Origin of the sequence: Polynucleobacter sp. HIN6, assembly GCF_030297575.1 — a bacterium.
In the GTDB taxonomy this organism is placed as follows: Bacteria; Pseudomonadota; Gammaproteobacteria; order Burkholderiales; family Burkholderiaceae; genus Polynucleobacter.
This window is the reverse complement of record NZ_AP028137.1, coordinates 1,441,355-1,498,540: the sequence shown is the minus strand read 5'-3', so window position 1 is coordinate 1,498,540 and position 57,186 is coordinate 1,441,355. Positions and strand designations below refer to the sequence as shown.

Annotated in this window: 53 protein-coding genes, 1 tRNA gene, 1 other RNA gene, 2 pseudogenes and 1 riboswitch (2 of these 58 only partly in view); of the genes and pseudogenes, 28 read left to right on the top strand and 29 right to left on the bottom strand. The window is 48.2% G+C overall.

The window, feature by feature from the left end; genetic code table 11:
• The 7 genes in view from QUE66_RS07430 to QUE66_RS07400 are tightly spaced (at most 48 nt apart) and all read left to right on the top strand, a layout consistent with a single transcriptional unit that may run on beyond the window.
• A protein-coding gene (locus QUE66_RS07430; RefSeq protein WP_353506763.1) for an FKBP-type peptidyl-prolyl cis-trans isomerase crosses the window boundary here: on the top strand, positions 1–284 show its 3' portion. It extends 130 nt beyond the left edge of the window; 284 of the gene's 414 nt are visible here — the last part of the coding sequence; the start codon falls outside the window, past its left edge; its stop codon occupies positions 282–284.
• Between the two features lie 9 nt (positions 285–293).
• The gene (gene ispH, locus QUE66_RS07425; protein ID WP_286223416.1) at positions 294–1,253 is read left to right on the top strand and encodes a 4-hydroxy-3-methylbut-2-enyl diphosphate reductase; all 960 of its coding nucleotides are present in this window, start codon (positions 294–296) and stop codon (positions 1,251–1,253) included.
• A gap of 33 nt (positions 1,254–1,286) precedes the next feature.
• Positions 1,287–2,441: a branched-chain amino acid ABC transporter substrate-binding protein gene (locus QUE66_RS07420; protein ID WP_286223415.1), complete on the top strand. Its 1,155-nt coding sequence runs from the start codon at positions 1,287–1,289 to the stop codon at positions 2,439–2,441.
• A gap of 48 nt (positions 2,442–2,489) precedes the next feature.
• Positions 2,490–3,425, top strand: a complete 936-nt coding sequence (locus QUE66_RS07415) for a branched-chain amino acid ABC transporter permease (RefSeq protein WP_286223414.1) — start codon at positions 2,490–2,492, stop codon at positions 3,423–3,425.
• Entirely contained in the window at positions 3,418–4,527 is a 1,110-nt protein-coding gene (locus tag QUE66_RS07410; protein ID WP_458574872.1) for an ABC transporter permease subunit, read from the top strand. Before QUE66_RS07415 ends, QUE66_RS07410 begins: the two co-directional genes overlap by 8 nt.
• Positions 4,524–5,291, top strand: coding sequence for an ABC transporter ATP-binding protein (locus QUE66_RS07405; RefSeq protein ID WP_286223413.1), 768 nt, complete (start codon positions 4,524–4,526; stop codon positions 5,289–5,291). Before QUE66_RS07410 ends, QUE66_RS07405 begins: the two co-directional genes overlap by 4 nt.
• Positions 5,288–6,046 (top strand): ABC transporter ATP-binding protein, encoded by a 759-nt coding sequence (locus tag QUE66_RS07400; protein ID WP_286223412.1) that lies wholly within the window; start codon positions 5,288–5,290, stop codon positions 6,044–6,046. Before QUE66_RS07405 ends, QUE66_RS07400 begins: the two co-directional genes overlap by 4 nt.
• Here the strand turns inward: QUE66_RS07400 and QUE66_RS07395 are convergent.
• The gene (locus QUE66_RS07395; RefSeq protein WP_286223411.1) at positions 6,043–7,242 is read right to left on the bottom strand and encodes an acetylornithine transaminase; all 1,200 of its coding nucleotides are present in this window, start codon (positions 7,240–7,242) and stop codon (positions 6,043–6,045) included. The two genes, QUE66_RS07400 and QUE66_RS07395, sit on opposite strands and share 4 nt — an antisense overlap.
• Positions 7,243–7,299: 57 nt before the next feature.
• Entirely contained in the window at positions 7,300–8,346 is a 1,047-nt protein-coding gene (locus QUE66_RS07390; RefSeq protein ID WP_286224756.1) for a CDP-6-deoxy-delta-3,4-glucoseen reductase, read from the bottom strand.
• A gap of 38 nt (positions 8,347–8,384) precedes the next feature.
• On the opposite strand from QUE66_RS07390, the gene QUE66_RS07385 reads away from it, so the two are divergent.
• Complete coding sequence (locus tag QUE66_RS07385; protein WP_286223410.1) at positions 8,385–9,296, top strand: SDR family oxidoreductase; 912 nt, start codon at positions 8,385–8,387, stop codon at positions 9,294–9,296.
• Here QUE66_RS07385 and QUE66_RS07380 read toward each other — a convergent pair whose 3' ends face one another.
• The 3 genes from QUE66_RS07380 to QUE66_RS07370 form a co-directional block, all read right to left on the bottom strand.
• Positions 9,297–11,060 (bottom strand): glutamine--tRNA ligase/YqeY domain fusion protein, encoded by a 1,764-nt coding sequence (locus QUE66_RS07380; protein WP_286223409.1) that lies wholly within the window; start codon positions 11,058–11,060, stop codon positions 9,297–9,299.
• Positions 11,061–11,150: 90 nt separating this feature from the next.
• A complete protein-coding gene (locus tag QUE66_RS07375) occupies positions 11,151–12,656 on the bottom strand; it encodes a tripartite tricarboxylate transporter permease (RefSeq protein ID WP_286223408.1) in 1,506 nt (501 codons plus the stop codon).
• A gap of 18 nt (positions 12,657–12,674) precedes the next feature.
• A complete protein-coding gene (locus tag QUE66_RS07370; protein ID WP_286223407.1) occupies positions 12,675–13,133 on the bottom strand; it encodes a tripartite tricarboxylate transporter TctB family protein in 459 nt (152 codons plus the stop codon).
• A gap of 133 nt (positions 13,134–13,266) precedes the next feature.
• Here QUE66_RS07370 and alaS point away from each other — a divergent pair, with 133 nt between their 5' ends.
• On the top strand, positions 13,267–15,894 hold the full coding sequence (alaS, locus tag QUE66_RS07365; RefSeq protein WP_286223406.1) for an alanine--tRNA ligase: 2,628 nt from the start codon (positions 13,267–13,269) through the stop codon (positions 15,892–15,894).
• Between the two features lie 56 nt (positions 15,895–15,950).
• Entirely contained in the window at positions 15,951–16,178 is a 228-nt protein-coding gene (locus tag QUE66_RS07360; protein WP_108509395.1) for a sulfurtransferase TusA family protein, read from the top strand.
• Here QUE66_RS07360 and QUE66_RS07355 read toward each other — a convergent pair.
• The 3 genes from QUE66_RS07355 to QUE66_RS07345 are packed head-to-tail and all read right to left on the bottom strand — an operon-like array spanning position 16,175 to position 18,875.
• Positions 16,175–17,302, bottom strand: a complete 1,128-nt coding sequence (locus QUE66_RS07355; RefSeq protein ID WP_286223405.1) for a glycosyltransferase family 9 protein — start codon at positions 17,300–17,302, stop codon at positions 16,175–16,177. The two genes, QUE66_RS07360 and QUE66_RS07355, sit on opposite strands and share 4 nt — an antisense overlap.
• Positions 17,299–18,093, bottom strand: a complete 795-nt coding sequence (locus QUE66_RS07350) for a glycosyltransferase family 2 protein (protein ID WP_286223404.1) — start codon at positions 18,091–18,093, stop codon at positions 17,299–17,301. The genes QUE66_RS07355 and QUE66_RS07350 overlap by 4 nt, the downstream gene beginning before the upstream one ends.
• 8 nt (positions 18,094–18,101) lie before the next feature.
• Complete coding sequence (locus QUE66_RS07345; protein ID WP_286223403.1) at positions 18,102–18,875, bottom strand: glycosyltransferase family 2 protein; 774 nt, start codon at positions 18,873–18,875, stop codon at positions 18,102–18,104.
• A 10-nt stretch (positions 18,876–18,885) separates the two neighbouring features.
• Here QUE66_RS07345 and msbA point away from each other — a divergent pair, with 10 nt between their 5' ends.
• Complete coding sequence (gene msbA, locus QUE66_RS07340; RefSeq protein WP_286223402.1) at positions 18,886–20,652, top strand: lipid A export permease/ATP-binding protein MsbA; 1,767 nt, start codon at positions 18,886–18,888, stop codon at positions 20,650–20,652.
• 9 nt (positions 20,653–20,661) lie between these two features.
• On the opposite strand, the gene rng is transcribed toward msbA, so the two are convergent.
• The 8 genes and pseudogenes from rng to QUE66_RS07300 all read right to left on the bottom strand — a co-directional run bounded on the left by rng (position 20,662) and on the right by QUE66_RS07300 (position 27,317).
• A complete protein-coding gene (gene rng, locus QUE66_RS07335) occupies positions 20,662–22,125 on the bottom strand; it encodes a ribonuclease G (protein ID WP_286223401.1) in 1,464 nt (487 codons plus the stop codon).
• Positions 22,122–22,775, bottom strand: coding sequence for a Maf family protein (locus QUE66_RS07330; protein WP_286223400.1), 654 nt, complete (start codon positions 22,773–22,775; stop codon positions 22,122–22,124). The genes rng and QUE66_RS07330 overlap by 4 nt, the downstream gene beginning before the upstream one ends.
• Before the next feature lie 17 nt (positions 22,776–22,792).
• Positions 22,793–23,236 carry a 23S rRNA (pseudouridine(1915)-N(3))-methyltransferase RlmH gene (rlmH, locus tag QUE66_RS07325; RefSeq protein WP_286223399.1) on the bottom strand — a complete coding sequence of 148 codons (444 nt, stop codon included), beginning with the start codon at positions 23,234–23,236 and terminating at the stop codon, positions 22,793–22,795.
• 6 nt (positions 23,237–23,242) lie between these two features.
• Positions 23,243–23,629 (bottom strand): annotated as a pseudogene (gene rsfS / locus QUE66_RS07320) (ribosome silencing factor); the annotation flags it as partial.
• 12 nt (positions 23,630–23,641) lie between these two features.
• A complete protein-coding gene (locus tag QUE66_RS07315; protein ID WP_286223398.1) occupies positions 23,642–24,343 on the bottom strand; it encodes a nicotinate-nucleotide adenylyltransferase in 702 nt (233 codons plus the stop codon).
• A 12-nt stretch (positions 24,344–24,355) separates the two neighbouring features.
• A complete protein-coding gene (gene hemF, locus QUE66_RS07310) occupies positions 24,356–25,285 on the bottom strand; it encodes an oxygen-dependent coproporphyrinogen oxidase (RefSeq protein ID WP_286223397.1) in 930 nt (309 codons plus the stop codon).
• 19 nt (positions 25,286–25,304) lie between these two features.
• Positions 25,305–26,576: a phosphoribosylamine--glycine ligase gene (gene purD / locus QUE66_RS07305; RefSeq protein ID WP_286223396.1), complete on the bottom strand. Its 1,272-nt coding sequence runs from the start codon at positions 26,574–26,576 to the stop codon at positions 25,305–25,307.
• A 21-nt stretch (positions 26,577–26,597) separates the two neighbouring features.
• Positions 26,598–27,317 carry a YebC/PmpR family DNA-binding transcriptional regulator gene (locus tag QUE66_RS07300; RefSeq protein WP_286223395.1) on the bottom strand — a complete coding sequence of 240 codons (720 nt, stop codon included), beginning with the start codon at positions 27,315–27,317 and terminating at the stop codon, positions 26,598–26,600.
• Between the two features lie 150 nt (positions 27,318–27,467).
• On the opposite strand from QUE66_RS07300, the gene QUE66_RS07295 reads away from it, so the two are divergent.
• Both QUE66_RS07295 and QUE66_RS07290 read left to right on the top strand, forming a co-directional pair.
• Positions 27,468–28,445 (top strand): quinone oxidoreductase family protein, encoded by a 978-nt coding sequence (locus QUE66_RS07295; RefSeq protein ID WP_458574891.1) that lies wholly within the window; start codon positions 27,468–27,470, stop codon positions 28,443–28,445.
• Positions 28,446–28,538: 93 nt separating this feature from the next.
• A tRNA-Leu gene (locus QUE66_RS07290) sits at positions 28,539–28,623 on the top strand.
• On the opposite strand, the gene QUE66_RS07285 is transcribed toward QUE66_RS07290, so the two are convergent.
• The 3 genes from QUE66_RS07285 to lptF are packed head-to-tail and all read right to left on the bottom strand — an operon-like array spanning position 28,624 to position 31,844.
• Positions 28,624–29,565 (bottom strand): CysB family HTH-type transcriptional regulator, encoded by a 942-nt coding sequence (locus tag QUE66_RS07285; protein WP_286223393.1) that lies wholly within the window; start codon positions 29,563–29,565, stop codon positions 28,624–28,626.
• Between the two features lie 12 nt (positions 29,566–29,577).
• Positions 29,578–30,732: an LPS export ABC transporter permease LptG gene (lptG, locus tag QUE66_RS07280; RefSeq protein ID WP_286223392.1), complete on the bottom strand. Its 1,155-nt coding sequence runs from the start codon at positions 30,730–30,732 to the stop codon at positions 29,578–29,580.
• Entirely contained in the window at positions 30,729–31,844 is a 1,116-nt protein-coding gene (gene lptF / locus QUE66_RS07275; RefSeq protein WP_286223391.1) for an LPS export ABC transporter permease LptF, read from the bottom strand. The genes lptG and lptF overlap by 4 nt, the downstream gene beginning before the upstream one ends.
• Positions 31,845–31,924: 80 nt before the next feature.
• Here lptF and QUE66_RS07270 point away from each other — a divergent pair, with 80 nt between their 5' ends.
• The 6 genes from QUE66_RS07270 to QUE66_RS07245 all read left to right on the top strand — a co-directional run bounded on the left by QUE66_RS07270 (position 31,925) and on the right by QUE66_RS07245 (position 38,757).
• Positions 31,925–33,472, top strand: a complete 1,548-nt coding sequence (locus tag QUE66_RS07270; protein WP_458574890.1) for a leucyl aminopeptidase — start codon at positions 31,925–31,927, stop codon at positions 33,470–33,472.
• 19 nt (positions 33,473–33,491) lie between these two features.
• Positions 33,492–33,962, top strand: a complete 471-nt coding sequence (locus tag QUE66_RS07265; RefSeq protein ID WP_286223390.1) for a DNA polymerase III subunit chi — start codon at positions 33,492–33,494, stop codon at positions 33,960–33,962.
• Complete coding sequence (lgt, locus tag QUE66_RS07260; RefSeq protein ID WP_286223389.1) at positions 33,962–34,744, top strand: prolipoprotein diacylglyceryl transferase; 783 nt, start codon at positions 33,962–33,964, stop codon at positions 34,742–34,744. The genes QUE66_RS07265 and lgt overlap by 1 nt, the downstream gene beginning before the upstream one ends.
• Before the next feature lie 56 nt (positions 34,745–34,800).
• Positions 34,801–36,105, top strand: a complete 1,305-nt coding sequence (locus QUE66_RS07255; RefSeq protein WP_286223388.1) for a malonyl-CoA decarboxylase — start codon at positions 34,801–34,803, stop codon at positions 36,103–36,105.
• A 114-nt stretch (positions 36,106–36,219) separates the two neighbouring features.
• Positions 36,220–37,206, top strand: a complete 987-nt coding sequence (locus QUE66_RS07250; RefSeq protein WP_286223387.1) for a Bug family tripartite tricarboxylate transporter substrate binding protein — start codon at positions 36,220–36,222, stop codon at positions 37,204–37,206.
• A 27-nt stretch (positions 37,207–37,233) separates the two neighbouring features.
• Positions 37,234–38,757, top strand: coding sequence for a malonate--CoA ligase (locus QUE66_RS07245; RefSeq protein ID WP_286223386.1), 1,524 nt, complete (start codon positions 37,234–37,236; stop codon positions 38,755–38,757).
• Here QUE66_RS07245 and QUE66_RS07240 read toward each other — a convergent pair.
• The 6 genes and pseudogenes from QUE66_RS07240 to QUE66_RS07220 all read right to left on the bottom strand — a co-directional run bounded on the left by QUE66_RS07240 (position 38,754) and on the right by QUE66_RS07220 (position 42,887).
• Positions 38,754–39,572 (bottom strand): sulfite exporter TauE/SafE family protein, encoded by an 819-nt coding sequence (locus QUE66_RS07240; protein WP_286223385.1) that lies wholly within the window; start codon positions 39,570–39,572, stop codon positions 38,754–38,756. The two genes, QUE66_RS07245 and QUE66_RS07240, sit on opposite strands and share 4 nt — an antisense overlap.
• 3 nt (positions 39,573–39,575) lie before the next feature.
• A non-coding RNA gene (gene ssrS, locus QUE66_RS07235) (6S RNA) lies at positions 39,576–39,791 on the bottom strand.
• Positions 39,792–39,875: 84 nt separating this feature from the next.
• Positions 39,876–40,106, bottom strand: a pseudogene (locus QUE66_RS09285) (cell division protein ZapA); the annotation flags it as partial.
• Positions 40,087–40,326, bottom strand: coding sequence for a hypothetical protein (locus tag QUE66_RS07230; RefSeq protein WP_108508911.1), 240 nt, complete (start codon positions 40,324–40,326; stop codon positions 40,087–40,089). The gene QUE66_RS07230 and the pseudogene QUE66_RS09285, both read right to left, overlap by 20 nt.
• Before the next feature lie 19 nt (positions 40,327–40,345).
• Entirely contained in the window at positions 40,346–40,882 is a 537-nt protein-coding gene (locus tag QUE66_RS07225; RefSeq protein WP_286223384.1) for a hypothetical protein, read from the bottom strand.
• Positions 40,883–40,934: 52 nt separating this feature from the next.
• On the bottom strand, positions 40,935–42,887 hold the full coding sequence (locus tag QUE66_RS07220; protein WP_286223383.1) for a TonB-dependent receptor domain-containing protein: 1,953 nt from the start codon (positions 42,885–42,887) through the stop codon (positions 40,935–40,937).
• A gap of 126 nt (positions 42,888–43,013) precedes the next feature.
• Positions 43,014–43,217, bottom strand: a riboswitch (cobalamin riboswitch).
• Positions 43,218–43,292: 75 nt separating this feature from the next.
• On the opposite strand from QUE66_RS07220, the gene QUE66_RS07215 reads away from it, so the two are divergent.
• The 6 genes from QUE66_RS07215 to QUE66_RS07190 all read left to right on the top strand — a co-directional run bounded on the left by QUE66_RS07215 (position 43,293) and on the right by QUE66_RS07190 (position 49,899).
• The gene (locus QUE66_RS07215; protein ID WP_108508908.1) at positions 43,293–43,910 is read left to right on the top strand and encodes a Crp/Fnr family transcriptional regulator; all 618 of its coding nucleotides are present in this window, start codon (positions 43,293–43,295) and stop codon (positions 43,908–43,910) included.
• Positions 43,911–44,094: 184 nt separating this feature from the next.
• Complete coding sequence (oxc, locus tag QUE66_RS07210; protein WP_286223382.1) at positions 44,095–45,831, top strand: oxalyl-CoA decarboxylase; 1,737 nt, start codon at positions 44,095–44,097, stop codon at positions 45,829–45,831.
• 37 nt (positions 45,832–45,868) lie between these two features.
• A complete protein-coding gene (frc, locus tag QUE66_RS07205) occupies positions 45,869–47,119 on the top strand; it encodes a formyl-CoA transferase (RefSeq protein WP_286223381.1) in 1,251 nt (416 codons plus the stop codon).
• A gap of 64 nt (positions 47,120–47,183) precedes the next feature.
• Complete coding sequence (locus QUE66_RS07200) at positions 47,184–47,615, top strand: PAS domain-containing protein (protein ID WP_286223380.1); 432 nt, start codon at positions 47,184–47,186, stop codon at positions 47,613–47,615.
• A 101-nt stretch (positions 47,616–47,716) separates the two neighbouring features.
• A complete protein-coding gene (gene frc, locus QUE66_RS07195) occupies positions 47,717–48,964 on the top strand; it encodes a formyl-CoA transferase (RefSeq protein ID WP_286223379.1) in 1,248 nt (415 codons plus the stop codon).
• Positions 48,964–49,899: a methionyl-tRNA formyltransferase gene (locus QUE66_RS07190; protein WP_286223378.1), complete on the top strand. Its 936-nt coding sequence runs from the start codon at positions 48,964–48,966 to the stop codon at positions 49,897–49,899. Before frc (QUE66_RS07195) ends, QUE66_RS07190 begins: the two co-directional genes overlap by 1 nt.
• A gap of 3 nt (positions 49,900–49,902) precedes the next feature.
• Here QUE66_RS07190 and panC read toward each other — a convergent pair whose 3' ends face one another.
• From panC to metG, 4 genes are all read right to left on the bottom strand, one after another.
• Positions 49,903–50,772 carry a pantoate--beta-alanine ligase gene (gene panC, locus QUE66_RS07185; protein WP_286223377.1) on the bottom strand — a complete coding sequence of 290 codons (870 nt, stop codon included), beginning with the start codon at positions 50,770–50,772 and terminating at the stop codon, positions 49,903–49,905.
• Positions 50,769–51,623 carry a segregation and condensation protein A gene (locus QUE66_RS07180; protein ID WP_458574702.1) on the bottom strand — a complete coding sequence of 285 codons (855 nt, stop codon included), beginning with the start codon at positions 51,621–51,623 and terminating at the stop codon, positions 50,769–50,771. Before QUE66_RS07180 ends, panC begins: the two co-directional genes overlap by 4 nt.
• A complete protein-coding gene (locus QUE66_RS07175) occupies positions 51,616–51,804 on the bottom strand; it encodes a DUF3460 family protein (RefSeq protein WP_108508900.1) in 189 nt (62 codons plus the stop codon). Before QUE66_RS07175 ends, QUE66_RS07180 begins: the two co-directional genes overlap by 8 nt.
• Positions 51,805–51,871: 67 nt before the next feature.
• Positions 51,872–53,530 (bottom strand): methionine--tRNA ligase, encoded by a 1,659-nt coding sequence (gene metG, locus QUE66_RS07170; protein ID WP_458574871.1) that lies wholly within the window; start codon positions 53,528–53,530, stop codon positions 51,872–51,874.
• A gap of 126 nt (positions 53,531–53,656) precedes the next feature.
• Here metG and QUE66_RS07165 point away from each other — a divergent pair, with 126 nt between their 5' ends.
• The 3 genes in view from QUE66_RS07165 to QUE66_RS07155 are tightly spaced (at most 48 nt apart) and all read left to right on the top strand, a layout consistent with a single transcriptional unit that may run on beyond the window.
• Complete coding sequence (locus QUE66_RS07165) at positions 53,657–54,475, top strand: formate dehydrogenase accessory sulfurtransferase FdhD (protein ID WP_286223374.1); 819 nt, start codon at positions 53,657–53,659, stop codon at positions 54,473–54,475.
• Positions 54,476–54,523: 48 nt separating this feature from the next.
• Positions 54,524–55,090, top strand: a complete 567-nt coding sequence (gene dcd, locus QUE66_RS07160; protein WP_286223373.1) for a dCTP deaminase — start codon at positions 54,524–54,526, stop codon at positions 55,088–55,090.
• A 6-nt stretch (positions 55,091–55,096) separates the two neighbouring features.
• Positions 55,097–57,186: the 5' portion of an arginine/lysine/ornithine decarboxylase gene (locus QUE66_RS07155; protein ID WP_286223372.1), read on the top strand. It continues 163 nt past the right edge of the window; the window shows 2,090 of its 2,253 coding nt (coding positions 1–2,090); its start codon is at positions 55,097–55,099; its stop codon lies off the right edge, out of view.

Here is a 57,186-nt window from a genome sequence, read left to right as displayed (position 1 = left end):
CAAAAGTGGGTGAAAAGCGCTCAGCTGTTCTAAGCCCACAGGACGCGTTTGGGGAGCACAAGCCAGAGCTCATCCAGTGGGTGGGTATGGATGTATTGTTAGCCAATACCGATGAAGTTCCGGAATTTGCCCCGGGCGATATGATTGAATTTAATGCGCCTAGCGGTGCACAATATGCAGGCGTATTGCAATCCATTAATGAAGAGGGTGCGTGGTTTGATTTCAACCATCCCTTAGCAGGTAAGCAGTTAAGTTTTGAAGCAGAAATTATTGCCATTTTGTAATCAAGATCCATGCAAAGCAATCCATTACCGTCTGAAAGTGATGAAATACTCTTGGCGCAGCCCAGGGGGTTTTGTGCGGGCGTCGATCGAGCGATCAATATCGTGAATGAGGCGCTTAGTCGCTTTGGCGCACCGATTTATGTGCGTCATGAAATCGTGCACAACAAATACGTGGTTGATGAGTTGCGCGCGAAAGGTGCGATTTTTGTGGACGGGATTGATGAAATTCCACGTGGAGCGATTGTGATCTACAGTGCTCATGGGGTTTCTCAGCAGGTTCGTCAAGACGCCGCCGAGCGCGGCTTGCAAGTCTATGACGCAACCTGCCCTTTGGTTACCAAAGTGCACGTTGAAGTGGTGAAGTTGTGCAAAGATGGGTTTACGGTATTCATGATTGGTCATGCTGGCCACCCAGAGGTTGAGGGAACCATGGGGCAGGTCGAGAGCGGCATCTTCCTGATTGAGAATTTGGAGGATGTGGAGAAACTCAATTTTTCAGCTGACGAGCGTTTGGCATTTGTAACCCAAACGACCCTATCGGTTGATGAGACCAAAGAAATTGTGAATGCGCTCACCAAAAAATTCCCTAAAATTATTCAACCGAAGAAGCAGGACATTTGTTACGCCACTCAAAATCGACAAGATGCAGTGAAATTTATGGCGCCCCAAGTTCAATTGGTGATTGTCGTGGGAAGTCAGGCGAGCTCGAACTCTAATCGTCTGCGCGAATTAGCTGAAAAATTAGGCGTACCGGCCTACATGGTCGATGCTCCCGATCAACTTCGCCCCGAATGGTTTGAGGGCAAGAAGCGAGTTGGTTTAACCGCAGGCGCATCAGCGCCAGAGAGTCTTGCGCAAGCAATCGTGGCTCGGATTCAAGAGTTTGGCCCACGTCAAATTCGATCTTTAGATGGGGTTGTGGAGGATGTCACTTTCTCCTTACCAAAAAATCTGACGCATCCCGTTTAATTCTGATGACTGTTTAACTTGGAGGATTTGCTCATGAAACCATATCAAAAGGTGTTTTCATATAGCGTGCTTTCGCTTACGACGGTGGGCTTGTTAGTTGCCTGCGGCGGTAAGGCAAATGATGGTGAGGTGAAGATCGGTCATGTGGCTCCACTGACTGGATCGATTGCTCATATGGGTAAGCAAAATGAAAACGGTGCTGTTCTGGCAGTTGAGGAGCTCAATAAAGCTGGACTGATGATCAATGGTAAGAAGGTGGTGCTGAAGTTAGTGCCAGAAGATGATGCAGCAGACCCTAAAACAGCCACCCAAGTTGCTCAAAAATTAGTTGATGCAAAAGTTGTCGCAGTCGTAGGACACTTAAATTCGGGGACTACGATCCCAGCTTCGAAGATTTACCATGATGCTGGTATCACTCAAATTTCTCCATCGGCAACCAACCCTGAATACACCAAGCAGGGCTTTAAAACCGCTTTTCGTTTAGTGGCGACCGATGCACAACAGGGCCCAGCTCTAGCTGATTATGTGGCCAAGAATTTAAAAGCAAAAGTGGTGGCAATCATTGATGACTCGACCCAATATGGCAAGGGTCTCGCAGATGAGTTTGAGAAAACAGTGAAAGCTGCTGGTATCAAGGTATTGCCACGTGAGGCAACCAATGACAAGGCAACTGACTTTAAGGCCATTCTCACCAAGGTGAAGGGGGGTAAGCCCGATGTCATCATGTATGGCGGAATGGATGCCACGGGCGGCCCTTTAGCCAAGCAAGCTAAGGAATTGGGAATCAAAGCGAAGATCGTTGGCGGCGATGGAATTTGTACTGATAAATTGGCTGAGTTAGCTGGCGATGCAATCAATAATGTGGTTTGTTCAGAAGCTGCGATGACCCTCTCAAAAATGGAAGCGGGCCCCGAGTTCCAGAAAAAATACAAAGAGCGCTTCAATATTGATGTCGATATCTATGCTCCATTTTCCTATGATGCGGTTTATGTGATTGTCGATGCGATGAAGCGTGCTAACTCAGTTGAGCCAGCCAAGATCTTAGCCGCGATGCCTCAAACACAGATGAAGGGTTTGATTGGCAATATTGCATTTAATAATCAGGGTGATCTCAAGGAAAGCGTGATCACCTTATACGATTACAAGGATAAGAAGAAGTCAGTCCTCGAAATTATTAAGATTCAGTAATTTGATAAGCACCCAGCGCGGTGCTTATTTTTTATAGACTGATTGTCGATGGATATTCTGCTACAGCAGATTTTGAATGGCCTAGTGCTGGGTAGTATCTATGCCTTGATTGCATTGGGCTACACCATGGTCTATGGGATCTTAGGAATCATTAACTTTGCTCATGGCGAGGTTTTGATGATTGGCGCATTGGTATCCCTCACCCTCATCACATTCATTACGCAATTACCGCTGGGTTTACCACCATGGGTATTACTAGTTTTAGTTTTATTGATGACCATGGCAGTATGCGCGTTGGTTAGCTATTTGATTGAGCGTTTTGCTTATCGGCCTTTGCGTCAAGCACCACGTTTGGCACCATTGATTTCTGCGATTGGCGTCTCGGTCTTATTGCAAACCTTGGCCATGATCATCTGGTCTCGTAATCCCATGACCTATCCTCAGTTACTACCATCGACACCCATCGAGATCTTGGGTTCAGGAGCAACCATTACGGGTAAAGAAATTGTGATTATTGTCACGTCTTTTTTAGTTATGGCTTTATTGCTTCTGATTGTGCAAAAGACCAAGCTCGGACGGGCGATGCGCGCAACGGCTGAGCAGCCGAACGTGGCTGCGTTGATGGGCGTTAATCCCAATCGGGTCATTTCGATCACGTTTATGTTGGGAGGCGCACTGGCAGCCCTTGCCGGGATCATGATGGCCACCAACTACGGTAATGTGCATTTCTCAATGGGATTTATTCCTGGATTAAAAGCTTTTACTGCTGCAGTACTGGGCGGTATCGGCAATATTCAGGGGGCGATGTTAGGTGGACTGTTGCTTGGTCTGATTGAGGCGATTGGGGCTGGTTACATCAGTGATTGGACTGGTGGTCTCTTAGGATCCAACTATCAAGATATCTTTGCCTTCATGGTCTTGATCTTAGTATTGGTATTTAGGCCTCGCGGCTTGCTGGGTGAGCGAGTATCGGATCGTGCTTAAACCATTTTTTCATCGCACGTCTCGTCGTGATCAACAACGATTTTGGATCGCGAGTACGATCGCATTACTAGCTCTACCTTGGATCATGGGCTCGGTTGGCGGTAACTACTGGGTTCGGGTATTGGATTTTGCCTTGCTATACGTTGTTCTCGCATTGGGCCTCAATGTGGTGATTGGTTTTGCGGGTTTACTCGATTTGGGCTATATCGCTTTTTATGCAGTGGGCGCCTATAGTTATGCTTTACTAGCTTCGCCCCATCTCACTACGCAATTTCCTGCCATTGCCGCTGTTTTTCCAACCGGAATTCATTTTCCATTGTGGGGTGCACTCATCCTCTCTTTTGGATTGGCCGCGATCTTTGGGGTGCTTCTTGGATTTCCAACCCTAAAGTTACGCGGCGATTATTTGGCGATTGTGACCTTGGGCTTTGGGGAAATTATTCGGATCTTCTTAAATAACCTTGATCGCCCCCTCAATCTAACAAATGGGCCTAAAGGGATTGGCAATATTCAGCCAATCGAGCTCTTTGGCATCAATCTCTCAAAGCCAATGAATATCTGGGGTCTAGAGATTCCATCACTATATTTACTCTTCTATTTTTTCTTAATCCTTGCCGTTCTAGTTGCCATTGTCTGCTCGCGTTTAGAGCATTCTAGAATCGGTCGTGCCTGGGTGGCGATTCGGGAGGATGAGATCGCCGCGGAGGCGATGGGGATTGACACTCGTAATATGAAGTTATTGGCGTTTGCGATTGGCGCAAGTTTTGCAGGTGCCGCAGGTGTATTATTTGCCGCCTTTCAAGGCTTTGTATCACCCGAGTCCTTTACTTTATGGGAGTCGATTGTGGTTTTAGCCATGGTGGTAATGGGTGGGATGGGGCACATTCCAGGGGTGATTCTTGGGGCAATCTTGCTCGCTGTTTTTCCTGAGCTGTTACGAAGCATTGCAGCCCCGATTCAGCAATTTGTCTTTGGGTCGGTTCTTGTTGATACCGAAATTATTCGTCAGTTACTGTATGGCTTGGCGCTGATCCTCATCATGCTCTATCGACCTAATGGAATTTGGCAAAAACCCGATACTTTGAAAGCCTCAAACGGATGAGTGATCTCTTAACAATTTCTGGAGTATCGAAGCGCTTTGGAGGCATTCAGGCGCTTGATGATGTGGGTATTCGTGTACGGGAGGGCACAATCGCTGGGCTTATTGGGCCTAATGGCGCCGGCAAGACCACTTTCTTTAATGTCATCACTGGCTTATATCCAGCTGATCAGGGTGCGTTTGAGCTCCAGGGTCGCCCATATTCCCCTCATTCAGTATCTCAGGTCACCCAAGCGGGGATTGCTAGAACCTTTCAGAACATTCGCTTATTTAAAGAAATGACCGCCTTGGAGAACGTCATGGTGGGATGCCATTGCCGCTCATCCATTGGTATATGGGGCGCGGTCTTGGGCACACAATCCAATCGACGTGAAGAGCGCGACATCCGTGAAAAATCACTTGCCTTGCTCGCGTATGTTGGCTTGCAAGACTATGCACGACATAAGGCTAAAAATTTATCCTATGGGTACCAACGACGTCTTGAAATTGCCCGTGCTTTAGCCACCGAACCGATTCTATTGGCTCTTGATGAGCCAGCTGCTGGGATGAATGCCAGCGAGAAGCTGGAGCTAAAAGAATTAATCCTAAAGATCCGAGCTGATGGCAAAACAATTTTACTCATTGAGCACGATGTACATCTCGTAATGAGTCTTTGTGATCATTTGACGGTGCTTGATTATGGCAAGGTGATTGCCGATGGATTGCCCGATGCAGTACGCAGTCATCCAGAGGTGATTCGGGCATATTTAGGCGGGGCGGCGGCATGAGTACGACACCTCTTTTAGAGATCAAGCATCTGAAGTTGTCGTATGGCGGAATTGCTGCCGTTAAAGGGATTGATTTTTATATCAACGCAGGAGAGTTGGTTACTTTGATCGGGGCAAATGGGGCGGGTAAAACGACGACGCTAAAAGTAATTGCCGGTCTTCTAAAGCCAAGCGCTGGATCGATTCAATTCTTAGGGCATGCGATTGGGGGCAAGCCGGCCTATGAGTTGGCTGCGCTTGGGATTGGATTGGTACCAGAAGGCCGAGGAGTGTTTGCCAGGATGACCATTTTGGAGAACCTGCAAATGGGCGCATACATCCGCCAGGGTTCTCAGTCGTCGGAGAGTATTGATCAGGACCTTGAGATGGCGCTTACAACCTTTCCACGCCTGCGTGAACGTTTGTTCCAATTGGCCGGCACCCTCTCTGGTGGGGAGCAGCAAATGGTAGCGATTGCTCGGGCGATGATGGCTAAGCCAAAGCTTCTCTTACTCGATGAGCCCTCGATGGGTCTGGCACCGCTCATGGTAGAAACTATTTTTGAGGTGATTCAAAGCCTCAATCAACAGGGTATGACGATTTTGCTCGTCGAGCAAAATGCCCGCTTGGCCCTATCGATGGCAGATCGTGCGTATGTGATGGAGAGTGGGGCGATTACCTTATCGGGATCGGCTGATCAGTTATTTAATGACGACCGGGTTCGCGAAGCGTATCTGGGGGCAGATGCAAAAATCAAAGAGACTAAAGAAACTTAAGTCAGTTTCTTCAGCAGAACCCGCAAGGTAGCGCACATTTTGAGGATTTCCTCTTGCGTGACATTGAGGGCGGGCATAAAGCGCAATAGATCAGGTCTAGGCGAATTAATCAGCAGGCCCTCAGGCTCATGCTCTCTAGCAAGCTCGACCAAGGAGGGGCCAATATCCTTACCCAACATGAGTGCCCGAAGCAGTCCTTTGCCACGTTCGCCTTTTAGCCCGAACTCAGAACAAAGTTTCAGCAATTCACTTTGCAAGAATGCTCCTTTTTGAATCACTGAGTCCAAAAAGCCAGGAGCTAAGAGTTGTTCAATCACACTAATCCCGACCGCAGTCATCAAAGCATTGCCATTGTAGGTACCCCCTTGATCCCCGGGTACAAAGCAGGCGACTGCATCGGTGCATAAAAGGGCCGCGAGTGGAACGCCTCCACCAATTCCTTTACCAAGGGTCATGATGTCGGGCTCAATCCCAAAGTTTTGGTAGGCAAACAATTTACCGGTTCTTCCAAAACCAGCCTGCACTTCATCTACGATGAGCAATAGATTGTGCTCTTTAGTGAGCTGACGTAGTTCTTTCATGAAGGCATCATCAGCAGGGATGACGCCACCTTCACCTTGGACAGGTTCAAGCATAACGGCGACGGTTTTATCGGTGATGCAGCGTTTGACCGATTCAATATCATTGAGATCAGCCTTCGGAAAGCCTGGCACTTGGGGGGCAAAGAGAGTATCCCAGCCCGGCTTGCCCGATGCACTCATCGTTGCTAAGGTCCGCCCATGAAAACTATGATCGAAGGTAATAATTTCGTAAGCACCGCCTTTATGAATCTGCCCCCATTTACGAGCAAGCTTGATCGCGCCCTCGTTGGCTTCTGCCCCACTGTTAGCAAAAAATACTTTGTTAAAGCAGCTGTGGCTAGTTAGTAAATCGGATAACCGAATCATCGGTTCGTTATAAAAGGCAGGGCTAGGGTTAATCAATTTCTGGGCTTGAGTGTTTAATGCAGCAACAATGCCAGGATTACAGTGCCCCAAGCAATTCACGGCCCATCCTTGGAGGAAGTCCAAGTAGCGCTTGCCATTTTGATCGACCAACCACGAGCCTTTGCCCTCCATCATGATGATGTCCGGCCGCTTGGTGATATACATCACCGAATGGGCATCAACACGACGAGGATCAGAAAGTTGATTCATAGCACAATCATACAAAAGATCGTTGTAAAAAGGGAATTTGCCTTCAGGTACAGAAAACTAGGCACACGCTAGATCAGCCTCGCTCGTGAATGAGTCGGCATAAAACTCATCCTCGGGCAGACCGCATTGCTTAACAAAGTCCGTTTGGGCTGATTGAATCACAATTGGGGCCCCACAAGCATAAACTTGGAATGCGCTGAGATCCGGAAAGTCTGCCATCACGGCACGGTGAACAAAGCCTGTCCGGCCAGTCCAGTGATCTTCTGGTAGCGCGTCAGAAATAACCGGAATGTAATGGAAGCGAGGTAGGGTACTAGCAAACTCCTGACAAAGAGTATCCATGTAGAGATCTTTGGGGCGTCGGCCACCCCAGTAGAAATAGACCTCACGATCAATTTTCTTCTCACGCATATGCAACAGAATGGATTTGATCGGAGCAAAGCCTGTACCGGATGCTAAGAAAATAATGGGTTTCTGAGTATCCTCACGCAAGAAAAAACTTCCTTGGGGGCCTTCAAAACGCAAGATATCCTTTTCTTTGATTGCTTTACCATCAGCTCCTTGACCAAAGAGGGGGTCAGTAAAAAGACCGCCTGGCAGATGGCGAATGTGCAACTCAATGGGGCCCTCTTGATGTGGGGCGCTGGCAATCGAATACGCACGACGTTTATTGTCTTTAAGTAAAAACTCCAGATACTGACCGGCTAAAAATTGAAAACGTTCACTTGCAGGCAATTGCAGCTGAAGAATTACAACATCGTTACTTGGATATGCAATTGTCTGAATCCGACAGGGTACTTTGCGCACTGGAATATCGCCACCGCCCTGGATTTCGCGAACATCGATTAGAACATTAGATTTGGGGTGGGCGCAGCATAAAAGGGTCGCGCCCGCGGTTTCGTCGAGGGTGCTCAGGGCACTTTGGCTGTGGTCTCCATGCTCAATTCGGCCCTCGAGCACTTTGCCCTTGCATGATCCGCAAGCACCATTTTTGCAGCCATAGGGTAGTTGAATGCCCTGGCGAATAGCAGCTTCCAGAACGGTCTCATCTTCGTCCACTGCGAATGTTTTGCCGCTCTTTTTAAGTTCCACCTGGTACTGCAATTCCACTTCTCCCAATAAATCATTACGATGTTAATTCTATGATCTCCAAAACCAGCCTATTTCGTCGCCCCCGAATCCTCATTATTGGATGCGGTGATATCGGTATTCGGGTTGCGCAGCAGCTGCAAGGCAATGCACTCGCTCAATCGCAAGGCCGACCCAAGCTCTTCGCATTAAGCAGTAGCCCTGAGCGTTTTACCGAACTTCGAAAGCATGGCATCACACCCATTGAAGGTAATCTTGACCATCCTGAGGCTTTATGGCGAATTGCCCATTTAGCAACAACAGTCATTCATCTAGCACCACCAGCACAAGATGGTGAGTACGATCAACGCACCCGCAATTTAGTACGAATTTTATCCCAGCAGGGACGATCTGTCAGACGCCTGGTTTACATCAGTACGACCGGGGTATACGGTAATCGCGATGGTGATTTTGTCGATGAGACCAGTCAATTACAACCCACCAGTCCGCGGGCGAAGAGGCGCGTGGATGCAGAACAAACACTTCGCTTTTGGGCGGCCTCACAAGGCGTTGCGTTAACTATTTTGCGCGTGCCCGGCATTTACGGACCTAATCGCTTACCAATTGAGCGCTTAAAAAACAACACCCCTGCTTTGCAAGAGCCGTTTGATGCGTATTCGAACCATATTCATGCAGATGATCTTGCTCGGCTCATTTGTGCAGCATTATTTATCGGCAAACCACAGCGCGTGATTAATGCATGCGATGGTAGTGAGCAAAAAATGGGCGATTACTTTGATGAGGTCGCTTGCGCACTGCATTTGCCGAAGCCCCTGCGATTGCCGCCCGATGAGGTGCGAGCTCAGGTGGGTCCCATGATGTGGTCATTCATGGCCGAATCAAGGCGAGTTCGCAATCAACGAATAGGTGAACTAAAACGTCCCCTGAAATATCCTCGGGTTAAAGACTATTTGAAAACTTTGTAATTATTTCCAGCCGTCTTTCAGACCAACGCTGCGATTAAAGACCAACTTTCCTGGGGCGCTATCTTTACGATCAACCACAAAGTAGCCGTGGCGCTCAAATTGAAAACGATCTTCTGGCTCGGCGCTCTGCATACTGGGTTCCACATAGGCTTGAATCACCTTTTTGGAATCTGGATTAATAAAGCTCAGAAAGTCATTGTCACCGCTATCCGGGTGTGGATCGGTAAATAAATGCTCATATAGACGAATCTCAACAGGTAAGGCTTCTGCAGCATTAATCCAGTGGATGTTGCCCTTTACCTTGTAATTGTTAGAGTCTGGTGTGCCACTTTTACTATCAGGAAAATAGCGCGCATGAACCTCAGTGACTTTGCCCTGGTCATCGAGTTTGACACCGGTGCACTCGATGACAAAGCCATGACGTAAGCGTACACGCCCACCAGCCCCTCCATCTTTGGGTGGGAACAGACGGAAAAATCCTTTTTCAGGATTCATCTGAAAATCATCGGCCTCAATCCAAAGCTCACGTCCAAAATGAAACTCGCGCTTGCCCCATTCCGGATGGTGCGGATGCTTGGGGGCAGAACACGGTTCTTTTGCACCAACTTCATAGTTTTCAATCACAAGCTTGAGCGGATCTAGTACTGCGCTGGCGCGAGGGGCGCGCGCATCCAAATCATCGCGTAGAGCTTGCTCAAGAACACTCATATCAATCCAGCTATCGGCTTTGGATACGCCAATCCGTTCACAAAATAAACGAATGCTCTCTGGTGTGTAACCACGGCGGCGGATTCCGGCGATGGTTGGCATACGAGGATCGTCCCAGCCGTCGACGCGTTGCTCCTCAACGAGTTGCAGGAGTTTGCGTTTACTCGTAATGGTGTAAGTGAGATTGAGTCTGGCAAATTCGTATTGATGGGGTAAAGGGCCTTTAAAAACCCCGCACTCTTTCAGACTGTTGAGAATCCAGTCATACAGCGGACGGTTGTTTTCAAACTCGAGGGTGCAAATCGAGTGCGATACATTTTCAAGAGCATCTGAAATACAGTGGGTAAAGTCATATAAAGGATAAATACACCACTGATCGCCAGTGCGGTGATGATGAGCATGACGAATACGATAAATGACTGGATCACGCATCACGATATTGGGGTGAGTCATATCAATCTTTAGACGCACCACATGGCTACCATCGGGGAACTCGCCAGCACGCATTTTTTCCAAAAGTGCAATGTTCTCATCGGCCGATCGATCTCGATAGGGACTATTGACACCCGGTGTCGAAAAATTACCGCGATGACGATGAATTTCCTCCGCGCTTTGACTATCGACATAGGCTTTGCCGTGACGCATCAAGATTTGCGCAAACTCATAGAGAAGTTCAAAGTAATCGCTGGCGTAATACAAATGCTCATGGCCCTGATGGTGCCAATCAAATCCCAACCAACGCACCGCATCTAAGATGCTATCGACATATTCCACATCCTCTTTAGTTGGATTGGTATCGTCAAGTCGCATATGGCAACGACCACCTGAAGGCAGGGAATCATAGTCTTTCGCTAGGCCATAGTTGAGGCAAATACTTTTGGCATGGCCAATATGCAGGTACCCATTTGGCTCGGGCGGAAAGCGAGTGACAACAGCTGGCAAAGGCTTGCCATTTGCATCAACGCGATTGGCATAAATACCCTTAGCTAAATCATGATCAATGATTTGCCGTAAGAAATTAGATGGTTCGACTGGGTTTGCAGATGGCGTGGACATCCCACTATTGTAGAGAAGACCGCTAGGGTGGTTCTGAAAGCCAAAAAATAAGGCCCGCAACAGCGGGCCTTAGAGAATTGCATCGATTTCTTATTGTTCGTCCACAAACACTTTTTCGCGACTCTTCTTCACGGCAGGCAAAGTAACCACAATCAGTAGTAGGAGCGCAGCAATGAGCAGACTCAAGGAGAGTGGGCGAGTGACAAAGGTTGTGAAATCACCCCTTGAGAGGAGGAGTGCACGACGGAAGTTTTCTTCCATCATCGGACCCAATACAAAGCCCAACAGTAATGGAGCTGGCTCGCAGCCAAACTTCACAAACATATAGCCAATCACACCGAATGCCGCAGTGACGTACACATCAAAAATAGAGTTGTTCACGCTATACACACCAATACAGCAGAACACCAAAATGGCGGGATACAGGAAGCGGTATGGAATCTTGAGGAGACTAACCCAAACGCTAATTAAGGGTAGGTTCAGCAAAATCAGCATCACGTTACCAATCCACATCGAGGCAATCAAGCCCCAGAATAGGGTGGGATTGCTTGTCATTACCTGGGGTCCAGGCTGAATATTGTGAATGGTCATCGCACCTACCATCAATGCCATCACTGCATTGGGCGGAATACCAAGGGTTAACAGGGGAATAAATGAGGTTTGCGAGGCCGCATTGTTTGCAGCTTCTGGACCAGCAACACCCTCAATGGCGCCTTTACCAAACTCTTCGGAATGTTTGGAGCTCTTTTTCTCGACTGAGTAGGCACCAAAAGCGGCAAGGGCAGCGCCGCCGCCTGGCAAGATTCCTAACATCGAACCAATCGTGGTTCCACGCAAAATAGACGGGGTCATCCGCTTCACGTCATTCCAACTTGGAATCAGCGAAGTGACCTTGTTGAGGAAGGACTCTCCGGCACCTTTACGCTCCAAGTTCACCATGATCTCAGCAAAGCCAAACACACCCATGGCGACTGACACAAACCCGATACCATCAGTCAATTGAGGGATGTCAAAAGAGTAACGGGCAACGCCTGAGTTCACGTCGGTACCGATGAGGCCGAGTAGTAGTCCCAGCAAAATCATGCCAACCGCTTTGATGAGTGACCCGGATGCCAAAACCACGGCACCAATCAAACCCAAGACCATCAGAGAAAAGTATTCGGCAGGACCAAACTTAAAGGCCACTTCAGCCAATGGCGCGGCAAAGCCTGCCAAAATTAAAGTTGCCACACAACCAGCAAAGAATGAGCCCATTCCGGCAGTAAATAATGCAACGCCTCCACGACCGCGTTTGGCCATTTGGTAGCCATCAATTGCCGTTACCACCGAGGACGTTTCCCCGGGAATATTCAGTAAGATCGCCGTGGTCGAGCCCCCGTATTGAGAACCGTAGTAAATACCGGCCAACATAATGAGTGCGGGAGTGGGGGGAAGAGCGTATGTCGCTGGCAAGAGCATGGCAATCGTTGCCACGGGGCCCAAGCCTGGCAATACCCCAATTAAGGTTCCTAATAAACAGCCCAGAAAACAATAGAACAAATTCTGGACCGTAAATGCGGTCTCAAATCCTAAAGAAAGATTATTTAGTAATTCCATGTGATCGATTCCTGAGGATTATTCTAAAAATACCGGCATGATGGGAAACTGCAATCCAAGGCCGAAAATGAATGCAAGATAGCTAAAGGCTGCAAGCGCAACAGCATTTAGAACTGCACCTTTCCAGCCAAACTCATGGCTAACGCTTGCCGAAACAACCACCAAAATAATGATCGTAATTACAAAACCCAAGATAGGCAGTAACAAACCATATAAGACAACCGATCCGGTAATCCATAAAACAATCTTCCAGTTCCAGGGTGGCATCTCTTCAGGATCGGCCTTTTTGGAGAATGACCGAATTGTGATGAACAAACCGAGAGCGGTCATCAACACACCCAGCCAAAATGGAAAATAACCTGGACCCATCTTGGCAGCGGTGCCCATTTTGTAGCCAGTGGCAATAATGGCAAAGAATAGGCCGATGACCATATACATGATCCCAGCGCCAAAATCCTTTTTATTGCGAATGTTCAAAATCTGTCTCCTTTGTAGCGATTGCCGCCTTTTCGTAAAGGGCTATTTTTAGTCGATTTGTGATTGTAAGGGAATGAGCATGGGCATATTTAAGGGTTTGCCCTAATTCTGTGCCAATGCGATAATTCTGCGGATGAAAGTCTCCGAAATCCGCCAAGCCTTCCTTGATTATTTTGCCTCCAAGGGTCACCAAATCGTGGCTTCAAGCCCCGTGGTTCCTGGTGATGATCCCACCTTGCTATTTACGAATGCCGGGATGAATCAGTTTAAAGATGTCTTTTTGGGATTTGATAAGCGGCCATACCAGCGTGCCACAACCGCACAAAAGTGCATTCGCGCTGGTGGTAAACACAATGACCTTGATAACGTTGGGTATACCGCTCGTCACCATACCTTTTTTGAGATGCTCGGTAATTTCTCGTTTGGCGATTACTTCAAAGAGGATGCGATCCAATTTGCCTGGGAACTGCTAACTCAGGTCTTTAAGTTACCCAAAGATAAGTTATGGGTCACCGTCTATGCCGAGGACGATGAAGCCTACGATATTTGGGAGAAAAAAATTGGTGTACCGAAAGAGCGTATTGTGCGCATTGGCGATAACAAGGGTGCGCGGTATGCCTCCGATAACTTTTGGATGATGGGTGACACTGGGCCCTGTGGACCGTGCACTGAAATCTTTTATGACCATGGCCCAGAAATTGCTGGTGGCCCTCCGGGTAGCCCTGATGAGGATGGCGATCGTTTCATTGAGATCTGGAACAACGTCTTCATGCAATTTAATCGCGATGAGGCCGGTGAGATGCATCCCTTGCCTAAGCCTAGTGTTGACACCGGTATGGGCTTGGAGCGAATTGCTGCTGTTTTGCAGCATGTGCACTCCAACTATGAAATCGATTTATTTGTTCATCTCCTGCAAGCGGCAAAAGACGCGGTTGATCGTGCCGGGGCTAATGGTTGTGATTTAGATAGCCCATCGTTGAAGGTGATTGCAGATCACATCCGCGCTTGCAGTTTTATTGTGGTCGATGGAGTGATTCCAGGTAATGCGGGGCGCGGTTATGTCTTGCGGCGCATTGCGCGACGCGCGATCCGTCATGGGTATAAATTGGGGGCGCGTCAGGCCTTCTTTCATCAGTTAGTGCCGGCCTTGGTCGCTGAAATGGGCGATGCATATCCTGAGTTACGCCAAGCGCAAGATCGGGTCATGGATGTACTCAAGCAAGAAGAGGAACGTTTTTTCCAGACCATTGCCAATGGCATGGAGATTCTAGAATCTGCGCTTCAAAATAATCAATCTGTTCTAGATGGAGAAACCGCGTTTCGTCTGCACGATACATTTGGGTTTCCCCTTGATCTTACGGCTGATGTCTGTCGTGAGCGCGGAGTCGGTGTCGATTCAGCTGGCTTCGAAGCAGCCATGCAACGCCAACGCGATCAAGCAAGGGCTGCCGGTAAATTTAAGATGGCACAGGGCTTGGATTACCGGGGCGAGCCTACCCAGTTCTTGGGCTACGAGCAAGTGTTGATTGAGGATGCTCGCATCACCGCTTTGTATCGTGACGGTAGCCCCGTCGACTCGATTCGGCCGGGTGAAAGTGCTGTGGTGGTTTTGAATCGCACCCCGTTTTACGCAGAGTCTGGTGGTCAAGTCGGCGATCGTGGCGAGTTACGAACTGAGCAATCGCAATTCATCGTGGCGGACACTTTTAAGATTCAGGCCGATGTCTTTGGACATCAAGGTGAACTTCAAGAGGGCGAGTTAAGGGTTGGGGATATGGTTGAGGCGCGCGTGGATACAAGCTTGCGTGCTAAGACGATGCGTAATCACAGCGCTACGCATTTGCTACACAAAGCCTTGCGCGAAGTCCTTGGCGATCATGTGCAACAGAAGGGTTCCTTAGTCGATGCCGACAAGACTCGATTCGATTTCACTCACACTGCACCCTTGACGAAGGCTGAAATTACTCGGATTGAGCAAATGGTCAATCAGGAGATTTTGACCAACACTGCAACTGCTGCCAATGTGATGGCTTTGGAGGATGCGCAAAAGACCGGAGCCATGATGCTATTTGGCGAGAAGTATGGTGAGCGTGTGCGTGTACTTGAAATTGGATCTTCTAAAGAGTTATGCGGTGGAACCCATGTCAAGCGAACGGGTGATATTGGTAGTTTTAAGATCGTCTCTGAGGGTGGAGTGGCTGCTGGTATTCGTCGGGTTGAAGCGGTGACCGGCACGAATGTGATGGATTTTGTTCAAGGGCTTGAGTCGAAGATCCAAGAGGCGGCCCAGTTGTTAAAGACGGCTCCTCATGATCTGCCGCAACGCGTTAGTCAATTGCAAGATCAACTCAGACATGTTGAGCGTGAGCTCGAGCGCGTAAATGCAAAATTAGCTGCGAGCCAAGGCGATGATTTAGTCAATCAAGCAAAAGATCTGCAAGGCATCAAAGTGTTGGCAGCTCAATTAGATTCGGCTGATACGAAAGTATTGCGAGACACGATGGATGCTCTGAAGGCCAAATTAAAGTCAGCCGCGATTGTTTTGGCATCCGTTCAAGACGGCAAGGTAAGTCTCATTGCTGGGGTGACCAGTGATGCGACCAATCGGATCAAAGCGGGTGAGCTCGTCAATTTTGTGGCTCAACAAGTGGGCGGCAAAGGTGGCGGCAAGCCCGAAATGGCGATGGCTGGTGGTAGCGATCCAAGCGGTTTAAGTAAAGCGCTCGCTGCCGTTGATGCTTGGGTTGCCGAGCGGATTTAGCAATTCGTCGCTAAAATGGCATTAAATAGGAGAATGAGATGAGTGAAGCAGGCTCGATTGTGGTTCATCGCGAAGTGGATGCCATTGGCATGAACTGCCCTTTGCCTATTCTGCGTACCAAGAAAACCCTCGCTGAAATGCAAACCGGTGAGGTCTTAAAACTCAAGGCAACCGATTCAGGCGCAACGCATGACATCCCCGCCTTTTGCAAACAAACTGGTAATGAACTGATCGCTACAGATAACGAGGGCGATACGATGGTGTTTTACGTCAAGCGCCGCTAGGATAATCTCGTACTTCGATCCAGCATTTTTTTAGTAGCTTCTAATACTTGACTGGGCTCTAGCAGGTCAAGGCACTCACTTTTGCTATTGGCAGTATCAAAGCAGCCCGCTTTTCGGCAAGGAACACAATCACCCGGGCCTTGCAAAATGCACACCTTACCGACGATTTGGGTTCGACCTCGAAGTTGATAAGGGCGCTCGCCAATGAAACCATTGGGCCAGGGCCCAAAATTGGTAGGTGGTGTAGGTCCAAACAAAGCAATGGTTGGGATTTCGCAGGCGGCAGCAAGATGCGTTACTGATGTATCAACACCAATATATAAAGCCGCACCATCTAACAAGGTTTTGACTTGGGGTAAGTTGAGCTGCCCCTTAGTGTCAATGACCAATTGGGTGACCTCGTGATCGAGCAAGGACAGAATATCTCGGTTAAGGGAGAGATCCTGCTCTGCAGGCGATGCACTTAAGACCACTTGATACTTTAAGGCCACAAGATCTTTAATTAATTGAGCCCAATACCCTAAAGGCCAGCGCTTATAGCCATTGAGCGGACCCGGATGCAAAACAATATACGGTTGACGAAGTTGGCTTTGTAACACCGGGGTAAGGGCTTCGCTGCTTGGAGGAGTCACCGAGATTGGATTTGCAAAAAGGTCGAGACCCTTAGCGCGGTAGAAAGGTTCGAGAAGCTTGAGTTTTTCAACGATGACGTGTTGCTCAAAATAATCGACTGGAACCCAATGCATACAGATGGAGCGTTTCCATGCACTTTTCTGCCGACTCTTTGGGGTATCTTGTACCACTACACCAACACGGCGAAGCGCAGCAAGGGAACCAAAAAAATAGGCTCGATCGCTAGGTTGGGTGATGATGGCTAAATCGTAACGTTGGAATAGACGATTAAACAGTTTGAGGTATTCCCAAAGATTGGGATGTTCGGAGGTTTCAATCAGCTCATGAACTTCTGGATTGCCCTTGAGCATATCGAGCTTGCCGCGGTAACCCAAGAAATCAAATTGCGCCTTGGGCCAAATGCGACGAGCTGCTTCAATTAAAGGTGTGGTGACCAGCACATCGCCAATTTGTCGTGTGGCGATGAAGAGAACTCGGGTAGGATCGTTCATACCTGTATACCAGCCTTGGCCATAATTTTTTCGCGGACTCGCTTCGCATTCTCAGCCGCCTTGGACTGATCAGAGATTCGATGAAATAGATGAAATACCTCAGTTGACCATGCACCAGATTGACGTCGAATACCAGCATGTTGTAGTCGAAAGACAAAATCAGCATCTTCGTGACCCCAACCAGTCATAGACTCATCAAAACCACTAATCGTCAGCGCATCCTCTTTCCAGCAAGCCATATTGCAACCTTTAATGCGGCGCCAAACAAATTTTTGATAAACGCGCCACGCCCCCGGACCCAGCTTCAGTACGATGGGCCAGAACTTATTAATTCCACCATTTAAGCGATAGCTAATTAAATTGCTTTTGAAAGCTGCGAAGTTCCACCGCGGCCAACTTAGGATCTTTTGGGTTAATGATTCGCTTAGAAGTACGCGACTGCCGGTCACCATCATTTGAGGCTTAGCAAGCTGACGGTGGCGCTTCACAAAATCAGGTTGCACAATACAGTCCCCGTCTAAGAATATGAGGTATTCGCCCTGGGCAGCCAAAATGGCCTGATTGAGAATAATGGTTTTCCGAAACCCTTGATCCTCTTGCCATAAGTGTTGGATCGAGTGCTTGGAGCGCTCCTTCATGGAGCGTATTAGTGTTGCGGTTTCTGGTTTAGAGCCGTCATCAGCAATGATGATTTCAAAGTTTCGATCAGTTTGAGTTTCTAGTGATTCGAGGCAAAAGCGCAGGGCTTCTGGCCAGTTATAGGTCGCAAGTAGGATCGAGATTTTGAACATAAGCGATCCTAACCCTTTTGATTCTGAGCGCGTGCCATTTGCTGAAGTCGCCAAAGCTTCATATATCGATAATACGTGCCCTGTGCATTGGAGCACGCCAAGGAAAAGCCTTGAGGACCATCTAGAAATCCAGCTCGCAAAAAATAAGTTCGAATGAATGACCAGGCTCCGTGCAAGATAGCTTTGATAGGACTGCCGGTTTTACCTTTGGCGAATGCCTGTTGGGCGGAGTCGGTAGAGTAGCGCTCCATTTTTGCCTTGACTTGCTCGGCGTTCATGAAACTGTAATGCAGCATCTGATGCTTTAGTTTGAGAACGGGTCCCTGTGGGATTAAACGTTCATGTACTAAATCAGAGGAAAATCGTGCACTGCCCCGCTTAAAAAGGCGATCCACATAGTCGGGAGTCCAGCCAGAATGACGCATAAAGCGTCCGCAGTACCAGGATAAGCGTGGGATGGCATAGCAATCGGCATGCGGTTGATTAAGAACTGTTTTGATCTCTGCACGCAGTTCGGGGGTCAGGCGCTCGTCGGCATCAAGCGATAAGACCCAATCGCAGTTTGCTAAGTCAAGAGCCCGGTTCTTTTGGGGCCCAAAGCCGGGCCAATCGTCGGGGGAGCTTATTAGCGCCCCATGGGCTTTGGCAATCTCAAGGGTTTTGTCAGTGCTTTGGGTGTCTACCACTACAATTTGGTCAGCCAGCCCGTCTAAGGAGGTTAAACAATCCCCAAGATTGGCTTCCTCGTTCCGAGTGATGAGTATGACTGATAAGGTGGGCATAATTCATTATATGAATGCTTCAGACCGTCAAGCCCTAAATCGATTAATTGGCTATTTGCGCCCCCATATCCGCCTAATTGTTGGCTCATTGGTGGCTATGGCCTTTGTGGCGGCGTCGGAGACCTCTATTCCCGCTCTCATGAAGCCCCTTTTGGATGATGGCTTTTCGGGGAAGATGAATGATCAGCTATGGTTAGTCCCAGTCTTTCTTGTCGGTCTGGCTATTGTGCGTAGCGGAGCTCAATTTCTCTCGAACTATTTGCTAACCAAAGTCATTAGTAATATTTTGTTGAAGCTGCGCGAACAAATGTTTACCAGACTCTTACGTGCCAAGACCGAGTATTACCAAAAGACCACGGCCTCGAACTTAATTAATGCAGTGGTCTTCGAGGTCAATAATGTCCTATCGATTATGGGCGGTATGTTGATCAGTCTGGTGCGTGATCTGCTAACCGTGATTGGTTTGATGGGGTATTTGTTGTATTTGAATTGGCGCTTAACCTTGGTGGTCTTTGTGATTTTCCCGATCATTGCCTATGTGATGAGCAAGATCAATAAACGCTTGCGTAGCCTCAATCGTCAACAGCAGAGTATGACTAGTGAGTTGGCGTATGTAGTTGAGGAGGCCGCAGCCGGTCATAAGATAGTGAAAGTGCATGGCGGTGAAGACTATGAGATGCGTCGTTTTATGGAAAAAGCCGAGCAATTACGCAAGTTCACACTGAAGGCAGCGGTTGCCGGCGGATTAAATCAGCCGATCACTCAATTAGTTGCCTCGATGGCTTTATCGGTCGTCCTAGTCATTGCCATCATGCAATCGGCTAGCCAAGGCGTCACAGTTGGGAGCTTTGCAGCCTTTATTACCGCGATGCTGTTAATCGTATCTCCGCTCAAGCACTTAGCTGATATTAATCAGCCTTTGCAGCGGGGGCTCACCGCTGCTGAGATGATCTTTCAGTTAATTGATCAGCCGGTTGAGGAGGAGAAGGCGCAAACATCGAATCTCAAGCGGCTTGAGAAGGCTCAAGGTGAAATTAGGTTTGAAGACCTTTCTTTCTCATACAACCAAGATGAGGGTCGAAAAGATGCCTTACGTAACATCAATCTCACGGTTAAGCCGGGCGAGGTGATTGCTTTTGTGGGGCCATCCGGTGGAGGTAAATCAACGCTAGTTAATTTGTTACCACGTTTTTATCAGCCCAAATCCGGTCGGATTTTGCTCGATCAAATCCCAATTGAGGAGATTGTTTTAACGGATTTACGTAAACAAATCGCTTTTGTGAGTCAAGATGTGATTCTGTTTAATGACACGATTGCAGCTAATGTCGCGTATGGCTCGAGCACTGGTGATGATATTGATCGCGGTCGTGTGATTGAAGCGCTAGAGGCAGCTAATTTGTCCAACTTGCTCTCTGAATTACCCGATGGAATTGATACGCCAATTGGGGATAACGGCAATCGTTTATCGGGTGGTCAACGACAGCGCCTAGCGATCGCGCGCGCGATTTACAAAGATGCGCCCATCCTGATTCTCGATGAAGCGACCTCTGCTCTCGACTCAGAGTCTGAGCGCCAAGTACAAGAGGCGCTCGATCGGCTGATGGCCGGTAGAACCACTTTAGTGATTGCGCATCGCTTATCAACCATCGAGCATGCTGACAATATTGCCGTACTCGACCATGGTGAGATTGTGGAATACGGTCCCCATCGGGAGCTCATTGCCAAAAACGGTTTATATGCCGGTTTGCATCGCCTGCAGTTTAGCGAGGCAAGCTAGGCAATCGAATCAATTTAAGACAATATCGTATTGTTCTTGCCTAAAGCCAGCCTCAGCCTGGAGCCGAATTGGTTTTTGGATAAAGTCGCCGAGCATAGCTAAGAATTGATTCTCTTCCTCAAGGAATAAATCAATGACATCGGGTGAAGCAACAATGCGAAACTCTTTGGGGTTAAATTGTCGGTGCTCACGCACAATCTCACGCAAGATTTCATAGCAAATCGTCTGCGGTGTTTTCGTTTCCCCTTTGCCATTGCAAGACGAGCAGGGTTCACACAAAATATGAGATAGGGACTCGCGCGTTCGCTTGCGTGTCATCTCAATCAGTCCCAATGAGGAAAAATCATTCACATTGGTGCGCACATGATCACGTGCCAAATTCTTCTTGAGCTCGTTAAGAACCGCGTCTTGATGGTCGCTTTGCGTCATATCAATAAAATCAATGATGATGATGCCGCCCAGATTGCGTAAGCGCAATTGACGGGCAATTGCTTGGGCAGCCTCTAAATTGGTTTTAAACACTGTATCGTCTAAATTACGAGCCCCCACAAAACTTCCGGTATTGACATCAATAGTGGTCATCGATTCGGTTTGATCGATCATCAGATAGCCGCCTGACTTCAGTTCGACACGCCGACCTAAAGCTTTATTAATCTCAGAATCAATATCAAAGAGATCAAAGAGGGCGCGCTCACCTCGATAGAGAGTCAGCTTGGAACTCAGTTGTGGCATAAACATCTGTGCAAACTGAGTCAGACGTTCGAAGTTCTCTGCCGAATCAACTCGAATCTGACTAGTCTCCGGCCCTGCCATGTCTCGCAATACCCGCTCGGCTAAATTGAGGTCTTGATGAAGAAGTGCGGGGGCCGCTTTTTCTTTGGCGCGTTGCGCAATTTGTTGCCAGGTGGTGCGAAGGTACTTCAGGTCAGAAATCAAGGTTTCATCGCTCACCTGTTCGGCACTGGTGCGAACAATGATGTCGCCGGATTCATCTGCAGGAATCAGACCTTTCAGACGGCTTTTGAGTGCTTCGCGTTCCTCTGGGTTTTCAATCTTTTGTGAGATGCCAATATGAATCTCTTGACCTAATGGCCGATGAATTTGTGGCAAATAGACCAAATTACGTCCCGCAATACTAATTTGGCGGGTGAGTCTGGCTCCTTTTGTTCCGAGGGGGTCTTTAAGTACTTGCACCAAGAGTGTCTGTCCTTCGAACAATACTTTTTCAATCTGACCACCAGTTTGCTGTTCGCCCAAATCATTAAAGTGAATGAATGCAGCACGTTCTAAACCAATATCAATAAAGGCTGATTGCATCCCAGGTAAGACCCGCGCCACCTTCGCCAAATAAATATTGCCCACAATTCCACGCTGGCGCGTACGTTCAATATGGAGTTCTTGAACGGCATTTTGCTCAATTAAAGCAACGCGTGTTTCTTGTGGGGTGATATTGATGAGGATTTCTTGAGTCATGATTGGGTTAAACCAAAACGTACATCTGCTACTCGTAGTAGTTGGGCAGTTTCAAATAAGGGAAGCCCCATGATACCGCTATAGCTTCCAGAAATCTCCTCAATAAACGTAGCGGCCATCCCCTGAATGCCATAGGCACCCGCCTTCCCAAATGCTTCACCGCTGCTGACATAGCGTTCAATTTGCTCATGGCTTAATGTCGTAAACCGTATCCTTGACTTTTGTAAGGCGCACACTGGGATGCTTGTTGGCTCGGGGGTGATAGCAACCGCCGTATAAACCAGGTGCGTTTGACCACTTAAAACTCTTAATATCCGCGCCGCATCTTCTTCATCGCGTGGCTTTCCGAGGATTTCATGATCGGGTGAGTTAGGAAGGCTCACGGTGGTGTCGGCGCAAAGTATTGGCGCCCAGGGAAGCTCGAGACTTACTTGGCGGCGCTGATACCAACGCTTGAGAGCTGCGATACTTTTTGCAATGGTTACGCGTTGCGTGTAGTCTGCAGCACTTTCGTTTGCAAGAGCGAGCTCTAGAGACTCGGCATCCTCATCAGGCCCTGGCAGGAGTAGCTCGAAGCGTACTCCAATCTGCGAGAGTAACTCCCGGCGACGCGGGCTTTGCGAGGCGAGGTAAATAAAGTCATACTTCATGTTAAAAGATTTCCCATTTACTCACGATGATAGGGGTGGCCTTGCAGAATGGTCCAGGCACGATAAAGTTGTTCGATCAGCACTAGGCGAGCAAACGCATGTGGCAGGGTGAGGCTTGATAGTTTCCAGATGAGACCGCCATTTGCTTTGAGGCTTGGGTCAAGCCCATTTGCTCCGCCGATCAAGAACGCAATATCTTGACCATTTGCCCGCCAATTCTTGAGATGATCCGCAATCGCTTGAGTTCGCAGATCGATGCCATGCTCATCTAATGCAATGACGACCGCACCTTTTGGAATCGCTGCAATGATTTTGCTCGCTTCTTTAGCAGGATTAATATCCGGCTTTAGTTCTTTAAGCTCAATAACGCAGTCGCTGGGCATGCGTTTTTGGTATTCCTGGCATGCTCTAAATACCCAGTCTGGCATTTTGTGACCAACCGCAATAATCCAAAGACGCATGGTTTATTCGTCGCCAGCGTCTTCACTGGCTTTGACGAGCTTCTTGGTGCCGGACAATTTGACCCGAACCGGTTTGTCACCCCAGATTCCTTCGAGTTGGTAGTAGGCTCTAAGCATGGGCTGCAGGATATGAACCACAATATCGCCGCAATCCACTAGAACCCATTCACCCGTCTCCAGGCCCTCGATTGAGATCACTTCGCCCCCTTTTTCAAGAACCTTTTCTTTGACCGAGAGAGCCAAAGAACGGGTCTGGCGATTGCTGCTGCCAGTGGCAATGATCACGCGATCAAATAGTTCGCTAAGCTTGCTACTATCGTAGACACGAATATCTTGTGCTTTGACATCCTCGAGGGCGTCGATGATGGTGCGCTGTAGTTTTTTAATATCCATATGGCTTTTTGCTCATCTTACCTTGGATTGATAAAGGCCTTTTTCTAAAATAATGTTCCAGACCGATTCTGGCAACCATTGTTGAATGGCATCAGCGCTGGGGTGATGTGCCAGTAAAGGTCGAAGACTGCTCGATGCCAGATCAATGGAGAGTTCTTCATCTAAATAAATCAGGCCGCAGGGTCGTTGACAAAGCTCCTGAGTACTTGTGGTTTGATGATCTTGATAATGGGCCAATAGGGGTGGATGGTCTTGAAGTTGGATCGCAATCCGATAGGGAGGGCGACTTGCTACTGCCAGATGAATGTAATGCATTAAGTCGCGCCAATCATTCCAGGTGTAGAGCTGCAAAAAGCTATCGGCACCCATGAGCCAAATTAAAGCCGTTTGCTCACCATGAAGCCGTCGCAGAGCTTTGGCACTATCAATCGTATAGCTGGGCCCAGCCCGATCAATTTCCATGGTATTTACGCTGACTTGAGTGCTGAGTCCAAGTTGTTGGAGCTCGATCTTTAGGACCTCAGCGGCTGCAAGCGTCATGGCATAGCGATCAATCGCAGGGGTGATGTGCGCACCCTTTTGCCATGGCTCACCGCTGGGTAGCCACATGAGCTCATCGAGCTTTAGACGTTTAGCAAAATGCGCGGCAAGATGAATGTGGCCCCAATGCGGCGGGTCAAATGTGCCCCCTAGGATACCGATGGTTTTATTCAAGAATGATTCGCCTTAAACCTCAGATAGCCAATCGCGTGGCTTGAGATAGCGCTCATAGAGGCGAGCTTCCGGTGTCCCTGCTTGGGGCTGCCAGTTGTATTTCCAGGTGACAACAGGTGGCATGGACATGAGGATGGATTCCGAGCGCCCACCCGATTGAAGACCAAAGATAGTTCCTCGATCAAAGATGAGGTTGTATTCCACATAGCGACCCCGGCGGTATTCTTGAAAATCACGCTCTGCCTGGGTATAGGGCTCTTGATAACGGCGCTCAAGAATTGGTAAATATGCTTCGATGAATGCGTCTCCCACGGAGCGCATCATGGCAAAACTTCTCTCAAATCCCAACTCATTGAAGTCGTCAAAGAAAATACCGCCAATGCCACGCGGCTCGTCCCGATGCTTGAGATAAAAATATTCATCGCACCATTTCTTAAAGCGTGGATACAAGTCAGCACCAAATGGATCAAGAGCATTTTTGGCGGTTTGATGAAAATGCTTACAGTCTTCATCTACTCCGTAGTAGGGGGTTAGATCAAAGCCACCACCAAACCACCAGACCGGATCTTGATTAGGAGCTTGAGCAATAAAACAGCGCACATTCATATGCGTTGTAGGCGCCTTGGGATTGCGTGGATGGAACACCAAGGAAACACCCATGGCTTCAAAAGTGCGTCCAGCAATCTCAGGACGATTTTGGGTGGCTGCCGGTGGTAATTGTTGGCCGCTCACGTGCGAGAACCCAACCCCGCCTTTTTCAAGGACGTTGCCATTCTCTAGAATGCAGGTTCGCCCTGAGCCCTGTAACTTACTATCTTTGGGTTTTTCCCAGGCATCCGTCACAAACAGTTTGCCATCCACCTTGCTAGTTGCACTAGTAATGCGGTCTTGTAAATCTAATAAATAATGTTTAACAGCCTGAGTATCAATTGTTGCTGCCATTCAATGTCCTTACCTTTTCTTACTTAATCGCTCGAAAGCCGATATCGCTGCGGTACTGCATACCATCAAAATGAATCTGGTCAATCGCAGAATACGCCTTTTGTTGTGCCCCTTTGACAGTATCTGCCAACCCAACAACGCACAATACTCGTCCACCCGAGCTACGAAGCACACCATCTTGGATTTTGGTGCCCGCATGAAAGATGATTTGGTCATTGGTTTCTGCGGGGATTCCAGTAATTGCATCGCCTGTTTTAGGATTTTCGGGGTAGTTGGCCGCTGCCAATACCACTCCAAGGGCAATGCGCCGATCCCAAGTTAGTTCGACCTCATTTAGTTTGCCATCGATCGCTTTATCTAAAGCAGGTACCAAATCGCTCTCAAGACGAGCCATGATCGGTTGGGTTTCGGGATCGCCCATGCGGCAATTGAACTCCAGGGTTTTAATTTGACCATTAGGCTGGATCATCAGACCTGCATAGAGAAAACCAGTGTAAGGAATTCCGTCAGCGCGCATCCCCTCAACGGTTGGCATGATCACCTCACGCATGGCACGAGCATGCACTTCGGGGGTTACCACTGGGGCCGGCGAGTAGGCACCCATGCCACCAGTATTAGGACCTTGGTCACCATCAAGTAAACGCTTGTGGTCTTGGCTGCTAGCAAGTGGTAAAACATTCTTGCCATCGACTAAAACAATAAAGCTGGCTTCTTCCCCCGTAATAAATTCTTCAATCACAACCCGTGCTCCTGCATCGCCAAGCTTGTTGTCTGAGAGCATCATGTCAACCGCCATATGTGCTTCGGCCAGGCTCATGGCAACCACCACTCCTTTACCCGCAGCAAGACCGTCAGCTTTGATCACAATCGGCGCACCTTTTTGATCAATATAGTCATGCGCTGCTAGGGCATTCGTAAAGGTTTGATAATCGGCCGTTGGAATGCCATGGCGCTTCATGAATGCCTTGGAGAAGTCTTTGGAGGATTCTAGTTGTGCTGCCAATTGGGTTGGACCAAAAATCCGCAAGCCCTGATTGCGAAAGACATCCACAATTCCTGCAGCCAATGGCGCTTCAGGCCCCACGACGGTTAAGCCAATTTGCTCACGTTTTGCGAACGCGGCAAGCTCTTCGAGATCCGAGATCGGTAAATTTTCAATACCGGCGGTTTTTTGATTCGCTGTGCCTCCATTACCAGGCGCCACGAATACTTTTTGTACTTTCGGTGAGCGAGCGAGTTTCCAAGCCAAGGCATGTTCGCGACCGCCAGAGCCAATTAATAAAACTTTCATAATGAACCTTTTCTCCTCATCTCATAGATTGGCATTGGTATAAACCGCTTGGACGTCATCTAAATTTTCGAGCGCATCTAATAGTTTTTGCATCGATTCAGTTTGCTCTGGATTGAGATCGACCTCGGTCGAGGGGCGCATCGTCACCTCGGCTAACTCGGGTTTTAAACCCGCCGCTTCTAAAGCGTTACGGACATTGGTGAATTCAAAGGGATCCGTGATGATCTCGAGCGATCCATCCTCATGCGTAATTACATCCTCCGCACCGGCTTCAAGCGCTAACTCGAGTAGTTGCTCTTCATTGGTTCCAGGAGCAAAGAGCAGTTGCCCGCAGTGTTTGAATAAAAAAGCGACGGAGCCTTCTGTGCCCATATTGCCCCCGTGCTTTGAGAAGGCATGGCGAACCTCGGCAACAGTGCGGGTGCGATTGTCCGTCATCGCATCGACAATCACTGCGGCACCATTAATACCGTAACCCTCATACCGAATCTCTTCGTAGTCAACGCCATCGGCAGCGCCCGTTCCGCGCGCAATCGCACGTTGCACATTGTCGTTGGGCATATTGGCATCTTTGGCTTTGTCGATTGCGAGGCGCAAACGCGGATTTGCGCTGAGATCACCTCCGCCTAAGCGGGCAGCAACAGTAATCTCTTTGATGAGTTTGGTCCAAATCTTGCCACGCTTTTCGTCCTGGCGGCCCTTACGGTGTTGAATATTGGCCCATTTTGAATGACCCGCCATGGTGGCAATCCTTCTTAGATGAATAAATGAATTTCGGCTTAGAACCGTAATTTTAGGCAAAATACGGGCTTGGCTTAAAAAAATGACACCCCAAGCATCGATTTCGATGAATTTGGAACAAGAATATTCAGGAGAAACCACATGTCAGTTATGCAAACAAAAGCAATTCGGATCGATGAAGTTGGACCACCTGAGGTCATGAAATACGTTGATGTTTCACTAGGCGAGCCAGGACCAGGCGAGGTTTTGATTGCACAAAAAGCATGTGGCCTGAACTACATTGATATTTATTTCCGATCAGGCTACTACCCCCAGCCATTACCAGGCGGTATTGGCATGGAAGCATCGGGCATTATTGAGAAAGTTGGCCCAGGCGTGACACACCTCAAGGTGGGCGATCGCGTTGCCTATGCAGGTAGACCAACGGGGGCCTATGCGCAAGCTCGTATCATGCCCGCAGAGACGATTGTGCAGTTACCTGATGCGATTTCGTTTGAGACTGGCGCGGGAATGATGTTGCAAGGCCTCACAGTGCAGTACCTTCTAAACGATACCTATAAAGTGCAGCGCGGCGATACGGTTCTATTTCATGCGATTGCTGGGGGCGTTGGCTTAATTGCTCTGCAATGGTTAAAGGCGATTGGTGCCACCGTAATTGGTACGGTAGGTAGCCCTGAGAAAGCGGCGCTCGCAAAGTCATATGGCTGTGATCATGTGATTGAATACCGTACCGAAGATTTTGTAACACGCGTGAAAGAGATTACGAACGGTAAAGGCGTGGCAGTTGCCTATGACGCAGTCGGTAAAGATACCTTCATGAAGACCCTCGACTGTATCGCCCCACGGGGCATGGCGGTCAGCTTTGGCAATGCTTCTGGATCGGTTCCGCCGATCGATCTAGCCGTTTTGTCGAGCAAGGGATCGCTAAAGTTAACCCGACCCACACTAATGACCTATGTACACAATCGCTCATTGTTAGAGCCAATGGCCAAGGATTTATTTGAGCGCGTGACCCAGGGGCAAATTAAGATTGAGATTAAGCAACAATACCCTCTGGCAGACGCTGTGCAGGCGCACCGTGATCTGGAGGGACGCAAGACCACTGGCACGACGATCTTGATCCCTTAATCAGTCGATTTAGGAATTTTGGGTACGAGGCGATGAGATTGGTTAAAATCATCGTTTCGATTATTGCTGTTAATACAAAACATTAACGCACTAGCCTCGGTGATGGAATTGGTAGACGTGCCGGACTCAAAATCCGGTGCCGCAAGGCGTGTCGGTTCGAGTCCGACCCGAGGCACCATCAAATTTGATAATCGCTTGATTCGCTCGACATTGCCTGTTCTACGATTTTGCGTGTCAGCGTGGGTGAGAACAGCTCAATAAAGGTGAAGATAAACGAGCGCAGATAAGCGCCTTGTTTAATACCGATGTGCGTGACATTGGTGCCAAAGATGTGACCCACGGAGATGGATTTCAGTTGCCGATCGCGCTCGGGATCTAAGGCAACGCCCGCCACAATCCCAACCCCCATGCCATTCTCGACATAGGTTTTGATCACATCCGCATCAATCGCCTCCAAAATGATGTCGGGCGTGAGGTTGCGCTGCGCAAATGCTGCATCGATTTTGCTGCGCCCAGAGAATGCTTTTGCATAGGTGATGAGTGGATATTTAGTTAAGAGCTCTAAAGTGATGGACTCATGATTGAGTAAGGGGTGACCAGACGGCACAACCACCGCATGCTGCCATTGGTGACTCGGTAGGGCTAAGACCCCGGGGGTATTAGCAAGTCCCTCGGTCGCAATGGCTAGATCAGCACGATCCTCGAGTAGCATTTGGGCAATTTGACTGGGGTTACCCTGCAATAGACTAACGCGTACTTTTGGAAAACGCTTGGTAAATTCACTCAAGACTTTGGGTAAGGCATAGCGAGCTTGGGTGTGAGTCGTGGCAATCACAAAGCTACCTTGGTCTTGATTGGCGTAATCATTGCCAACACGTTTTAAGGTCTCCACTTCCTCTAATAAGCGCTCAATCGAGACCAAGATGCGCTTACCGGGCTCGGTTAACGAGCGAATGCGTTTGCCATGGCGTCGAAAGATTTCGACACCTAACTCATCTTCGAGTTCAATAATTGCTTTGGAGACTCCAGGCTGCGAGGTGAAGAGTGCCTTTGCAGCTGCGGTCAGATTAAAGTTCTGACGGACTACCTCGCGAACAAAGCGCAGTTGATGAAGATTCATTCGAACATACCCCTAAGCACGGGATACCCACTTAAGAGCTGCAATTGCTAGGATCAAATAAAGCAATGGTGGGAAGATTGCTGTAAATAGGGCGGGGAGTGCGCCAAGTAAGCCAACGCTCGAGAACAAAGTATTAAATAGCTGAAAACTCATACCCAGCATGATGCCACCAAAGACCTTAATGCCAACGCTCCCAGCCCGTACTTTCATGAAGGCAAAGGGTAGGGCGAGTGCAAGCATCACAAAGATGATGAAGGGGTAAACCACTTTTTTCCAAAAGGCAATCGCATGGCGCTGCGCATCTTGTTTGTTCTCTTGGAGGTGCAAAATAAATTGGCCTAAACTCATGATCGACATTTTTTCAGGGCTAATTAGCAGAACATTGAGGATCTGCGGGGTGACTTGTGACTCCAAGCTAAGCGTTGGAATACTTTTGGTCTGAGCGGTGTAGACCGCATCCAAGGGGTCGCCACCACGCTTCTCAATAAAGCGTGTTTCTGAAACATCATTGAGCTCCCAAACACCTTTATTATCAAAACGACCAGATGCGGCACTACGAATTGAGAGGAGACGGTAGTTGGGATCAAACTCATACATCCGAATTTGCCGAATTTGATCATCCGGATCAATTGAACCCACATTGACGTATCTCACACCAGCTTTAACGGGCCCCGCTCCGTCCTGATCGCGCAATTGATCTTTGAGCCAAACGCCAGACCGAAACTGTGAGCTGAAGGTTGAGCCTAACGCGTCCATCCGAATTCGTTCGGAAAGCCGTTCACTGTAGGGGCCCAAGCCTTCACTGATCGCTAGGGTCAGGATGACAATGGGTAGTGAGATCTTGGCGAGCGTAAAGAGACTGCGTTTGATATCTAAGCCTGCTACCCGGAAGATGGTGAACTCTGATTGACTCGCCATCATGGCAAACACATAAATACTACCGATTAAGCCAGCGATCGGAATAATTTCAACCATGCGGCTGGGCGCCTTGAGGAGCACATGGAGAAGCGCTAAAGGCAAGGTGTATTTAGAGTTGACTGATCCCAGTTCACTCAGAATGTCAAAAAATACAAAGAGTGCGAGCAGGGCAAAGAGAATGAAGCCAAAGCTCGCATAAATTTGCTTAGCAAAGTAGCGTTCATAAATTTTGGGAAAGAGCCAACTCATTTGCTTTGCCAGGCCCTTGGAAGTTGGCGTTGCCACCACTTTAAGGATGGATTGATACGGTTACGAATCAAAACAAAGGCTAAGCCAAATGCAAGCACATGAATCGGCCACAAGCCGACAAAGAAATCAACGCGTCCTTGCGCAACATAATTTTGACTGAGATTTAATAGGTTGCTGTACATCAGATAAATGAGGACGGCATAAAACATCGCCGTATAGTTACCTAAGCGGGGATTGACATAAGCCAAGGGAATAGCAATCAAGACCAAACCAAGGGCCATGATGGGTAGGCCGATACGCCAAAGCAGTTCACCAAAGTTGGCGCGCAGGATATTGGGATCGGTTTCTTGCATCAGCTCAATCACATTTTTTTCTCGATCCCGTGGCGGCGGCTTGGCCACTTCTTTACTTAAGATCTTGGTCTCGTACTCATCAAACTCTAAGATTCTGAAATTTGGCTGGGTCGGCTGGCCTTCATAACGGCGGCCTTTTAAGAGAACCACGTTTTTGTCACCGTTGGGCGTATTCTCGATATAGCCAGTGGCAGCAACTGCGACACTCAACTTTTGATTACGCGTATCGGCCACAAAGATATTCTTGACTTCCCCTTTATCAACATCAATCTCTTCAATGAAAAAGACCCGCTCAGCTTTGGCCGATTCTTTAAATTGACCTGCTGCAACCATGGACACATCATCGCGCTGTTGAAAACGCTGACTGATAACACTTGACTCACGATTTGCCCATGGCCAAACAAAGGCGGCCAATAGAGCAATGATGATGATGAGTGGAATCGCAAATCGCAGGATTGGACCAATTAAATTTGTAATGCTCAATCCACTTGCAAACCACACAATCATTTCGGAGTCTTTGTACCAACGGACCAAAACAATTAAAACCGCAATAAATAGTGAGACGGTCAATAGAACCGCAAAATAACCGAGGGTCGCGAGAGCGATTAGGACTAAAGCATCCTCGGGATTAACCGTTCCACTGGCCGCAAACCCCAAAATCCGGATTACGAGGGTGGTAATCATGATGGTGACCAAGACTAAAAACACAGCACCAGTGGTCATGCTGAGTTCGCGGCGGAGGGCTTGTTCAAAAATCATGGTGGCTAGATCTAATTCTGCGACTTTAATTCGGTCGGTGGATAATGTAAAAAAACCCCAAATGGTGAAAGATGATGACGATTCAATTTAGCACGAAAGTTCTTGTCGATATCGATTTTAAAAGCCCCAAGGGCGCTGCTGCGGTTTGTGGCTTAAGCAGCGATTGTTTGGTTTTAGCCTATCGCGCCGCGGAGCTCTCCCAGCTTCAGGCCCTTGATGATCTCCTCGGAGGAGCAATTTCAGAGGCACGCTCTGTAGGTGATTTGGATGGAAAAGCCGGAGTATGCACTTTATTACGCTCAACCCGGGCATGGGCCTTGAGTAAGGTGAAGCTGAAACGTGTTTTATTAGTGGGTCTTGGTGATAAAGAGTCCTTAGGGGATTTTGCCAAGATTGCGCGCTCGACCCTTAAGGTATTGAGTGGCGGCTCTATCCAGTCAGTGCTTTGGCATACGTCTAGCTTTACTGGCAAGCAAAAAGCCAATCAAAGTCCTAATGCAATTGCCGAGCGGATTCGTTTACTAGCGCAAATTGTGGGAGATCAGGTTTATCGATTTGGAGCTCGACAAGAACAATATAAGACCAAGCCGCAAGAAAAAGCAGATACCTTAGCGCACTTCACCCTGCTGACCAATACCAAGCAAGCTGGGCTTCTGAAAACTGCAGTTCAGGAGGGATCGGCTTTGGTTGAGGGAATGAACCTCACGAAAGATTTGGGTAACTTGCCACCCAATGTTTGCACTCCAACGTTTTTGGCACAAACCGCACTGAATCTTCCTAAGAAGACCAAGTTAAAAGTCCAGGTTCTCAATCAGCAACAAATTGAAGCCTTAGGTATGGGTTCATTCTTAGCAGTTGCTAAGGGTTCAGAGACTCCTCCACAGTTCATCATCATGCGTCATGAGGGTGGGAAAGCAAATGAGGATCCGATCGTTTTGGTTGGCAAAGGCATCACCTTTGATACGGGCGGCATCTCATTGAAGCCTGGCGAAGCAATGGACGAAATGAAGTACGACATGTGTGGTGCAGCATCGGTATTTGGCACCATGTATGCCGTATCGTTGTTGGGATTAAAGAAGAATGTGATTGGTGTGGTGCCAACTTGTGAGAATATGCCATCGGGTCGCGCAACCCGTCCGGGCGATATTGTGAAGAGTATGTCAGGGCAGACCATCGAGGTTTTAAACACCGATGCTGAAGGCCGACTTATTCTCTGCGATGCGCTTACCTATGTAGAGCGCTTTAAGCCTAAGGCTGTCATTGATGTCGCTACTTTGACAGGTGCTTGCATCATTGCATTAGGCCATGTGCATAGCGGTCTGTTCTCCGATGACGAAGCCCTCGTAAAAGCCTTGAATAAAGCTGGTCATCAATCCTTAGATACCGTCTGGCGTCTGCCGCTCGATGCAGCATATCACGAGCAATTGAAGTCAAACTTTGCGGACGTCGCAAATATTGGCGGACGACCTGCTGGAAGTGTGACCGCAGCTTGTTTCCTCTCGCGCTTTGCTGAAAAATTCCGATGGGCACATCTGGATATCGCTGGAACTGCATGGAAGAGCGGGGCGGCTAAAGGGGCAACAGGGAGACCAGTTCCCCTATTGCTCAATTTCTTGCTCGATCAATAAGCACCCATTAATAGCGCGAATGGCCAGAATTGATTTTCATAGTCATGTTTCGGACAAATTACAGTACTGCTGTCGTTTAAGCCGCAAAATTCTGGCCAGCTCTCATCCCCAGGGGTTGCCACGCACGATCGTGATTACTGGAAGTAAAAACGACCTCAACAATCTTGATGATTTATTGTGGACCTTCAGTAAAACTGACTTTTTACCTCATGCTTGGTTGCATCACGAGGGTGCCCACGAGACCCCGATTCTCCTGGTGGATCAGTTATCCGAGCTAGACCACCAAGCGCCAGCGCATCGGGATGTCTTGATTTACCTTCATACACAAGCTCCACAAGGTCTTGATGCCTTGCTGGAACGCTTCCCTCGTTGGATTGAAGTGGTGACCACACAAGAGAATGAACTTAAGGCAGGGCGCGAGCGCTTTAAGGGTTATCGTGCCTTAGGCCATGAGCTTCATCATTTTGATCAAAGCAAGGCGGCGGCCTAATGTTGGTGCATCCCCAAATCGATCCAGTCGCACTGCAAATAGGCCCGTTGGCGATTCATTGGTATGGCCTGATGTACTTATGTGCATTTGCCCAATTTTTATTACTGGGACGACTGCGTGTTCGCCAAGAACCATATCAAGCGATGCGTTGGACCTTTAAAGATGTTGAAGACATCCTATTTTGGGGAGTGGTGGGGGTGATTGTTGGGGGTCGCTTGGGTTATGTGCTCTTTTACATGCCCGGTTTTTATCTGCAAAACCCCCTCAGTATTTTTAAGCTCTGGGAAGGCGGAATGTCCTTCCACGGTGGGTTATTAGGAGTCCTAATCGCTTTGGCATGGTTTGCGAAGCGGCGCCAACTCTCATACTTTGTGATTACGGATTTTGTGGCGCCACTCGTGCCACTGGGACTTGCTTTTGGACGCCTTGGAAACTTTATTAATGGTGAGTTATGGGGACGTCCGAGCGATTGGCCGTGGGCGATGGTGTTTCCGATGGTGGACCAAGTGGCCCGCCATCCATCACAGTTGTATCAATTTGCAGGTGAAGGCCTTCTATTAGCTTTGGTATTGTGGCTCTATGCAAGTAAACCAAAACGCGTGGGGCAGGTATCCGGACTTTTCTTACTTGGATATGGGCTACTTCGTTTTCTGGCGGAGTTTGCTAGGGAGCCGGATGCGTTCTTGGGCTTACTTGGCTTGGGTTTATCCATGGGGCAGTGGCTATCGATGCCGATGATTGGTTTGGGAATCTACTTATTGCTGCGAACGCCGCGTCAATAAACCCTTTTGACTGAGTGATTTAAGCCCCTGTTACAAAATCTGGTTATGCTGTCAGCATGCTAGAGAAAATTGCCCAAACCCGTTACCTATCTCGAGCCAACAGTGCGGTTCGCCAGCTTATTTCTGAGCGGGGTGAATCAAACGCTGTCAGTATGGCCTTAGATGTGATCTCAAGCTACCGCAAGCTCAATGCCGATCACCGTTCTAAATTTTTTATGATGCTCGCTGAACAATTCAATATTGATGCTGAGCAACTGACGAAGGCAGCGCAAAGTTTTGCGGCAGATCCAAATGCAAGAAATTACATTCGCCTGCAGAAGATCTCTGAATCCCCTCGCCAAGAGCTTTTAAGGCGCCTCAATCGAGCTCCGGGTGGTACGGCTGCAGTCGTGGAAATGCGTCGCGATCTTTTGACCTTACTAAATAAGAAACCGGAGTTAATGGGCTTGGACTACGACATGCGACACCTCTTGTCGTCCTGGTTTAATCCTGGGTTTTTGAAGATGCACCGTGTTGACTGGAAGTCGCCGGCAGAGATTTTGGAGAAGATCATTGCCCACGAGGCCGTCCATGCCATTGATGGCTGGGATGATCTGCGCCGGCGTTTGCAACCCGATCGGCGTTGTTTTGCCTTTTTCCATCCCCAGCTACCGGATGAGCCCTTAATCTTCGTGGAAGTTGCTCTGCTTCCCGAGATTCCAGTTGCCATCATGCCTTTAGTGGATAAAAAATCTATCCCTGTAGAGCAAACCAACCAATTCAAAGTGGCTGCGTTTTACTCCATTAGTAACTGCGAGTCTGGACTGCGGGGGGTTTCGATGGGCAACTTCTTAATTAAGCGCGTTGCTGAGCAACTCCATGCCGAGTTCCCGGGATTAAAAACCTTTGTGACCCTATCACCGATTCCGGGCCTCATGGAGTGGATTACCGATGGAGCCCATTTGGGCGACCTGCCAAGCTCTGACAAAATGAAGCCGGCGATTCGTAAGGCCCGTGACGAGGCGCTTGAACTTTTGAAACTCAATGGTGCTAATTGGATGGATAAGCTAGGCAAGTCCTGGCATCCAGATCAATGCAGTGAGGACGAAAAGGCTGCCCTGATCGCTTTAACCGCGATTTATCTGACCGTGGTTACCCCAAGTCGGGACGGCAATCCTGTCGCTAAATTCCATCTAGGTAATGGTGCCAAGCTGCATCAAATTAATTGGGCGGGTGATTTGTCCAAAAATGGCCTGCGGCAATCCGGTGGTTTAATGGTGAATTATCTGTATGATCTGTCGAGCGTTGAAGAAAATCATGAGCGCTTCGTGAACGGCGATATTATTTATTCCCGTTCGGTTGGTAAGCTGATCAAAACATAAGCCTAATAAGTCCTGTATAAGACTTTTAGGGGTTTTGCCCTAGTTTTTGAAGTTCGATTTAGAATGATGTTCGCAATCGTTTTACCCTTTATAAGAATTGAAGAGGAGACAATAATGGCATTAATTCAGAAGAAAAAAATAGCAGGCCTCGTGCTTAGCTTACTAGCAGCAGTGGGTTTATCAAGCACCGCTCATGCGCAAGAGTGGCCAGTAAAAACCGTCACATTTTTGAACCCATTCCCAGCGGGTGGTGGCACGGATGCATTCGCCCGTCCTTTGGCTGCTCAGTTAACCGAGCAATTGGGTAAGCAGTTCATTATTGATAACCGTGGTGGTGCAGGTGGTACGGTAGGTGCATCGGTTGCAGCGAAAGCAGCACCAGATGGCTATACCTGGTTTATTGGCGCATCCCATCACACCATTGCTCCTTCCATGTACAAGAACTTGGACTATGACATTCAAAAGAGCTTCATTCCAGTTGCTCTTTTAGCCAGCGTTCCACAGGTATTGGTAGTAAACCCCAATCGTGTGAGTGCTCGTAACTTAAAAGACTTCATTGCTCTTATGAAGAAGAACCCTGGTAAATACAACTTTGCCAGCGCCGGTAGTGGCACAGTGCATCACTTAGCTGGTGAGTTATTTAAGATCCAAACAGGCACCTTCATTGTTCATATTCCTTATCGTGGTGCAGGTCCCGCAATGAGTGACCTCTTAGCTGGCCAGGTTGATTTGGAATTCGATGGCTTGGGAACATCCGCTCCACAAATTAATGCTGGTAAGTTGTTTGCGATCGCCGTTGCTTCTGAGAAGCGCAATCCAGCAATTCCAAATGTACCAACATTTGTAGAAGCTGGTTTGCCTGACTATCGCGTTTCGACTTGGTACGGTATGTTTGCTCCTGCTGGCACACCAAAGCCAATCATCGATAAGATGACAGCTGAGGTTCAAAAGGCTCTTAACTCACCAAAGTTGAAAGCGATTTGGGCTCAAAACGGTGCGGATAATCCAAATCTTTACGGAGAGGCATTTGGTAAGCAAGTTGCGTCTGACGTAACCCGTTGGGCTGAGGTTGTTAAGAAATCAGGCGCTAAGCTCGATTAATTTTGTATTCGTAGTCAAGGGTTTTGAGTGAACTTATACGCATTATTAGAGTCTGGCTTTCCTAAAAATCGCGAGGACTGTGCACTAGAAACCCAAGACGGACTGTATTACTCGTGGCGCGATCTCGATCGCGCCACGGCCATGATGGCAAATCTTCTCAAGAGCTTGAAGTTACCCCAAGGCTCACGAGTTGCTGTCCAAGTTGAAAAATCCCCAGAAGCACTTTTCTTATATCTGGCCACTCTACGTGCCGGGTATGTGTACTTACCCTTGAACACGGCGTATCAAGAGTCTGAGATTCAGTATTTTCTAGAGAATGCAGAACCAGCCGTTGTCGTTTGCAGTTCCAAGAACTTTTCTTGGATTTCAAAGATTGCATTTAAGAGCGGCACTCAAAATGTATTCACCCTCGATGAGAATCGGACCGGATCACTTTTAGATCGCGCTGCTCAGTGTTCCGATCAATTTAAGACCGTTAAAAAAGCCGACGACGAACTAGCTGCTATTTTGTACACCTCCGGTACTACAGGTCGCAGTAAAGGTGCCATGCTCACGCACGGTAACCTGGGTAGTAATGCCCTGGTATTAAAAGAGTTTTGGGGCTGGAAAAAAGGTGATGTCCTTTTGCATGCTCTGCCCATTTTCCATGTGCACGGATTGTTTGTTGCTGCCCATGGCGCTTTATTAAACGGCAGCAAAATGATTTGGTTGCCTCGTTTGGATACTGCACAACTCATTAAGCATTTGCCACGCTCAACCGTCATGATGGGCGTGCCAACATTCTATGTACGCCTTCTGCTGGATCCGAACTTTAATCAGAGCGTCTGTAAAAACATGCGCCTCTTTGTTTCAGGCTCCGCACCTTTATTAACTGAGACCTTTAATAATTTCCAGAAAGTGTCTGGTCATACTATTCTTGAGCGCTATGGTATGAGTGAGACTGTGATGTTGGTCTCTAATCCGTATAAGGGTGCCAGAGTTGGGGGATCCGTTGGCGTTCCTCTTCCTGGAGTTGAGGTTCGTGTCGTGAATGAATCCGGATCACTCTGTGATGTCAACGAGATTGGTGCCATTGAAGTGCGCGGTCCGAATATATTTAAGGGCTACTGGCGCATGCCTGAGAAGACCGCTGAGGAGTTCACTAAAGACGGTTGGTTTAAAACGGGTGATGTGGGTCGTTGGGGCGGTGAAACCAGTGCCGGTAAAGTGCCTGATCACTATCTTTGCATCGTGGGTCGCAATAAGGATTTAATTATCTCGGGTGGCTACAACGTCTATCCAAAAGAAATTGAGAGTTTTATTGATGATATGGATGGGGTTGAGGAAAGCGCAGTGATTGGGATTCCGCATAAAGACTTTGGTGAGGCGGTCATGGCTGTGGTCGTTCCAAAGCCAGGCGCCAAACTCAATAGCCAATCGATGATCGATGCTCTCAAGTCAAAGATTGCAAACTTCAAAGTTCCCAAGCGGGTTGAAATTGTCAACGACTTACCCCGAAACGCCATGGGTAAGGTCCAAAAGAACGTATTGCGCCAGCAGTACAGCCATTAAGCGCCAAGCGCTTTATGGGCCTCATTGAACATAAAGAGCGCCAAGAACATTAGCATTACCCCAAAGACTCGCTTGAGTTGAACGACATTGAGCTTGCGAGCTAATTTTGCTCCAAGTGGGGCAGTAAAAATACTCGTTGCTACGATGCAGGCAACGGCCGGTAGATAAATGAAGCCAAAAGATCCTGCCGGTAAGTCGGGCCGACCAAAGCTACCAAATACGTAACCCAAGGTTGACGCAAGCGCAATCGGAAAGCCGAGCCCCGAGGAGGTTGCCATTGCGACATGGGGACTCACATTGCACCAGATCATGAATGGCACGGTGACAAAGGCGCCACCGGCACCTAGTAAGCTCGATAGCCCTCCGGAGAAGGCGCCATAAGAGAATAAGCCGACCTTACCAGGTAGCTCACGTTCCGGCTTGGGCTTTTTGTTGATGAACATCTGAATCGAGGTGTACACAATAAAGATGGCAAAGAAGAGGGAGAGCCAGCCAGTATTGAATGCCTCAAATAGTTCGCTACCTCCTAAAAAACTCCCCACAATGATTCCGGGGGTGAAGCCCGCAACCAGTTTCCAGTCAATTGAGCCATGGCGATGATGCGCCCGAATGGCTGACAGTGAGGTAAACAAAATGGTGGTCATTCCAGTGGCAATGGCCATATGAACAATGATGTCTTGGCTAAAGCCCTGGTGATTAAAGACAATGATCATGAAGGGGACCAAAATCATTCCCCCGCCAATCCCAAGCAGACCCGCTAAGAACCCTGCACAGGCTCCGCAAACCAGCAGGATTGCAATATCAGTCAGAAACATGCAAGGATCCCCGCCTTGGTCGCTAGACCGTCATCCTGAACCCTAAAGTTCAAGGTGGCACGGTAGCAATACTTCGGGTGCATCAAATGACTCAGGGAGTATCGGACTAGCCCACACTGTAAATCGATCAGACGCTCGCGCCCATACTGCAATACCCGTTCCGTATGCTTACGCATCGGTTCAAGGAACTATTGGCCTTGGCGCACCAGGCAGGGAAAGTGTTTTGATCAGGGAATCGACTTGCTGTTCAAGCGCATTGACTTCCTGCTCAATCAAAGTCAGTTGTTCGGGGTCAACCTTGGGGGCGTTGGCTGCTTGTGCCAAAGATTGCTGAGCTTGAATCAGGTCACCCGCTAATTTAATGGCCGCCATCATGGCTGCCCGTTCAATACTTTTATTACCACTGGCTAGAGCTAACTTAATCTGTTCATCTACTAAGGTGCAGGCCTCGCGAAGTAATGGCTCATGATCGCTTGATGTAGCTAGCGTGATTTTATGGCCAGCAAGGCTCACTTCAATGCGTTGTTGGGTCATGGTCTTTATCGATGATTGCGTTATCGCCTAACAGGTTCATTTGGCGAGAATCACTTTGTTCTGGCAGGCGCTTTAGGATGTGCTCAATACGCTTTTGGGCATCCTCAATTTTTGACTCAAGGGCAACGCGATCGTTTCGTAATGCCTCAACAGAGGCATTCACCATTTTTAACTTCTCAGAAAGGCGTCGGAGCGTTTGCTCGATGGAATCTTGCGACATAGACAAGATCGTATCAGAACTAGGCTAATTTCTTTTTAGAGGTCTCGGTCACCAGATAAAACGCTAACGAGGCAACCGCAACGTAGCAGAGGGTGAAGAACAAATTACCAAAGAAATAGGTTCCAAACAGTTCAGCAAATCCTGCAAGCGAAGCATTGCTCTTTTGCAGATAAAAGGCCCCACTCGAGATCAGCTCACAAACGGCGACACCACCAATTAGAGCCACAACAAATTGACCAATTTTGAAGCCTTGTTGTTCGTAGTGTTGCCGTAACCACCGACCGGCTAGCCAAAGTGCCAAATATGCAGGGACCAAGGCTGCATAGGCAACATTAAACAGGTAATTACCCATCGCCAAGTAGTCGATTACAAAAGCCTGAACCAAAATGATCACAAAGAGAATGGGGCTCAATAAAAAACCAAGCATGAAGGCGATTGCCCAGGTGGCATCCGGCAAGCTCATCATCGAGGCCACGTGCTGACCTCGGGTAGCCCACAAAATCAAGGAAAAAACCACTGCAATCCCTACAGTCTGTTTGGTCGAAAGATTAAACATGTTTCCTCCTTGAGTAATAAACCTATTTTAGACCTAAATTAGCACAAATCCTTTATTTCATGGCGTACCGAACCCCGACAAAAAGGTTTGATCCTGGGGTGTTGTAACCATAAGATAGTTGGTAATCCTTATTGAAGATATTGTTCCAGCGACCAAAGATCGACCAATCTTTAGCGAACTCGTAATCTGCAAACACGTTAAATAAAGCATATCCACCCATTGCAGCTCCAGCAGGATAGCTATCAAACCGCCTTCCTACAAACGTTCCTTCTATACCGGACTTGAGATTACGCAGTTTGTAATCAATTCCAGCGTTACCAAATTGTTTGGCTCGTTTAGGTAAAACACTTCCAGAAGATTCATCCACAGGATTTTGTTGATCAAAAGAACCGCGAAATGAAATGTTGCCAGATCGAAACGCGCCACCAATCGATAAACCGGTAATTTTTGCTTCACCGATATTTATGGCGCAGCCACTACTTCCGAATCCCGGTGAACACTGACTGGTATTAATGCTGCCAGATCCTTGAATTAGGTTAGTGATCGTATTGGTATAGGCAATCAAGCGCGCATCAAATTTTATTGATTCATAATGAATTCCGGCTTCGGTATTTTTACTCTTCTCGGCCTGAATATTGCTATTTCCATAACCTGGATAGTACAAGTCGTTAAACGTTGGCGCTCGGAAGCCTGTTCCGTAATTAATATTGGCCCTTAGTTGCTTTGTAAAAAAATAGCCGTAAGAAATTCCCCCCGTGTTCTGAGATCCATAACCCGTAATATTGTCATTTCTAAAAGATGCATTTGCAAGATGAGCCCCACGTTTTAATTGGTAAAGCCCTGCTAGAGAATTTGTATTTCGTGTCTGCGAAAACTGTTCCCTAGGTAAAGGCCAGCTGGAGTTGTAATTCAAATCGTCAGAAAATACATTCTGACTTCGCCTTTCTGCCAATAACTGCAAAGTATCTTCACCAACTTGTATATCGTTTTGCCACGTGTAAATATTTTGCTTAGTGTTGTAAAGTGAGTTGTAAAACAAGTTTTGTCCTGAATCATACGATTGAGAAACTTGAATATAACCTTTCCATACGTTGGTAATTTGATTATTTGAAAATATGGCAAAACTACTTGTGCTACCAATTGATTCTGCCAATTGACTGGGTGTAGCAGATGCTTGTGATTTCAATCGACTTGCAAAAAACTGAATTCCTAATTCTTGGCCACGACTAAATTCTAGGCTTAGTTTCCCTGTCCCGCCATCTCTTGTGTAGCCCATATTTTGAGTGGTATTGTAGGTAGACCGAAAGGGCATATTAGTCGCTATTAAATTGAATCCAGAAGAAACTTCCTGAGTTGCACTTAGAGAGTATTTAACCTGGTTATCCTTTCCAGCTCTGCCAAAAATTCCGGCCTCTGAAATAGTTGTTCCATAAGTACCATAGCCAGTTGATGCCGATGCCTGAAAGGGTCCTTCACCAGTTTTAGTGAAAATTTGAATGACGCCGCCGATAGCATCTGATCCATAGAGACTGCTCTGCGGCCCAAAAATAATTTCGATACGATCAATAATTGCCAAGGGAATAGCTGACCAAGTTGGGCCGCCGAGGAAACCTGCTTCAACTCTAACACCATCAATTAAAAGCAAGCTTTGTTGATTGCTCGTCCCGCGTAAGAAAACGCTTGCGCCAGCACCACCACTTCCACTTGCGCCAGTTATTTCCACCCCCCTTTGTCGCTGTAATAGCTCCACTAGACTCGTTTGCCCCGCATCAGCAATTTCCTCGGGACCAATGAAGACGTAGTCGGCTAGAACATCGTTGGCTCGCGTAGGGGTGCGAGTTGCAGTGACAATCACTGGATCCATTGGATTATTGGCCGTACTGACCGAGACACTGCTGCTTTGAGCAAATGTAGTTGGGTTACTGAAAACAAGGGTTGAGGCGAGGGTGAGAGCAGATAGGCGCCAACGGTTCTTGGCTCCGAAAGAGTTGCGGCAAGGTTGCATGATGAATCCCAAGTTGTAATGCCTGCCAACCTCCCCGTTAGCGGGCGATACAGAATTCGGAATAGGGATGAGCGTCAATGAGGGCGTGCGAGGACCCTATATTGGCGCGCGAAGGTCCCCGTTCACGAAGTTCCACCTGTCTTGGCCGGTATCCGGGCTGGTGAACTTTAGATTTGGCCTTCCCATGCATTGACACACAGTGGCTTATCAAACCATAGCGCTAAAAAACTAGCGCATTCACTTACCGTTGCGGGGGCAGCACACGTTTGGGTAGTGTTTCCCGTTTAACCCAAATGCAGGCATTTGGGCACCATGACAGCCCTATATTACCCTATCTGCGACTAGGAATAACCCGAATATCTAAAGTTGGAAGGCTTACAATAAGAGGTTCAAGTACATATTTCAATGACCATACTAGACAGACATCCAGAGAAAAATCTAATTCGCTTGCAGCTAAGCCAAAACATTGTCCTGCGCAATCTAGATCCGGGCAGCATGGCTGAATTAGAGAGCTCCTTAGAGATCTCGGATCTTAAGAAATCCGAGATCTTATTGCGCCAAGGTAACTATCAAATGGAGCAGTACTTTGTTCTCGATGGAATCTTGAAGCGCATTGTGTCTAGTGCTGATGCAAAAGAAATGATCTTGCGCTTTGCAATTGAGAAAGATATTGAAACCAGCTACGCTGCTTGGCGCTTACAGCGCGCCGCTCCATACAGCATCGCTTCGGTTACTAAGGCTAGAGTTGCACGGATGCCGCTTAAAAAGTGGGCTGAGTTTTTAGAGAATCATCCAAAACTGAAAGAAAGTTTTGAGTTTGAGGTAATGCGTCTCATGAGTGAAATCATGGCGCACACCATTACCTTGCACATGCTCGATGCCCCGGGTCGGGTCGAACGATTTTTACGGAAGTATGAAAACTTGTTCGATGTTTTGCCCAAGAAAGAATTAGCGGCCTATCTCAATCTTTCGCCCGAAACTCTAAGTCGTTTAAAGAGCAAACATAAAGAGCTATTTATATAAAATAAAAGGGTTTTTTGGGGGATTGAGTAGGCTCTAACCCTAGGTTTTTATTGGATTTTAGGGGAAATTGACGAAAGTCAATGCTGAAGCTATCTATGAGTCCTAAGATTCGTCTCAGTTCAACTGAGACTCTTTTATGGAGGCGATGTTGAAGACAACTAATCCCACGGAGAGAGACAACGTTATGTTGACAGCTACGAAAGAGCATTCTGCCAATGTCGCTGCAGAAGATACCCCATTAACCGACGGTTTCCATTTGGTGATCGATGCCCTCAAGGCTAACGATATTGACACCATTTTTGGACTGGTTGGTATTCCCATTACCGATTTAGCACGTCTAGCCCAGGCTGAAGGAATGCGCTTTATTGGATTCCGTCACGAGCAGCATGCAGGTAATGCTGCAGCGATTGCGGGTTACATGACCCAAAAACCCGGTATTTGCTTAACGGTGTCAGCCCCCGGATTCTTAAATGGTTTGACTGCTCTTGCGAATGCAACCACCAACTGCTTCCCCATGATCTTGATTTCTGGATCGAGTGAGCGTGAGATTGTGGACTTGCAGCAGGGTGATTACGAAGAGATGGATCAGCTCAATGCGGCTAAGCCCTATGCCAAAGCTTCCTACCGGATTAACAAGGCAGAAGATATTGCCATTGGTGTCGCACGTGCGATTCGTGCTGCGGTATCGGGACGTCCAGGCGGCGTGTACCTCGACTTGCCTGCACAATTACTAGGACAGAGCATTCCAGCTCAGAAGGGACAAGAATCATTGTTCCGTGTGATTGACGCTGCACCGAAGCAAATTCCTGCACCAGACGCAATCAAGCGCGCTATCGATGTGTTGAAGAATGCTAAGCGCCCATTGATTCTGTTGGGCAAAGGCGCGGCTTATGCGCAAGCCGATCAAGAGATTAAAGATTTGGTTGAGAAATCGGGCATTCCTTATTTGCCAATGTCCATGGCCAAGGGTTTATTACCCGATAACCACCCACAGTGCGCATCCGCAGCGCGTTCATTTGTGTTGGCAGAAGCCGATGCGGTGATGTTGGTTGGTGCCCGCTTAAATTGGTTATTGGCTCACGGTAAAGGTAAAACTTGGGGCAATCATTTGAAGAAATTTATTCAGATTGATATTGCGCCGACCGAAATCGATAGTAACGTTCCGATCGCAGCACCTGTCATTGGTGATGTTGGTTCGTGTGTGACTGAGATCTTGAAGCAAATTGCAAACGTTCCCAAGCCCAGCGCTGAGTGGATTAATGCAATCAACGAGAAAAAAGAGAAGAACATTGCCAAGATGGAGGAGACACTCTCCAAGAACCCATCGCCTATGAACTTCCACAGCGCATTGCGTGCAATTCGCGAAGTGGTGAAGGCCAATCCCGAAGTCAATATCGTGAACGAAGGTGCCAATACGCTTGACTATGCCCGTAGCATCGTCAATATGTACAAGCCACGTAAGCGTTTTGACTCCGGAACTTGGGGCATTATGGGTATTGGTATGGGTTACGCCATCGGCGCCGCAGTGGTAAGTAAGTTACCGGTCATTGCGATCGAGGGTGATAGCGCATTTGGATTTAGCGGCATGGAACTCGAAACCATCTGCCGTTATAACTTGCCAATCATCACGGTGGTATTTAACAATAACGGCGTTTACCGTGGTACTGATGTGAACCCCACGGGTGGCTCTGATGTTGCGCCAACCGTGTTTGTGAAGAATGCCCGTTACGACATCATGATGGAGGCGTTTGGTGGAGTCGGATATAACGTCACCACCCCTGAGGAGTTGACTGATGCATTGAACAAGTCATTAGCTTCTGGCAAGCCCACCGTCATCAATGCTGTGATCGATGAAACTGCCGGTACTGAGAGTGGTCGTTTAACCAACCTCAACCCAGCTTCTACTGCAACTAAGAAGTAATCATTAATTGATATAAAGAGTCCAAAGGAGATTCAAGATGAGCAAACCACTAGACGGAATTCGGATTATCGATTTCACCCACGTACAAGCAGGCCCTGCTTGCACCCAATTGCTTGGCTTTTATGGTGCCGACGTCATTAAAGTAGAGCGTCCCGGCTCTGGCGACGTGACCCGCAGTCAGTTGCGCGATATTCCGGATGCTGATGCTTTGTACTTCACGATGCTCAATGGTAACAAGCGTTCCTTAACCTTGGATACCAAAACTCCTCAAGGTAAAGAAGTGCTCGAGAAGTTGATCAAGGTTTCTGACGTAATGGTTGAGAACTTTGGTCCTGGTGCCTTAGATCGCATGGGTTTCTCATGGGATCGCATTATGGAATTGAACCCCAAGATGATCTTGGCTTCCGTAAAAGGTTTCTCTGACGGTCACTCCTATGAGGATCTAAAAGTGTATGAGAACGTGGCTCAGTGTGCTGGCGGTGCTGCATCGACCACCGGTTTCTGGGACGGCCCCCCCACCGTATCTGCTGCCGCATTGGGCGATAGCAATACCGGTATGCACTTGGCGATTGGTATTTTGACTGCCCTCATGCATCGTCAAAAGACCGGTAAAGGTCAAAAAGTGGCTTGCTCAATGCAAGACGCTGTATTGAATCTCTGCCGTGTGAAGTTGCGTGACCAGCAGCGTTTGGATCGTGTTGGCTACCTCGAAGAGTACCCACAGTATCCTCATGGCAAATTTACTGATGTTGTGCCCCGTGGCGGTAACGCCGGTGGTGGCGGACAGCCTGGCTGGGTCTTAAAGTGCAAAGGCTGGGAAACCGATCCAAATGCCTATATCTATTTCACGATTCAAGGTCATGCTTGGGAACCAATCACCAAAGCTCTCGGTAAGCCAGAGTGGGCAACTGATCCAGCCTATATGACTGCGCAAGCTCGTCAAGATAAGATTTTTGACATCTTCGCAACCATTGAAGATTGGCTCAAAGATAAGACCAAGTACGAAGCGGTTGATATCTTGCGTAAGTACGATATTCCATGCGCACCCGTACTCTCGATGAAAGAGATTGCTGAGTCACCTGATTTGCGTGCCAGCGGTTCCATCGTGGAAGTGGATCACAAAGTACGCGGCAAGTACCTGACAATTGGTAGCCCCATTAAGTTCTCCGATCTGAAAGTTGAAGTGAAGCCATCCCCAGTTTTGGGTGAGCACACCGATGAAGTTCTATCGGATCTTGGCTACAGCAAAGACCAAATTGCTCAGTTGCATGCGGCAAAAGCGGTTTAATCGTATTGGCTGTTAAGCAATGGCGCCTGCGGGCGCCATTTGTTTTTCAGAGGAGGCATGAAATATGAAACATGAAGTCGATCTTCATCAACTCATTAATGTGATTGGCGATGCTGTCGTGGTGTCCAATGTGGCAGGCAAAATCACTCTTTGGAATCGTGCTGCCGAAGAGATGTTTGGATATACCGCCGCAGAGGCATTAGGACAAAACCTTGACATCATTACCCCTGAGCGATTTCGGGCACGTCATTGGGAAGGCTATCACCACTCGATGGAAACGGGCACCACAAAGTACGGAAAGCAAACCCTGCGAGTGCCAGCTATTCATAAAGATGGGCATGCCTTGTCAATCGCATTTACGGTTGCCATGCTGCATGATGAGCATCATCAAGTAAGTGGGGTAGTTGCGGTGATTCGGGATGAGACCGTACGATTTTTGGAAGAAAAAGAGCTTAAAAAGCGTCTGATCGAGCTGGAATCGAAGCCAGGGGCTTAATCCAGCGGCTGTCCCAGATTAGGCTGGATCGCCATTTTTAGCCAATACCAGCACTGGTAAAATGGCTTTCATCATATTTTCATACTTTTTAGGACTTTTTTATGGCTAAAGCACTTGAGGGGGTTAAGATCCTCGACTTTACGCACGTTCAATCTGGGCCCACGTGCACCCAGTTACTCGCTTGGTTTGGAGCAGACGTCATCAAGGTGGAGCGCTCGGGTGAGGGCGATGCAACGCGCAATCAGCTTCAAGATATCCCTGATGCCGATAGCTTATATTTCACGATGCTCAATCACAACAAGCGCTCGATTACCGTGAATACCAAAACACCAGAAGGTAAAGATATTCTGGAGCGTCTGATTAAGCAGTGTGATGTCTTGGTTGAGAACTTCGCTCCAGGCGCTTTGGATCGCATGGGATTTACCTGGCAGCGCATTCAAGAACTCAACCCTCGCATGATCATGGCTTCGATTAAAGGATTTGGACCAGGGCCTTATGAGGATTGCAAGGTGTATGAGAACGTTGCGCAATGTGCGGGCGGTTCTGCATCAACTACGGGTTTTGATGATGGCCCACCCATGGTAACGGGTGCGCAGATTGGTGATAGTGGAACTGGTTTGCACTTGGCGCTTGGTATTGTGACCGCACTTTATCATCGCACCCACTCTGGCAAGGGGCAAAAGGTCGATGCTGCCATGCAAGATGCGGTTCTCAACCTTTGCCGCGTCAAGCTCCGTGACCAACAGCGTTTGGAGCGTAATGGCACGATGCAAGAGTATCCACAGTTTCCCAATGGTAAGTTTGGTGATGCAGTGCCTCGCGCGGGCAATGCATCTGGTGGTGGCCAGCCCGGTTGGATTTTGAAGTGTAAAGGCTGGGAAACTGATCCTAATTCCTATATCTATATCGTGGTTCAAGCAGCTGTCTGGGAAGCCATTTGTAAAGTGATTGGTCGCGAAGATTGGATTACCGATACTAATTACGCGTCGCCCATGGCGCGCTTACCACGTCTGATGGGAATCTTTGCAGAGATTGAGAAGTGGACCATGACCAAGACCAAGTTCGAGGTGATGGATATTCTCAATCAATATGATGTGCCCTGTGGCCCAATTCTCTCGATGAAAGAGATTGCTGAAGAGCCTGCTTTGCGTGCCACTGGGACCGTGGTCGAGGTCGATCACCCCATTCGTGGTAAGTATTTGACTGTTGGTAATCCGATCAAACTATCGGATAGCCCCACCGAGGTTACTCGTTCCCCCCTATTGGGCGAGCACACCGACGAGATCTTGCAAGAACTTGGCTTTAATATCGATGATCTAATTGATTTACGACACAAGAAAGTCATCTAATGCGCATTGCACTAATTGGCAGTCAAGATTTTGGTAAAGCCGCACTTGAGGCTTTTCTAGAGCGTGGGGATGAGGTGGTGGCTGTGTTTTGTCCACCCGATAATCCGAAAGCCACTAAGCCCGAGATCCTAAAGGAGACCGCTTTGGCCCGGGGCCTCAATATGCTCCAGTTCCCAAGTCTCAAGGGGCCTGAGGCTGCCAATGCAATGCGCGATAGCAAGGCTGATATTTGTGTGATGGCCTATGTATTGCAATTTGTACCCCAGGATTTAGTGAAGATTCCTCGGTTTGGCACGATTCAGTATCACCCATCACTGTTGCCAAAATACCGTGGTCCCAGCGCTATTGGTTGGTCGATTGCTTTGGGCGAAACCAAAACCGGATTAACGATCTTTCGACCCTCAGATGGTTTAGATGAGGGTGAAATCATTTTGCAAAAGGAAGTGCCAATTGGTCCTGACGATACCCTGGGTCAGGTGTACTTTAATCATCTCTTCCCATTGGGGGTAAAGGCATTATTGGAAGCAGCTGACCTCGTAGCGGCCGGCAAGCATCAAGAGATTGTGCAAGATGAGTCGCAAGCAAATTATGAAGGGTGGTTTGACCAAGCCGCCGCTCGGATTCATTGGTCAAATCACGTCAGCCAAATCTATAACTTGATTCGGGCATGCAATCCAGCCCCAGGTGCATGGACTGCGCTTAATGGTGAGAAGGTTCAGATCTATGATGTGCGCAAGCATGTCACCCCGACCTTCGGATCGGTTAAGGGTAAGCCTGGCGAAGTGGTTGAGGTTAGCTCAGACTCGTTTAAGGTGGCCTGCCATGGCGGCCAGATCGAGGTTCTGAAAGCCAAAGTTGGAAAAGGTTCCAAAGTCTCTGGCTCTGAGTGTGCCAGTGCAGCCGGTATTCAAGTCGGCCAGTTCTTTGACGCTTAAACCTTAGATCTCGAGATTATCAATCAGGCGGGTCTTGCCAAGTTTGGCGGCTGCCAAAATAACGAGTTCTTTCTTTGCCAGTAAATCATCATGGCTGGGTGCTAGCAAATCGGCGCGTTTACGAATCGCGATGTAGTCAGGTTGCCAGCCACGTTGTGTCAGGGCACTGCTAGCCTTCTTTTCCAGATCACGCAGGGATTGATCTAGAGGTTTCGGGCTACTAGCCCGATGAATGGCATCTAAAACCTCTAACCGTAGTTGTTGCAGACTGGCTTGCAAATGCGGGGCCTCAGCGCGCTCGGCATCACTGAGATAGGCATTGCGCGAAGATAGTGCCAAGCCATCATCAGCACGAATGGTTTCGCCAGCGACAATCTCAACGGGCAAGGCAAATTGATGGGCCATCTGGCGAATAATCATCAATTGCTGGTAATCCTTTTTGCCAAAGACCGCAACGCGCGGCTGAACGCAGGAGAATAGTTTTAGGACAACGGTACAAACCCCCTTAAAGAATCCTGGACGGAACTCGCCTTCCAAAATATCGCCCAACTGCTTGGGTGGATCCACACGGTATTCCTGTGGCTCGGGATACAAGACCTTCTCAGTGGGGGCAAAGAGTACATAAACCCCTTCCTTTTCAAGCTTCTCGGCATCCGCCTCTAGAGTGCGCGGGTATTGATCAAAATCTTCATGAGGACCAAATTGCAGGCGATTTACAAAAATACTGGCAATTACTGGATCACCGTGCTGCCTTGCAATGCGCATTAAGGAGAGATGCCCTTCATGCAAATTACCCATGGTAGGAACAAAGGAGGCACGATTTTGGCCGCGCAACTGGTCGCGCAGTTCTTGAATATCGGTAACAATCTTCATGCGCTTGGTGTATAGGCTAGTCGCACGTAGATGGGCGCGTAGGGCTCGGCTTGCGTGATTTCAATGAGAGATTCACGGGAGAGTTCAAGCATCGCAATGAAGTTCACCACAATCACGGGGACACCATTACCAGAACGAATGGCATCCTCAAATAGCTCGCTGAATTCGACAAAGCGGGTGTTCTGTAAGCGCCGCAGAATGCGCGTCATGAAGTCACGAACCGATAACTGCTCGCGTGTAATAGTGTGGTGTTGATTAAGTTTGGCACGGTGTAAGACATCACGCCAGGCCATCTGTAAATCTTCAAGGTTCACCTCGGGCCACGTGACTGCAACACTGGTATCGACATAGCCATGAGCCACCTGAAAGTCACGACCCACTTGCGGAATGCGATCAAGTTCTTGGGCAGCTAATTTCATGCGCTCGTATTCCAGTAAGCGCCGTACTAGCTCAGCGCGTGGATCTTCGACCTCTTCATCACTGTCTGCTTTTTTCATGGGCAGGAGCATGCGCGATTTAATCTCAATGAGCATCGCTGCCATCAGGAGATACTCGGCCGCCAGTTCAAGATTGTGATGACGGATTTGGTCGATATAACTGAGGTACTGCTGCGTGACCTCGGCCATTGGAATATCGAGGACATTGAAATTCTGTTTACGAATTAGATACAGCAGCAAATCCAGTGGACCTTCGAAGGCTTCTAGAAAAACCTCCAGAGCATCTGGTGGAATATATAAATCATTTGGTAACTGAAACAGCGGTTCGCCATACAGCTTGGCAAAGGCAGAGCTTAAGCCATCAATTTTTTCTTCTGATGGACCATTGGGGAGCGGCTCGAGCTCCTCAGTCATTGCCATATACGTAGGCGCGTTGCTTGACTTTAGCCAGTTGGTTGCGTCGGATCTCTTCGGGGCTCAGTGCAGGCTTATCCCACAATAGGGCACGACCTTCACGCTGCGCTTGTTCCAGATGGGGATTTTGAGACTTGAGTTTTTCTAAAAACAAGGTGGCTTGAGATTTATATTTCTTCATAAAATCAATAATTTAGCTAATAAAACAAATTCCAACACCCTTCATTATTAACGATTTTTGGGGAGTCTTAGCGATTTAATTGGAGGAGAGTCTCGACCTGGGTTGGCTCAACCCGGGTCATTAAATGACGATAAGGTTTGATGGCCATGTCGCTCTTTAATGATTTGCGGATATCTTGCCATTGCATGGGCTCAATCGATAAAAATTCTTCAACTTGAGTAACAAGATTTGGCAAGACAGGCTTTAAATACAAGCTCAAGCGACGGAAAGATTCTAGGATGACGCTACACACTTCATGTAGTTTGCTTGACCCTTGGGGATCCTTGGCAAGCTCCCAAGGCTTGTTCTCATCGACGTAGGCATTGACCAGATCCGCGAGCTCCATGATTTGACGTACTGCTTTTGCAAATTCGCGAGATTCATAAAAATCTGCGATTGAGTCACTTGCATTGGCAATCGATTCTAGTAATGGATGCGTCATCGCTGCATCCGTAACTCGACCCTCAAAGCGTTTGACTAAAAATCCAGCGGTGCGACTAGCAATGTTGATGTACTTCCCCAAAAGATCACTGTTAACGCGTGCCACAAAATCTTGGAGGTTTAGATCCAGATCCTCCATGGTCGCATTCAACTTCGTTGCAAAGTAATAGCGAAACCATTCTGGATTAAGACCAGCTTCAATCACACTATTGGCAGAAATAAGTGTGCCACGTGATTTACTCATCTTCTCGCCATCCACGGTTAAAAATCCGTGAGCAAAAACATTGGTGGGTGTGCGATAGCCTGAAAAGTGCAAGGTCGCAGGCCAAAAGAGCGTATGAAAATACAAAATGTCTTTACCAATGAAATGGTATTGCTCGGTAGTGCTATTGGGCTTAACCCAGTTTGCAAAATCAAGGCCTCGTTCCTTGCAATACTTTAGGAAGCTCGCGTAATAGCCAATGGGAGCATCAAGCCATACATAAAAATATTTACCGGGCGCGTCGGGGATTTCAAAGCCAAAGTAGGGCGCATCACGCGAAATATCCCAGTCACCTAGTTTGCTATCCCCCTCGGTGCCCACCCACTCTTTCATCTTGTTCTTGGCTTCAATCTGTAGCGGGGTTTTTACTTGGGTCCATTCGCGTAAAAATGCTTCACAACGCGGATCGGATAGTTTGAAAAAATAATGATCCGAGACCTTACGAATTGGCGTAGCACCACTCACCACGGAGTATGGATTCTTGAGATCGGTGGGCGCATACGTGGCGCCGCATTTCTCGCACGAGTCGCCATATTGGTCAGCAGCTCCACATTTAGGGCAGTTGCCTTTGATGAAGCGATCAGGCAGAAACATTTCTTTCACCGGATCGTAGGCTTGCTCAATCGCCCGCTTTTCAATCAATCCTGCCTCTCGCAACTTCAGATAAATTTCCCGAGATAGCTGCTCATTCTCAGGACTATCGGTGGTGTAGTAATGATCAAAGGAGATCAGAAAGTGATCAAAATCCCGCTTGTGTTCATGCCACACCTTGTCGATTAGCTCTTTGGGAGTAATTCCTTCTTTTTCAGCTCGTAGCATGATTGGGGTACCGTGGGTATCGTCGGCACCGACGTAATGCACCTCATGGCCACGCATTCTTTGGAACCGAACCCAAATATCCGTCTGAACGTATTCCACGAGATGTCCAATATGGATTTGGCCATTGGCGTAGGGTAGGGCGGAGGTGACGAGCAGTTGACGCATATCAATCATTCTTATTAAACATTGATTTTAGACTGCGGTTAAAGTGTATGGTGAGATACCGTGGGGTATCGATGATGGACAAAGATCAGACCGCCGATGAGTAAGACTTCGCAATCCACTATTGCAATGACAAACGCTTCTGTACCCGTGGTTCATGAGGTGGCGATTATTGATGAGTTAGGACGCCAGAAAACTACTTTTATTCCAGGCGAGCGCTCCTTGACCATCTACTTGGATAAGCGCGAAGTGGTGACACTCATGACCTTGGGTGCCGCGCCTGAGGCTTTGGTCTTGGGATATTTACGCAACCAACGACTTGTGGAGTCGGCTGAGGATATTGAGAGCATTCAGGTTGATTGGGAAACCGACTCAGCGGCGGTCAAGACCCGCAGAGCCACAGTCGATATTGATGCAATCACCAGTAAGCGTGTCGTGACCACGGGCTGTGGCCAAGGCACCATGTTTGGTGGGTTAATGGAGGATATGGCCCAGATTCGGCTACCAGACGGCCCTAAGCTTCATCAGGCGGCGATTGTGGATCTCTTGGAGCAAATCAGGGCTCATGAAACCATCTACAAGAAAGCGGGCTCTGTGCATGCCTGTGCGGTATTTGAGCGTGCTGGGGACGATCGGGTCAGACTCTTGCATCTGATTGAGGATGTGGGCCGGCACAATGCAGTTGACTCCATTTCGGGCTTACTTTGGTTGGCTAAGCGCCAAGGTGAGGACCTCATCTTTTTTACGACCGGGCGCTTAACTTCGGAGATGGTGATCAAGGGGGCTCAGATGGGTATTCCCTTTTTGCTGACCCGTTCCGGGGTTACGCAGATGGGCTTGGAGCTGGCCAAAAAGACCCATTTAACCTTGCTCTCGCGCTGCTCTGGTAAGCACTTTGAGATCTATAACGCCCCAGAGCGTGTGGTTTTTCAGACACCCTCGACCTGAAAGCGAGGGTTTGTGTCCACTTGGGCACGAAAGTCTTACAATCCCGCCATGACTATTAAATCTGACCATTGGATTCGCCGGATGGCCGAGGGGGGCATGATTAGCCCCTTTGAGCCCGGCCAAATTCGGACGAACGCCGCAGGGCAAAAAATTGTGAGTTATGGCACATCAAGTTATGGCTATGACATTCGGTGCGCGAATGAGTTCAAGATCTTTACCAATATCAACAGCACGATTGTGGATCCGAAGCAATTTGATGAAAAGTCATTTGTGGATTTCAAGGGTGATGTCTGCATCATCCCCCCTAATTCCTTCGCCTTGGCAAGAACGGTGGAGTATTTCAAGATCCCTCGCAATGTGTTAACCATTTGCGTAGGCAAGAGTACCTATGCGCGTTGCGGAATCATCGTCAATGTCACACCGTTTGAGCCCGAGTGGGAAGGTTATGTCACCTTGGAGTTTTCGAATACCACTCCATTGCCAGCCAAAATTTATGCGGGCGAGGGTTGCGCTCAAGTCCTTTTCTTTGAGAGCGATGAAGTATGCGGTACCTCTTACAAAGATCGTGGCGGTAAGTACCAAGGCCAACACGGCGTTACGTTACCCAAAACCTAAGCCATCATGAAATTTCGTTTCCCGATCATCATCATTGATGAAGACTTTCGCTCCGAGAACATTTCGGGTTCTGGTATTCGTGACCTTGCAGTTGCGATTGAGAAGGAAGGAATTGAGGTGATTGGTCTCACCAGTTATGGTGATCTCACCTCATTCGCGCAGCAAGCCTCGCGAGCATCATGCTTTATTTTGTCGATTGACGATGAAGAATTTGATGCTGTTATCGACTCTGAAGACAGTGATCTGCCAGCGATTACCAATTTGCGCTCTTTTGTCGTCGAAGTGCGTAAACGCAATGAAGATATTCCGATCTTTTTGTATGGTGAGACCCGTACATCGCGCCATATTCCCAACGATATTCTGCGTGAGCTGCATGGCTTCATTCATATGAATGAAGATACGCCGGAGTTCGTGGCGCGCCATATCATTCGTGAGGCTAAGGTCTATCTTGATTCCTTAGCGCCCCCGTTCTTTCGGGCGCTCACTCACTATGCCTCCGAGGGTTCGTATTCCTGGCATTGCCCGGGGCACTCAGGAGGCGTTGCCTTTTTGAAGAGCCCTGTTGGTCGTATGTTCCATCAATTTTTTGGTGAGAACATGTTGCGCGCCGATGTCTGTAATGCGGTGGAAGAGTTAGGTCAGCTCTTAGATCACACCGGACCCGTAGTGGCCAGCGAGCGCAATGCCGCACGTATCTTCAATGCAGACCATTTGTTTTTTGTCACTAATGGCACATCGACCTCGAACAAAATTGTTTGGCACTCGACAGTGGCTCCGGGCGATGTGGTTCTAGTCGATCGCAATTGCCATAAATCGGTGATTCATTCGATCATGATGATGGGTGCGATCCCAGTATTTTTGATGCCCACCCGTAATCATCTTGGCATTATTGGGCCTATTCCAAAAGAAGAGTTTGAGTGGGCCAATATTCAGAAAAAGATTGCGGCTAACCCCTTTATCAAAGATAAAAATGTTGTGCCAAGGGTCTTAACCATAACCCAGAGCACCTATGACGGGATTGTCTATAACGTTGAGATGATCAAGTCCATGCTCGATGGTAAGGTCGATAGCTTACATTTCGATGAAGCATGGTTACCGCATGCAGCTTTTCATCCTTTTTATCAGGACATGCATGCGATTGGTCAGAATCGTAAACCTCCACAAAAGAGTTTGTTGTTCTCAACCCAATCAACCCATAAATTACTCGCTGGCTTATCGCAAGCCTCCCAAGTCTTGGTGCAGGATGCCCAGGAGCGCAAGCTTGATCGAGATTGCTTTAACGAGGCCTACTTGATGCATACCTCGACCAGTCCTCAGTACGCGATTATTGCCTCATGCGATGTATCGGCAGCCATGATGGAGTCACCCGGTGGCACCACCTTGGTTGAAGAGTCGATTGCGGAAGCCTTAGATTTTAGGCGTGCGATGCGTAAGGTCGATGAGGAGTTTGGCTCTGACTGGTGGTTTAAGGTTTGGGGCCCAGATCATTTGGCTGAAGAGGGCATTGGAACGCGTGACGATTGGATTTTGGAGCCCAACGCCTATTGGCATGACTTTGGTCCTTTGGCCAAGAACTTCAATATGCTTGATCCGATCAAGGCAACGGTGGTTACTCCGGGCTTGGATATTGAAGGTAATTTTGGTGAGATTGGTATTCCGGCAAGTATCGTGACCAAGTACCTGGCCGAGCACGGCGTGATCGTTGAGAAGACCGGGCTCTATTCATTCTTCATCATGTTCACGATTGGTATTACTAAAGGGCGTTGGAATACTCTCGTGACCGAGTTGCAACAGTTCAAGGATCACTTTGATAAGAACCAACCCCTGTGGAAGGTGCTGCCTGAGTTTGTTGCTAAGCACCCCCGTTACGAACGCGTGGGACTACAAGAGATTTCTGCGCAAATTCATTCTTTTTATAAGAGCCGCGATGTAGCCCGCATGACCACTGAGATGTACCTCTCGAATATGGAGCCAGCGATGATTCCAGGCGACGCCTGGAGCAAGATGGCCCATAAAGACATTGACCGAGTACCGATTGATGAGCTTGAGGGTCGCATTACCGCCATGCTGGTAACACCATATCCCCCGGGCATTCC

What these genes read in the sequence shown, in the direction of transcription:
- ispH (WP_286223416.1), top strand. Translation starts at nt 294, where the DNA reads ATGCAAAGCAATCCATTACCGTCTGAAAGTGATGAAATACTCTTGGCG.
- QUE66_RS07420 (WP_286223415.1), top strand. Translation starts at nt 1,287, where the DNA reads ATGAAACCATATCAAAAGGTGTTTTCATATAGCGTGCTTTCGCTTACG.
- QUE66_RS07415 (WP_286223414.1), top strand. Translation starts at nt 2,490, where the DNA reads ATGGATATTCTGCTACAGCAGATTTTGAATGGCCTAGTGCTGGGTAGT.
- QUE66_RS07405 (WP_286223413.1), top strand. Translation starts at nt 4,524, where the DNA reads ATGAGTGATCTCTTAACAATTTCTGGAGTATCGAAGCGCTTTGGAGGC.
- QUE66_RS07400 (WP_286223412.1), top strand. Translation starts at nt 5,288, where the DNA reads ATGAGTACGACACCTCTTTTAGAGATCAAGCATCTGAAGTTGTCGTAT.
- QUE66_RS07395 (WP_286223411.1), bottom strand. Translation starts at nt 7,242, where the DNA reads ATGAATCAACTTTCTGATCCTCGTCGTGTTGATGCCCATTCGGTGATG.
- QUE66_RS07385 (WP_286223410.1), top strand. Translation starts at nt 8,385, where the DNA reads ATGATCTCCAAAACCAGCCTATTTCGTCGCCCCCGAATCCTCATTATT.
- QUE66_RS07380 (WP_286223409.1), bottom strand. Translation starts at nt 11,060, where the DNA reads ATGTCCACGCCATCTGCAAACCCAGTCGAACCATCTAATTTCTTACGG.
- QUE66_RS07375 (WP_286223408.1), bottom strand. Translation starts at nt 12,656, where the DNA reads ATGGAATTACTAAATAATCTTTCTTTAGGATTTGAGACCGCATTTACG.
- alaS (WP_286223406.1), top strand. Translation starts at nt 13,267, where the DNA reads ATGAAAGTCTCCGAAATCCGCCAAGCCTTCCTTGATTATTTTGCCTCC.
- QUE66_RS07355 (WP_286223405.1), bottom strand. Translation starts at nt 17,302, where the DNA reads ATGAACGATCCTACCCGAGTTCTCTTCATCGCCACACGACAAATTGGC.
- QUE66_RS07350 (WP_286223404.1), bottom strand. Translation starts at nt 18,093, where the DNA reads ATGTTCAAAATCTCGATCCTACTTGCGACCTATAACTGGCCAGAAGCC.
- QUE66_RS07345 (WP_286223403.1), bottom strand. Translation starts at nt 18,875, where the DNA reads ATGCCCACCTTATCAGTCATACTCATCACTCGGAACGAGGAAGCCAAT.
- msbA (WP_286223402.1), top strand. Translation starts at nt 18,886, where the DNA reads ATGAATGCTTCAGACCGTCAAGCCCTAAATCGATTAATTGGCTATTTG.
- rng (WP_286223401.1), bottom strand. Translation starts at nt 22,125, where the DNA reads ATGACTCAAGAAATCCTCATCAATATCACCCCACAAGAAACACGCGTT.
- QUE66_RS07330 (WP_286223400.1), bottom strand. Translation starts at nt 22,775, where the DNA reads ATGAAGTATGACTTTATTTACCTCGCCTCGCAAAGCCCGCGTCGCCGG.
- rlmH (WP_286223399.1), bottom strand. Translation starts at nt 23,236, where the DNA reads ATGCGTCTTTGGATTATTGCGGTTGGTCACAAAATGCCAGACTGGGTA.
- hemF (WP_286223397.1), bottom strand. Translation starts at nt 25,285, where the DNA reads ATGGCAGCAACAATTGATACTCAGGCTGTTAAACATTATTTATTAGAT.
- purD (WP_286223396.1), bottom strand. Translation starts at nt 26,576, where the DNA reads ATGAAAGTTTTATTAATTGGCTCTGGCGGTCGCGAACATGCCTTGGCT.
- QUE66_RS07300 (WP_286223395.1), bottom strand. Translation starts at nt 27,317, where the DNA reads ATGGCGGGTCATTCAAAATGGGCCAATATTCAACACCGTAAGGGCCGC.
- QUE66_RS07295 (WP_458574891.1), top strand. Translation starts at nt 27,468, where the DNA reads ATGCAAACAAAAGCAATTCGGATCGATGAAGTTGGACCACCTGAGGTC.
- QUE66_RS07285 (WP_286223393.1), bottom strand. Translation starts at nt 29,565, where the DNA reads ATGAATCTTCATCAACTGCGCTTTGTTCGCGAGGTAGTCCGTCAGAAC.
- lptG (WP_286223392.1), bottom strand. Translation starts at nt 30,732, where the DNA reads ATGAGTTGGCTCTTTCCCAAAATTTATGAACGCTACTTTGCTAAGCAA.
- lptF (WP_286223391.1), bottom strand. Translation starts at nt 31,844, where the DNA reads ATGATTTTTGAACAAGCCCTCCGCCGCGAACTCAGCATGACCACTGGT.
- QUE66_RS07265 (WP_286223390.1), top strand. Translation starts at nt 33,492, where the DNA reads ATGGCCAGAATTGATTTTCATAGTCATGTTTCGGACAAATTACAGTAC.
- lgt (WP_286223389.1), top strand. Translation starts at nt 33,962, where the DNA reads ATGTTGGTGCATCCCCAAATCGATCCAGTCGCACTGCAAATAGGCCCG.
- QUE66_RS07255 (WP_286223388.1), top strand. Translation starts at nt 34,801, where the DNA reads ATGCTAGAGAAAATTGCCCAAACCCGTTACCTATCTCGAGCCAACAGT.
- QUE66_RS07250 (WP_286223387.1), top strand. Translation starts at nt 36,220, where the DNA reads ATGGCATTAATTCAGAAGAAAAAAATAGCAGGCCTCGTGCTTAGCTTA.
- QUE66_RS07240 (WP_286223385.1), bottom strand. Translation starts at nt 39,572, where the DNA reads ATGTTTCTGACTGATATTGCAATCCTGCTGGTTTGCGGAGCCTGTGCA.
- QUE66_RS07230 (WP_108508911.1), bottom strand. Translation starts at nt 40,326, where the DNA reads ATGTCGCAAGATTCCATCGAGCAAACGCTCCGACGCCTTTCTGAGAAG.
- QUE66_RS07225 (WP_286223384.1), bottom strand. Translation starts at nt 40,882, where the DNA reads ATGTTTAATCTTTCGACCAAACAGACTGTAGGGATTGCAGTGGTTTTT.
- QUE66_RS07220 (WP_286223383.1), bottom strand. Translation starts at nt 42,887, where the DNA reads ATGCAACCTTGCCGCAACTCTTTCGGAGCCAAGAACCGTTGGCGCCTA.
- QUE66_RS07215 (WP_108508908.1), top strand. Translation starts at nt 43,293, where the DNA reads ATGACCATACTAGACAGACATCCAGAGAAAAATCTAATTCGCTTGCAG.
- oxc (WP_286223382.1), top strand. Translation starts at nt 44,095, where the DNA reads ATGTTGACAGCTACGAAAGAGCATTCTGCCAATGTCGCTGCAGAAGAT.
- frc (WP_286223381.1), top strand. Translation starts at nt 45,869, where the DNA reads ATGAGCAAACCACTAGACGGAATTCGGATTATCGATTTCACCCACGTA.
- QUE66_RS07200 (WP_286223380.1), top strand. Translation starts at nt 47,184, where the DNA reads ATGAAACATGAAGTCGATCTTCATCAACTCATTAATGTGATTGGCGAT.
- frc (WP_286223379.1), top strand. Translation starts at nt 47,717, where the DNA reads ATGGCTAAAGCACTTGAGGGGGTTAAGATCCTCGACTTTACGCACGTT.
- QUE66_RS07190 (WP_286223378.1), top strand. Translation starts at nt 48,964, where the DNA reads ATGCGCATTGCACTAATTGGCAGTCAAGATTTTGGTAAAGCCGCACTT.
- panC (WP_286223377.1), bottom strand. Translation starts at nt 50,772, where the DNA reads ATGAAGATTGTTACCGATATTCAAGAACTGCGCGACCAGTTGCGCGGC.
- QUE66_RS07180 (WP_458574702.1), bottom strand. Translation starts at nt 51,623, where the DNA reads ATGACTGAGGAGCTCGAGCCGCTCCCCAATGGTCCATCAGAAGAAAAA.
- QUE66_RS07175 (WP_108508900.1), bottom strand. Translation starts at nt 51,804, where the DNA reads ATGAAGAAATATAAATCTCAAGCCACCTTGTTTTTAGAAAAACTCAAG.
- metG (WP_458574871.1), bottom strand. Translation starts at nt 53,530, where the DNA reads ATGCGTCAACTGCTCGTCACCTCCGCCCTACCCTACGCCAATGGCCAA.
- QUE66_RS07165 (WP_286223374.1), top strand. Translation starts at nt 53,657, where the DNA reads ATGACAAACGCTTCTGTACCCGTGGTTCATGAGGTGGCGATTATTGAT.
- dcd (WP_286223373.1), top strand. Translation starts at nt 54,524, where the DNA reads ATGACTATTAAATCTGACCATTGGATTCGCCGGATGGCCGAGGGGGGC.